Raw genomic sequence first — 56,129 nt, forward strand, 5'->3', positions numbered from 1 at the left:
GCATCCACCAGGCCCTCCAGGTGTGCGGCGCCCAGCGCATCGGGCACGGCGTGCGGTCCGGCCGGCGCCGGCCGACGCCGCCCGGACCCGCCCGACCCGCCTTCCCCCCGCAGGGCCGGGAGTCCGCGGACGGCGACAGGGCCCCACGCACGCCCCGCCTTCCTCTACCGACAAGGAGCACAAGGAGCACGATGAATCCCCTCAGCACAGTCCCGTCGGCGGTGGGCACATCGCTGCTGGACGACTTCTCCCTGGAGATGACCGGCAAGGACGTGTCCAAGCTGGAGGAGGCCCGGGACTCGATACCGCAGGGCACCCGCATCAACGTCACCTTCCTCGGCAACGAGAACCTGCACATGCGCCTGGAGGCATCCCGGGCCGTGAAGCGCCTCGGCTTCGTGCCCGTGCCGCACCTCTCCGCCCGCCGCCTCGGCTCGCAGGCCGAGTTCGAGGAGTTCCTCGCCGCGCTCCGGGCCGACGACGCCTGCGACAACGTCTTCACCGTGGGCGGCGACCCCGCCCGCCCGCAGGGGCCCTACGAAGACTCCCTCGCCCTGATCGAGTCGGGCCTGCTCCAGGAGTACGGCGTCCGCCAGGTCGGCATCAGCGGCTATCCGGAGGGTCACCCGGCCATCTCCCGGGACGCGCTGTGGACGGCTCTGCGGAACAAGAGCGCGGCCCTCGCCGCTCAGGAGCTGGACGGCTCCGTCATCACCCAGTTCGGTTTCGACGTCGACCCCGTACTCGCCTGGATCGAACAGGTCCGCGACCACGGCATCGCGCTTCCGGTACGCATCGGCGTCCCCGGCCCGGCCGGTGTGCGGCGACTGATGTCGTACGCCGCCCGGTTCGGCGTCGGCACCAGCGCGTCCATCGCCAAGAAGTACGGCCTGTCGATCACCAATCTGATGGGGACTGCCGGCCCCGACAGGTTCCTGCGTGCGCTGGCGGAGGGCTACGACCGGGCTCGTCACGGCGAGATCAAGATCCACTTCTATACCTTCGGCGGTCTGCTGGCCACATCCGAGTGGATCGCCCAGTTCAGGAAGGACAACCTCGTATGACCGTCACGCAGGCCGCCACCGCCGCCACGTCCAAGAACCGTGGGGGAGTGGGGCACCAGGCGTCGCTGATCGTGCAGGGCGCCGACGCCACCGGCATCGTGGCGGCCGTGACGTCCGTCCTCGGCCGGCACGGCGCCAACATCGTCTCCCTCGACCAGTACTCCGACGACCCGCAGGGCGGCGCCTTCTTCCAGCGCACGGTCTTCGGCCTCGACGGGCTGCAGGCCGCAACTCCCACTCTGCGCGCCGACTTCGACAAGGACCTGGTGACGAAGTACGGGCTCACCTACACCCTGCGCGACCTGTCTGTCCCGAAGCGGGTCGCGATCTTCGCCTCGAAGTCCGATCACTGCCTGCTCGACCTGCTCTGGCGACACCGCCAGGGACAGCTCCCGGTCTCCGTCGCCATGGTGATCTCCAACCACCCTGACACCGCGGAGGAGGTGCGCGGTTTCGGCATCCCCTTCTTCCACGTCCCCTCCATGGGCGCGGACAAGTCGGCAGCCGAGGCCGAACACCTGCGCCTGCTCAAGGACAACGTCGACTTCGTCGTCCTCGCCCGTTACATGCAGATCCTGTCCGCCGGGTTCATCGAACAGGTCGGCGTCCCGATCATCAACATCCACCACTCCTTCCTGCCCGCCTTCATCGGCGCCGGCCCCTACGCCAAGGCCAAGGAGCGTGGAGTGAAGCTGGTGGGCGCCACCGCCCACTACGTCACCGAGGACCTCGACGAGGGTCCGATCATCGAGCAGGACGTCGTGCGGGTCAGCCACGCCGACACCGCCGCCGACCTCACCCGCCGGGGCGCGGACGTGGAACGCGCCGTCCTCTCCCGCGCGGTGCTGTGGCACGCCGAGGACCGGGTCATCCGCAACGGCAAGCACACCATCGTCTTCGCCTGAGCCACGTATCACCCCACTCGCCCCGACAGGGGAACCCGCCCGGGACAGGGACCGGGTGAGTCGTTCACCAGCAGAAGGCGGTCCACCACCATGACAACCATGATCGACGGAGCGCAGCTCGCCCGGAGCATCCGGGCCCGGGTCGCCGAACGGGTCGCCGAGGCCGCGGGTGTCGGAGGCGTGCCCGGTCTGGCGACCGTCCTGGTCGGTGACGACCCGGCCGGCGCCGTCTACGTCGCCGCCAAACGGCGTGCCGTCCGCGAAGCCGGCATGCGCGACTTCCACCGCCGCCTCCCACAGCAGGCCACCCAGCAGGAAGTCGCCGCCGTCATCGACGAGTTGGCGGCCGATCCGGACGTCTCCGGCATCCTCCTCCAACTCCCGCTGCCGGCCCAGCTCGACGCCGCATCGCTGATCGACCGGATCCCCGCCGCCAAGGACGTCGACGGGCTGACCACGGCCAGCGCCGGCCGACTCGCCCGCGGCGAGCGCGGATTGCGGCCCTGCACACCGAGCGGCGTCATCGAACTCCTGGACGCCGAAGGCATCGAACTCCGGGGAGCGCGCGTCGCCGTCGTCGGCTGGGGCGAGCTCGTCGGCCGTCCGCTGGCACAACTGCTGCTGCGGCGCGGCGCGACGGTCACGGTCGCCCACGAGTTCACCGCCGACCTCGCCGCCGTCACCCGCCCCGCCGACATCGTCGTGGTCGCCACCGGAGTGCGCGGTCTCATCGGCCCCGAGCACGTCAAGCCCGGCGCCACCGTCATCGACGTCGGCATCCACCGCACCCCCACCGGCCTGACCGGCGACGTCCGCGCCGCCGAACTCGACGGCATCGCCGGCCGCCTCACCCCCGTGCCCGGCGGTGTGGGCCCGATGACCATCGCCATGCTCCTGGTCAACACCCTCCAGGCGGCCGAGTGGAGCGCCACGCCTTACACCGTGCCCGCCTAGAGCGCGTCAGCCGATGGCCTGAACGATCCAGTTCCGTAGACTGGCGCCTGTTACGGCTTAATCGTTCTAGAAGTCGTTGGTCGTTCCAGCAGTGGGACGGCGGTTTAGGCGAGGCCGACGTGTGAGCGGGTGCGCCTGATCCGATGGAGAGGGAGTGGGTCGGCATGAGCCGTTCCGGCCGGGTGACGTTGAGCGATGTGGCCAAGGCGTCCGGGGTGTCGCGGGCGACGGTGAGCTTCGTGCTGAACGACGACCCACGGCAGACGATCTCCGCCGCCACCCGCGAGCGGGTGATGGAGGCCGCCCAGGACCTCGGGTACGTCCCGCACGGCATCGCCCGCGCCCTGCGCGAGGGTTCCTCGCGCATCGTCGTGCTCAACGTCGACCGGGGCATGGAGGGCAACTTCTCCCGGAGCTACGTCCGAGGCCTGGACGAGGAGCTCGCGGAGCACGACCACATCCTTCTCGTCCGGCACGGACATGCGATCCCGGAGGCCACACAGAAGGTCCTGGACACCGTCGTGCCGCGGGCGGTGCTGCGGCTCGGCGAGGTCTATCTGGCGGGACACGTGCCGGACGAGCGGGACTGGGAGAACGGGTTCGCCGCCAACGCCGCACTGCAGATCGGTTATCTCGCGGAGCAGGGGCACGCCCGTATCGCGATGGCCCTGCCCGACCACGAGTTCCCGCTGACCGCCGCCCGCCTAGGCTTCGCCCAGGAGGCCGCCCGGCGGCTCGGAATCCCGCCCCTGGAGCGGTTCGTCGTGCCGGGGCCCAGGGAGGTCGGCGCGGTCGCCGTCGAGACGTTCCTGACAGCGCACCCCGAGGTCACAGCCCTCGCGGCTTTCGACGACGACATCGCGCTGCGCAGCCTCACAGCCCTGCGTGACCTGGGACGACAGGTGCCCGAGGACGTGGCCGTGATCGGCTTCGACGAGATCGAGCACGGCTCGCTGTTCACCCCCGCGCTCACCACCGTCCACATCGACGCCGAGGTCCTCGGACGGATCGCGGCCCGCAATGCCCTCGGCATTGACATCGGGGCTCTCGCGCCGGTGCCCGGGTGGATCGTCGTCCGCGCGTCGGCCTGAACGGCGCGGCCCCGCACGACGGCGCGGCCCCGCACGACGGCGGAGCTCGGGCAAGCCGTGCGTTGCGACGGTGAGGTTCCGCATTGCATGCAGAGTGCGGCGCGAACGGGAGCCGGTGCCCGCTCCGCGGCGTGGGTATCCTCGGCCGCAACCCAGGTAAATCGATCTAGTGATCTCTCATTGGTGAGCGCCGAGGGAACGGGCCGCAGACAGATCGGGAGCGTGGCATGGACGGCAAAGACGGCATGGCGCGGCAGCGCAATACGTATGAAGCGGTACTCAGGCTGAGGGAGGCACGGTTCGTGGCGGAGCGTCCGCCGTTGTTCAGTCCCGCGGCCGCGGCCCAGGACGAGGCCAACGCGCGGGGCGCCTTCGGTCACTTCGCGCAGACGCTGCTGCCGCTGGAGTACTCGGGCTGGGTCGACGAAAGCGCCGCCCATGTCCGGTCCTGCTACATCGGCGACTGGACCGCGCTGCACAAGGTGAGCGTCCGGGGACGCCAGGCCCTGGAATTCCTCGGCAGACTGGGCATGAGGGACCTCGCCCGCTTCGAGACGGGGCAGATCAAACACCATGTGCAGCTCGACGAGAACGGCTGGGTCGCCTCCGAGGGAGTGCTGTGCCGGATCGGCCCCGAGGAGTTCGTCTACACGGCCGGAAGCTGCGACTGGCTCCTGTGGCAGCTCTCGGAGGGCGGTTGGGACGCGGAGGCGATCGACATCAGCCCGGACGTGTTCATCTTCGGCGTCCAGGGACCCTCGTCCCTGGACGTGTTGGCGAAGCTCACCGGAGACGATCTGAGGGACATCGGCTTCAGCCGCAGCAGGATGTCGCAGGTCGGCGGGGTCCCGGTGCGTGTGTTGCGGACCGGCATCTCGGGTGAGCTGGGATACGAACTGCACGGACCGGCCGAGCACGCCGACGAGATCTGGTCCGCCGTCGTGACCGGCGGGCAGGACGTCGGCATTCGTCAACTGGGCCTGCGGTCACAGCCCGTGCAGCACATCGAGGCCGGCATCGCCACCAACGGGCTCGACTATCTCCCCGCTTCGATCCTCACACCGGGCGCGCCCCGGCAGTTCCGCAGGGGCACACCCGGTGGCAGCTTCGTGCCCCGCAACGGCGTGACCGACTACTTCCGCAAGCCTGGCGAACTCGGCTGGGGGTTCCGCAAGGGCGTACCCGAACGCGACTTCCTCGGCCGTGACGCCCTGGCTCGCGATGCCGCGAGCGGAACCCCACAACGCGTGCTGGTCGGCCTGCGGTGGAACGCGCAGGACGTCGGCGGCGTCCTGACCTCGTTGCTCGGCGACGACGAAGCGCCCGACCAGATGGAACTCCCCCGCATCGCCGGTCCCAGCTTCGACCAGGTTCTGGCGTCCGGCGATGCGGTGGGAGTGTCCACCGGCCGGACGCTGAGCGTGATCCGGCGAGCGACGATCTCCCTCTGTGTGATCGATCCCGCGTACACGACCCCCGGCACCGAGGTGACCGTCCTGTGGGGGAGGCCCGGAACATCGCAGCGGGAGATCCGGGCCACCGTGTCCACTCTGCCCTTCAGGACGGACAACCGCCGAACCGACGTCGGCAGGCCCTGACGGAAATCCAGCCTCCCTCGGCGGTGTGGACGATCTGCGGAGCTCATGACCGGCGCTGCTGTGCGCTCTGTTCGCCGGCGGCGGCCGCGGTGTCCGGCTGGTCGTCCTGGTCGAGGGTGGCGGCCCAGCTGGCCAGGAGTTGGAGGCTGTCGTGGGCGGGGGTGCCCGGTTCGGCGCTGAGGGCGGTGAGGGTGAGGCCGGGCTCGGTCGGGATGGGCATGGCCTCGAAGGGGAGGGCGAGTTCGCCGACGGCGGGGTGGCGGAAGTACTTGACGCCGGTCTGGTGCAGGCGCACATCGTGGGCGGCCCACAGCGTGCGGAACTTCTCGCTGCGGGTGGAGAGTTCACCGACGAGGTCGGTCAGGTCCCGGTTGTAGGGGTCGCGTCCCGCCTCGGTGCGCAGCAGCGCCACGGCCCCGGCCGCCTGCCGCTCCAGCTGGGGCAGGAAGTCGGCGGCGCCGGGGTTGAGGAACTCGTACCGGGCGAGGTTCACGGGCCGGGCCGGGTCGGCGAACACCGGGTCGTACAGCGCGCGGCCGAGCCGGTTGGTGGCGAGGATGTCGAGGCGGCCGTTGCGGATGAACGCCGGTGCCTCGGTCATCGCGTCGAGCAGGTGCTGGAGGCTGGGCCGGATCGCCTGCGGGGCCCGTCGGCGCGCCGGCCGGCGGGTGGTGTTCGCGGTGCGTGCGAGGTCGTCGAGGTGGGCGCGCTCGGCTTCGTCGAGCTGGAGCGCTCGGGCGAGTGAGTCGATGACGGTCTCGGAGACACCGGAGAGGTTGCCGCGTTCCAGACGGGCGTAGTACTCGGCGCTGACGCCGGCGAGCAGTGCGACCTCTTCCCTGCGCAGCCCCTTGACGCGCCGGTTGCCGGTGTAGGCGGGCAGTCCCGCCTGCTGGGGCGTGATCTTGGCACGGCGGCTGGTCAGGAACTCGCGTACCTCGCTTCGGTTGTCCATGCTTTCGAGGCTACGTCGGCTTCCGTGACGGTGTCTCCGGCGGTGGGGTGTACTGCCAGTACACGTATCAACGAGTCCTTCCGCACCCGTGTGACCTGCGGTTCCATCGTTTGTGGCGCGGCGATGCCGCGCCAGGTGGACAGGACACGAACGAGCTCATCACCGGCTCACCGACTGATGGCCGCCCTGCGACGGCCGACGTAAGGAGCAAGTACCAGCATGGAGATCCTCAAGCAGCCCGCGACCATGAAGCTGCCCCCGCACATGTTCGCCGGCGACGTCTGGGCGGATGTGATCCACCGTGGCGAGGAGCCCTCCCTGGCGCGGGCCAACATGGTCCGCTTCGCCCCCGGTGCCCGCACCGCCTGGCACAGCCACGGCCTGGGCCAGACCCTCCACATCGTGTCCGGAGTGGCCCTGATCGGCACCCGGGACGGCGTGATCATCGAGGCCCACCCGGGCGACACCATCGGCTGCCCGCCCGGCGAGGAGCACTGGCACGGCGCGACCCCGGACCAGTTCATGGAGCACATCGCCCTGTGGGAGGGCGACGAGGTCGATTGGCTGGAGCACGTCACCGACGCCGAGTACGGCGGCCCGCGCACCAGCACCCGTACCTCGCACTGACCGTCGTCCCACACACACAGACACACACAGACACACACAGACACAGACAGAGACACAGACAGAGACACAGACAGAGACACAGACACAGGAATCACCCATGCGCGCAACCGTGATCCACGCCCCCGGTGACATCCGGGTGGAGAACCTGCCCGAACCGAAGCTCCTCGCCCCCACCGACGCGGTGATCCGGACGGTCGCCGCCTGTGTGTGCGGCTCCGACCTGTGGGACTACCGCGGCATCAACGAGGTCGCCCAGCCCACGCCGATCGGCCACGAGTACGTCGGCGTGGTCGAGGAGACCGGTGCCGAGGTACGGGACATCAAGCCGGGGCAGTTCGTCATCGGCTCCTTCTTCGCCTCCGACAACACCTGCCCCGTCTGCCGCGCCGGATATCAGACCTCCTGCCCGCACAAGGAGTTCGTGGGCGGCTGCCAGGCCGAGTACATCCGCATCCCGCTCGCCGACGGCACCCTGGTCGCCCTCGACGGGCAGCCCGACGAGAAGTTCGTCCCGAGCCCGCTGGACGAGGCCGCCGAGGGTTACCGCGCCATGGACGATCGCCGCGCCATCAAGACGCTGCTACGGCCCTGACCCGCCGGCCGGCCACCGTCCGCATCACCCCTGCCGCGCAGGCGTAAAGGAGCGTCACCATGGAGTACACCCGTCTCGGCACCACCGGTCTGAAGGTGAGCCGACTCGCTCTCGGCTGCATGAGCTACGGCGACCCGACCGTCCCCCGTGCCCACCCCTGGGCGCTGACCGAGGACAAGGCCGCGCCGTTCTTCCAGCAGGCCGTCGAGCTGGGCATCACCTTCTGGGACACCGCCAACGTCTACCAGGCCGGCACCTCCGAGGAGATCGTCGGCCGGGCCGTCACGAAGTACTCCCGGCGCGAGGACATCGTCCTGGCCACCAAGGTGCGCGGCGCCATGCACGACGGTCCCGGCGGCGAGGCCGTGGACGCGCTCGCGCTTCAGCTCTCGGACGAGGAAGCGGCAGTGCTCCAGGCGCCGTACACCAACGCCGGCCCTTCCTGGTTCTGACCACGGGACCACCGGGACGGACCGAAGGCCAACTCCGTGGCAACAGAAGGGCGTTCAGAACGTCATGCAGTACCGCACCCTCGGCACCTCCGGCCTCGCCGTCTCCAAGCTGGCGTTCGGCACGATGAACTTCGGCACCGAGAACACCGAGGAAGAGTCGCTCGCGCTGCTCGACGCCTTCATCGAGGCCGGCGGCAACATGATCGACACCTCGGACGTCTACGGCGGTGGCCTCTCCGAGCAGATCATCGGCCGCTGGCTCGCCGCCCGCCCGCGCGAGATCACCGACCGCGTCGTGCTCACCACCAAGGGCCGTTTCACCACCGGCCCCGACGTCAACACACGCGGCCTGTCCCGCCGCCACCTCACCCGCGCGCTGGACGCCTCACTGCGCCGCATCGCCGAGGAGACCGGCGCCACCCCCGCCCAGGTCGCCCTGAGCTGGATCGCCGACCGCCCTGGTGTGGTCGCCCCGATCTTCGGCGCCCGCACCCTGAAGCAGCTCCACGACGGCTTCGGCGCAGTCGCCCTCACCCTGGACGCCGAGGCCACCGCCGCCCTCGACAAGGTCAGCGCCCCCACGCCGGGCGGCTACCCCTACGGCGCGTTCGGCACCAGCCAGCGCGACCGCCGGCTCCAGGGCGGCGCCCAGGCCCTCGGCGACCTGATCGGCAACGGCTCCGACCACCCCACCGGACGCCTGTAGATCAAGGGTCCGCACGTCAGCAAGCCCGGCCAGCCGGCCGGTTTCGAGGGAGCAGGGCGGCCGGTTCGCCCTCGCCACCGCGCGTGCCACTCCGCGACACGCGCGGTGGCGTCGCTCGCGCGGGAGCACCACCGTGTGCCGAACCACTCGACCCGACCCGAAGGCAACCTCTCATGGCCATCAGATACGACATCGCCGCGAGGCTCGTCCAGACGCTGCTGAGCAGTCGCATGGTCAGAGTGCCGGACGAACTCCGCTTCGCGGGCCAGGACCTGCCCGCGCCCGTGACCGTGCAGATCCCGACCTCCGCGGGATCCATGCGGTGCGACGTCTACCGCCCCGCAGCCGCCACCCTCGCCGTCCCCGGACAGGCGCCGCCGGTCTTCGTCAACTTCCACGGCAGCGGATACGTGGTCCGGCATCCGGAGCAGGACGACCACATCTGCCGCCATCTCGCGGCCGAGGCGGGCTGCGTCGTCCTCAACATCGACTACTGGACCGCGCCGCAGCACCGTTTCCCGACCGCGCCCGTCCAGGCGTACGAGGCCTGCGAGTGGGCGGTGAAACACGGGGCCGAGCACGGCTGGGACGGTGGGCGGCTCGCCGTCGGCGGTCACAGCGCGGGCGGCGCACTGGCGACGGGAGTGTGCCGTACGGCCCGTGAGCGCGGCACCTTCACCCCGCTGCTCCAGATCATTGACTACGCACCGCTCGACCTGGCCGCGGACCCCGCCACCAAGCGCGCCCGCACCCGACGGCCGTTGATCTCGCCGACGCTGTCCCGCATCTTCACCGGCACATACCTGCCGGACGCGAGCCGCCGCCGCGACCCGCTCGCCTCCCCCGGGCTCGCCACCGACCTGGCCGGCCTGCCGCCCGCCCTGGTCATCACCGCCGAGTACGACTCGCTCCGGGACGAGGGGGACGCGTACGCCGAGGCGCTGGCTTCGGCCGGGGTCCCTGTGGTGCATCGCATGGTGGAGGGCGTCGACCACTTCTTCACCCACAACGGACCGCCCGAGACGGTCCGCGCCACCCTCGACCTGATGGCCGAGCGACTCAGGGAGGCCTTCTCCGTCCCGGCATAGCGGTGCCGGGGCGGCGGCGGGCTCAGCGGCCGACCATGCCCAGGTGCGTCTCGTTGTAGCGGTCGCCGTGCACGCCGAGGCGGGCCGCCGTCGCGTCGAGGTCGGCGACCTCGTCGGCGGACAGGGCGACCTGGGTGGCGCCGGCGTTCTCCTCCAGGCGCTCCACGCGGCGGGTGCCGGGGATCGGGGCGATCCACGGCTGCTGGGCGAGCAGCCAGGCCAGGGCGACCTGCCCGGGACTGGCGCTCTTGGCCTTGGCCAGCGCGGCGACATGATCGACCAGGGCCTGGTTGGCGGCCCGGTTCTCCTCGCTGAACCGGGGGATCGTGGCGCGGACGTCGCCCTCGGCGAACGAGGTCGTGGTGTCGACGGTGCCGGTGAGGAAGCCCTTGCCGAGCGGGCTGAACGGCACGAACCCGATGCCGAGTTCGGCGAGGGTGGGCAGGACCTCGGGCTCGGGATCGCGGGTCCACAGGGAGTACTCGCTCTGCACCGCCGTGACGGGGTGGACCGTGTGGGCCCTGCGGATCGTGGTCGCCGCGGCCTCGGACAGGCCGAAGTGGCGTACCTTGCCCGCCTGCACGAGCTCGCCGACCGCGCCGGCGACCTCCTCGATGGGCACGTCGGGATCGACGCGGTGCTGGTAGAAGAGGTCGATCGTCTCGCTGCGCAGCCGACGCAGGGAGGCCTCGGCGACACGCTTGATCTGCTCCGGCCGGCTGTCGAGCCCGGTCGCCTTCCCGCCCTCGATGCGCCAGCCGAACTTCGTAGCCAGGACGACCTGGTCCCGTACGGGGGCCAGGGCTTCGCCCACGAGCTCCTCGTTGACGTACGGGCCGTAGACCTCGGCGGTGTCGAAGAACGTGATGCCGCGGTCGACGGCGGCGCGGAGCACGCCGATCATGTCCTGCCGGTCGCCGGGGTTCGGGCCGTAGCTCTGGGACATGCCCATGCATCCCAGGCCGATGGCGGAGACCTGCAGACCCTGGCCGAGTGTGCGCGTATGCATCGTGTGTCCTCCTGGAAGCGATGGTGTGGCAACCGGCGCCGTCGCGCATTCCGTGCGGGGGTCCCTGGTGCCACGGCCGATGAAATCGTGGCTCACCGGCGTGTGGAAGAACCGCCCGTTACGTGTACTGGCAGTACACCCCTCGTTGGCTGCCTCGGCCCCCGGGCCGCCGTAGCCTCGTGCGCGTGGACCAGCGCAGCGAGATCCGTGAGTTCCTCAGCAGCCGACGGGCGAAGATCACCCCCGAGCAGGCAGGACTGCCGACGTTCGGCGGGCACCGGCGGGTGCCGGGCCTGCGTCGCGAGGAGGTCGCCCTGCTCGCCGGGATCAGCGCCGAGTACTACGCCCGTCTGGAACGCGGCAACCTCCGGGGCGTCTCCGAGTCGGTCCTGGACGCCGTCGCCCGCGCCCTCCGGCTCGACGAGGCCGAGCACGCCCACCTGCGGGACCTGGCCCGCACCGTGCACCCGGGCGCCGCCCGCCGCGCACCGCGCCCGAGTCGGCCCCAGCCCCTGCGCCCCGCCCTTCAGCGCCTGCTCGACGCGATGACCGAGGCCCCCGCCTGCATCTTCAACGGCAACCTGGACATCGTCGCCACCAACCGCCTCGGCCGCGCCCTGTACGACCCGGTCCTCACCGGCGGCGCCCGCCCGGCCAACTTCGCCCGGTTCCGTTTCCTCGATCCGCGCGCCGCCGACTTCTACGCCGACCTGGACGCCAGTGCCCGCACCTCCGTCGCCCTCCTGCGCACCGAGGCCGGACGTAACCCGTACAACGCTGAACTGACCGACCTGATCGGTGAGTTGTCCGCCCACAGTGCGGAATTCCGCACCCGGTGGGCCGACCACGACGTACGCCTGCACCACATGGGCGGCAAGACCTTCCACCACCCGGCCGTGGGCACCCTCAGCCTCACCTACGAGGCCCTCCCGCTGCCCGCCGACCCCGGCCTGACGCTGACCGCCTACACCGCCGAACCCGGCACCGCCTCCCACGACGGCCTGAAACTCCTCGCCGGCTGGGCCGCCACCCTCGACCACGGCGACCTCCCTCGGTCCGGACAGGGACCCGCGATGCAGCCGCGCCCCGCGTAGCGGCTCCGATGGTGACGCCGGCGCCGACCGCTTCCACGACACCAGCGCCCTCGTGACCGGGTACGGCGGGCTGCGGCAGAATCGGGCCCCGTGACCCCTGCCCGGTGATCGTCAGGGCGACGGCCACATAGAGTGGTGGCGTGTCCTCAGGAAACGCCGTGGTGGCGCGCAACGTGCGCCTTCTCAGAGAGCAGCGGGGGCTGTCCCTGGCCGAGTTGGCCCGCCAGGCACGGCTGGCCAAGCAGACGCTGTCGAAACTGGAGCAGGGGACGGGCAATCCCACTGTCGACACCCTGTTCTCCATCGCGACCGCCCTCGGCGTGCCCGTCACACGGCTGGTGGCCGAGCGGGAACAGGTGATGGCCGTGCAGCGGGCCGAGGAGGTGGTCTGGCAGCAGCACGAAGGGTACGAGTCCCGGTCGCTGGACCACGTGTACGGCTCCGGTGTCATCGAGAACTACCTGGTGCGCGTCGCGCGTGATCCGCAGGGGACGAGCAAGCCTTCGGAGCCGCACCCGGTGGGCACCCTGGAGCATCTGTACGTCATCAGCGGCCGGGTGCGGGTGGGGCCCGTCGACAGTCCGGTGGAGCTGTCGTCCGGCGACTTCGTGCGGTACCCGGGCGACCGGCCGCACCTCTACGAGTCGCTCGACGGCGAGGAGAGCCTGATCCACATCGTGGTGAGCGTGCCGCGCGTGCAGCCCGGCACCGGTGGCGTCAACCTCGCGCGCACCCACGGCGGCGACTCGGACTGAGTCTCGCGGTCGCCGCGGTCGCCGCGGTTGTTTGTGCCGCCCGCGAGCTGTCCGTCATGGGCGACGACGTACGCCGTCGAGGACCGTCTGGAACGCGTCGGTGATCGGACGGAGCGCCTCGTCGAGCTCGTCGATGTCGACAGCCTCGGCCGTCCGGTCCGCTGCGGTCCACTGCCGGAGCACGGCGACGTAGGCGGCCTGCACAGCACCGCCGACCGCGGCCGGAACCGGAGCGCTCGCATCGAGCCCCGTGCGCTCGCCCACGTACCCGCTCACCGTCTCGGCCCATACCCGCCAGTGCGCGGCGGTCTCCGCGACGAGCGCGGCGTCCTGGTCGAGCACCCGGAAACGGTCCAGCCAGGAGTGCGGTGCCGCCTGTTCCGACAGGCGTGTCGACCGGACGACCGCGGATCGCACGGCGGTCATGACGGGTGCGTCGTCGGCGTCGAGGAGCGCTGACCGCAGTCGTTCGACGGCGCGGTCGAACTCGCGCCAGACGATGCCCGCCTTCGAGCCGAAGTAGCGGAACAGCGTCGAGCGCCCGACGCCGCCCGCGGCCATGATGGCCTGCACCGTCGTCGCCTCGTAGCCGTCGCGGAGGAGGAGTTCGAAGGCGACCTCTTCGAGTGCCTCACGGGACGAGGCGGGCGGTCGTCCTCGGCGGGAGGGGGAGGCGGTCATCGTCCGATCCTAGGTCAGCGTATTTTTGGGACCAGGTACCATTATTTCGGGAGCGGCTGATCACACGCTCCTCCCACCCCACCGGCCACCCGCCGGGAGTACAGACGCTCGAGGAGCCAACGATGCGCGCATGGCAGTTCACCGAAGTCGGAGCACCCCTCACCCTCAACGAGGTGCCGACACCGACGCCGGCCGCGGACGAGCTCGTCGTGCACATCCGCGCCGCCGGGCTCTGCCACAGTGACGTCGGGTTCCTCGACGGCACCCTGACGTCGCTGCTGCCGTTCCGTCCGATCACCCTCGGCCATGAGATCGCGGGTGTCGTCGCCGCTGTGGGGTCGGACGTCACGGAGTTCACCGTCGGTCAGAAGGTCGTCATCCCCGCGGCCATCGAAGGGCCGGGTACCTCGAAGAACGGCGGCTTCGCGGACGAGGTCGTGGTACTCGAACGCCTCGTCGTACCGCTGCCGGAGGGGGTGCCGTTCGACCAGGCGGCAGCCGCCACGGACGCGGGTCTCACCTCGTACCACGCGGTCTCGGTGCAGGGGAGGGTCACCGCCGGCACCCGGGTCGGGATCATCGGCCTCGGCGGGCTCGGTTCGCTCGGCGCCCAGGTCGCGCTGGCGCTCGGGGCGACCGTGTTCGTCGCCGAGAAGAACGAGCGCGTGCACGACTTCGCACGGTCGCTCGGCGCCGCGAAGGTCGCGAGCGACATCACAGACTTCGCCGGCGAGGACCTCGACGTGGTCATCGACTTCGCCGGCTTCGGCACGACCACCGACGGCGCGATCCACTCCGTCCGCCGGGGCGGCCGGATCGTCCAGGTCGGCCTCGGCCGCGCCCGGGCCGAGATCGACCTGCAGGCGCTCACCCTCAACGAGGTCGAACTCGTCGGCTCGCAGGCCGGAACGAAGGAGGACTGCGCGGCGGTACTGGACCTCGTCGCCGAGGGCAGGCTCACCTCGCGCATCACCGAGATCGCGTTCGAGGAGATCGGCGACGGGATCGGCCGGCTCGAGCGCGGCGAGGTCATCGGGCGCCTGGTCGCCGTGTTCGGCTGACCTCGACTCGGACCCGGGCGGTCCTCAGTTCGCCGGCAGAGCGCTCAGCCCGGATGACGTGGTCTGCCGGGCCGTCGCCGCGGTGATCGCGCGGCCTGCCTCATAGGCCACCCGGCGCAGCGCCGGGGCCACCCGCGCCGGATCGAAGCGCTGGTCCGCACCCGCGACCGAGAGGGCGGCGACGGGACGCCCGCCGGGCCCCATGACGGGGACGGCGACGCAGGTCAGGCCCATGGCCGCCTCCTGGCGGTCGTGGGCGATGCCGTCCTGTCGGATGCGACGCAGTTCGGCCCGGAAGCGGTCGGCGTCCGTGAGCGTGTAGGCCGTCCGCGCTGTGAGTCCGGCCTCGATCGCGGCCTCGGCCGCGTCGTGGTCGAAGGCGAGCAGGGCCTTGCCGACTCCCGTGCAGTACGCCGGAATACGAGCCCCGATCCGCGAAGGGGAGCGGGCCGCACGGTGCCCGTGGATCTTGTTGACGTACACGACGTCGGTGTCGCGCAGGACGGCGAGATGCACGGTCTCGTGGGTCAGCTCGTACAGGTCCGTGAGGTACGGCAGCAGCCGGTCCTGCAGCAGCAGAGGGGTCGGGCCGTAGACACGGGTGCCGATGTCGAAGAGCTGGGAGCCCAGCCGGTAGTCGCTGCCGACCCGCTCGACGAGGTCGTTGCGCTGAAGGATGCCCAGCAGCCGGAAGGCGGTCGACTTGGTGAGCCGCGCATGCCGGGCCAGCTCGCTCACGCCGATCTCCCGGTCGTGCTCGGCGAGCGACTTGAGCAGGATCAGCGCCTTGTCCACCGCCGTCTGCCGCTCTGGCGCGGTGTCCGCCTCCCGGTCGGCCGAGGGCTCGGTGTGGATGGAGAGGGGTGGGCGAACTGGCATGGCGGGCTCCGGGGTGCATCGCGAGCGGCCATTTAAATGGACGCACGTCCACCATAGGTGACCGTTTCGACGTTGTAAACGACGCGTGGCTGTGCCAGGTGTCACCGACGCGGTCCTGCTCCGGGGCAGGACCCGGCCGCGTGCCACATCACGGCACGCGGCCTGGGCCGATCGTCCGGCGGCCACGTCTCCTAGGGGCATGCAGCGACACGACGTCCCGGCCCCGACCGCCGCCCTCGCGGCCCCGGCACCCACACCCGTCCGTCCGGCGGACCGCCTGGCCCGCGTCGGTGAGCCCTCCGTCGACGTCGGCGCGCACTTCGATCTCGACCACGGACTGATCGACCGGACCATCTTCAGCGACTCCGCCCTCTACCGGCAGGAGCTGCGCCGCGTCTTCGCGCCGAGCTGGCTGTTCCTCGCCCACGAGAGCCAGTTCACCAAGCCCGGCGACTTCTTCACCACGTACATGGGCGAGGACCCGGTCATCGTCGCCCTCGGCCGCGACCGCAAGCTGCGCGCGTTCCTGAACGCCTGCCGCCACCGGGGCATGCGGGTCTGCCGGGCCGACGCGGGCGCGACGAAGGCGTTCACGTGCAGCTACCACGGCTGGTCGTACGACATGTCCGGCAAGCTGGTCAACGTACCCAACGGCGAGGACTACCCGGACCACTTCGAGAGGGACCAATGGGGCCTGATCGAGGTCGCCCAGCTCGACACGTACAAGGGGCTCGTCTTCGCGACCTGGAACCCCGAAGCCCCGCCGCTCACCGAGGCGTTGGGCGGTCTGACCTGGTACCTGGACGCCATGCTCGACCGCGACCCGGAGGGGACCGAGGTCGTCGGCGGAGTCCACAAGTGGGTCCTTGAGGGCAACTGGAAGCTCGCCGCCGAGCAGTTCGCCTCCGACTGGTACCACGTCAACATCTCGCACGCCTCCGCGCTGATGGTGATGTCACCGACCGGCAAGGGACCGAAGGCCGACGTCGTTCAGACCCCCGGCCGCCAGTACACCGACCCGCTCGGTCACGGACACGGATTCCCGACCCACCCCAAGAGCCGCTTCGACGACCGCGTCGTGCACGACTGGTACGACTACGACGCCCTGCGCGAACGCCTCGGCGACACCCGGGTCGAAGGGCCGATGACCACCGGCCACGGCACCGCTTTCCCCAACTTCTCCTACCTCCCGGTCAACGGCAGCATCCGCGTCTGGCACCCCAAGGGCCCCGACAGGATGGAGGTCTGGGCCTGGACCATCGTCGACAAGTCCATGCCCGACGAGGTCAAGAACGCCCAACGCCTGTACAACCTGCGCACGTTCGGACCGACCGGCATCTTCGAGCAGGACGACGGCGAGAACTGGAGCGAGTGCCAGGCCACCGCCCACGGCTTCGTGGCCGGCTCCATGACCCTCAACTACCAGATGGGCCTTGGCATTCAGGCCGAGGACGGCATCCATCCCGGCACCACCGGCCGCCTCTACAGCGACGGCGCCGCCCGCGGCTTCTACAGCCGCTGGCGCGACCTGATGAACACGCCCGCCTGGCACGAGAAGGACTCGCGATGAGCACGACAAGTACCGGTATCCGAGTGGCGGACCTCGGCGACATCGAAGACGGCGAAGCGCTCCAGGTTCCCGCCGAGACCACCGGCCACGGCGACACCATCGCCGTCTTCCACGACGGCGGCACCTACTACGCCCTCGACGACACCTGCTCCCACGGCCAGGCCTCCCTCGCCGAGGGCTGGATCGAGAACGGCGAGGTCGAGTGCCCGCTGCACAGCGCCCGCTTCTGCCTGAAGTCCGGCCGGCCGCAGTGCATGCCCGCCACGGTCGCGATCCGCACCCACCGCGTCGAGGTCCGGGACGGCGGCCTGTGGCTGCACCCGGGTCAGGAGGCCGGCGCATGACCGTCCCCCGGCGCATCGCAGTCGTCGGCGCGGGCCTGGCCGCCGTCTCCACCTGCGACGCCCTGCGCGCCCAGGGATACGACGGCGAACTCGTCCTCTGCTCCGCCGAACACGGACTGCCGTACGACAGGCCGCCGCTCAGTAAGGACGTGCTGCTGGGTAAGTCCCGGCGTCCCGACATCCTGCTGCGGCCCGAGAGTTGGTACGAGGAGACACGCGTCGACCTGCGCGAGGGCGCGGCCGTACAGGCGATCCGCCCGCACGAGGGCGCGCTCGAGCTGGCGGACGGCCGGACGGTCGCCGCCGACCGGATCGTCCTGGCGACCGGCGGCACACCCCGCGCGCTGCCGGTGCCCGGCGGCGACGACCCGGCCGTGCATCTGCTGCGCACCTGGGAGGACGCCGAACGCCTGCGGGAACGGCTGCTGCCCGGTGCCCGGGTGACCGTGGTCGGCGCCGGACTGATCGGCGCCGAGACCGCGGCCGTGGCCCATGCCCTGGGCTGCCGGGTCACCCTGATCGACCCGGTTCCGGTACCGCTGGCCGCCGTGGTCGGCGCCGATATCGCGGGAGCGCTGCACCACCGGCACTCCGCCGAGGGCATCGAGGTGATCACGGCCGGCGTCGAACGTGTGGAACGTCGTCCCGGCAGCCTGGGCGTCCTCGTGCACCTGGACGGTTACTGCAGCGGCCCGGTGGCCGCGGACACGGTGGTCGCCGGCATCGGAATCCGCCCGGCCACCGAACTCGCCGAAGCCGCAGGCCTGCACGTGGACAACGGCGTCGTCGTCCAGCCCGGTCAGCGCACCTCGCACCCGAACGTCCTCGCCGTCGGTGACGTGGCCCGTCTGGACGGTCACCGCGTCCGGCACGAGCACTGGGAGGCCGCCCAGCACGACGGCGAGGCCGCCGCCCACGGCATCCTCGGCCGCCCGGTCCCGGAGCCGGGAGCCACCTGGTTCTGGTCCGACCGGCACGGCTCGCGCCTCGAAGCGGTCGGCACCATGGCCGACGCCGAGCACACCGTCCTGCGGGGCGCTCCGGACGACGGTTCCTTCACCGCCTTCGGTCTGCGCGGCGGGAAGCTGGTCGCTGCGGCCGCTGTCGACCGCGCCCGCGACATCATGGCCGCCCGACGGCTCATCGACCGCGACGTCACGGTCGACCCCGCCCAACTCGCCGACGAGAGCGCCGACTTGCGCACGCTCCTCAAGCGTTGACCGGCGACCGACTGTGCAGCCCGTCGGCACACGCGTTCCCCCGAACCACCCTCACCGCGCTGGAATGACAGCACCGGGCGCGGCCCGCAGGAGGACCCACCGATGAGCATCCATCCCCCGGAACCGGCCGTCGCCGCGACACCGCCCCGCACGTCCGACGGCACCCACGGCACGCTCGACGACGACATCCGGCTCCACTTCGAGGTGCAGCGCCTGTACACGGTCGAGGCGCAACTGCTCGACCAGCACCGCTACGCCGACTGGCTGGAGCTGTTCGCCGAGGACCTGCACTACTGGGCGCCGGTGCGGACCAACCGGCTGCGCCGGCAGCAGGCCCTGGCGGACGGCTCACCGGGCGAAGTGGCGATCTTCGACGAGAACAAGGCCAGCCTCGCGTGGCGCATCCGCCGTTTCGACTCCGGCATGGCGTGGGCCGAGGACCCGCCCTCCCGCACCCGGCACCTGATCACCAACGTCATGGTCCGGGCGGGGGAGGAGCCGGGGGAGTACGTCGCCGAGTCGGCCTTCCTCTGTTACCGCAACCGCCTGGAGCGCGAGGTCGACCTCTACGCCGGCGGGCGCACCGACGTACTGCGCCGCACCGAGGACGGCGGTCTGCTGATCGCCCGCCGCACGATCCTGCTGGACCAGAACGTCCTGCTCGCCAAGAACATCAGCACCTTCCTGTGAACCGGAGTCCGCTCGTGACGACCAAAGAGACCGAAGAGCCGAAACTCGTCGAGCACACCGTGCAGACGTCGTCGGGCCCCATCGCGGTCAGCGAGGCCGGCGAGGGCCCGGTGCTGGTGATGCTGCACGGCGGCGGCCCCGGCGCGAGCGCGGTGGCCAACTACCGCCAGAACCTGGCCGCCCTCACCCCGTACTTCCGCGTCCTCCTGCCCGACCAGCCCGGCTTCGGCGGCAGCTACCGCCCCACCGAGGCGGACCTGGACGAGCGCAGCATCACGCAGATCACCGTCGACACGCTGCTCCAGACCCTGGACGCCCTCGGCGTCGACCGTTTCCACCTGCTCGGCAACAGCCTCGGCGGCGCCGCCGCGATCGCCACCGCGCTCGAAGTGCCCGAGCGGGTCGAGAAGTTGGTGCTGATGGCGCCCGGCGGCGGCTGGCTGCCCTTCGGCCCCACCCCGACCGAGGGCCAGAAGGCGATGTTCCGCTACTACGGCGGCGAAGGCCCGACGGTGAAGAAGATGCGGGACTTCATCCGCGTCATGACCGCCGAGCCGAAGCGCTGGGAGGACACCGTCCAGACCCGCTACGAGGCCTCCCTCGACGAGTCCCACATCGCCTTCTACCACGCCTACAACGCCGCCTTCGCCAAGCGGCACGGCATGGACCCGCTGTGGCAGCGCGTCCACAGGATCAAGGCACCCACACTCCTGCTGTGGGGCCGTGACGACCGCACCATCACCCTCGACGGAGCCCAGCTCATGCTCAAGCAGATCCGCGACGTCCAACTGCACGTCTTCGGCGGCTGCGGCCACTGGGTGCAACTGGAGCGGCAGGCCGAGTTCGAGCGCCTGGTCACCGACTTCCTCGGGGCCCGGTGATGGGCGGCTGGCTGGAGGGCGACGTCGCCCTGATCACCGGCGGCGGCTCCGGCATCGGCCGCGCGGTCGCCCTGCGCTACCTCGCCGAGGGCGCGTACGTCGCCGTCCTCGGCCGTACCCCCGAGCAGCTGGCGGAGGTGGTCAGCGCCGCCGGCGAGCTGGGCGACCGCGTGCTGCCCCTCACGGGCGACGTACGCAGCCCCGACGACCTGCACAGGGCCGTCGACGCGACCGTCGCCGAATTTGGCAAACTGGACATCCTGGTCCCGAACGCCGGCATCTGGGACTATCACCGCAGCGTCACCCGGCTCAGCGGCAAGGAGCTGTCGGAGACCTTCGACGAGATCTTCGGCATCAACGTCAAGGGTTACGTCCTGGCCGTGGAGGCCGCCTGGCAGGAGCTGGTCGCCACCCGCGGGAGCATCGTGATGACCCTGTCCAACGCCTCCTTCCACACCGACGGCGGCGGCTCCCTCTACACCGCCAGCAAGCACGCGTGCCTCGGCCTGCTCCGCCAGTTCGCCTACGAGCTGGCGCCCAAGGTCCGCGTCAACGGCGTCGCCGTCGGCGGCATGCGCACCCAGCTGCGCGGCCCCGAGAGCCTGGGCTTGCAGAACCGCACCCTGGCCGCCTCCTTCGCCAGGAACGAGGCGTCCGGCACTGAGCAGCCGCCGCTCATCCCGCTCTACGACTCCAGCGTCGAGCCGGAGGACTTCACCGGCCCGTACGTGCTGCTCGCCTCCCGCGCCAACAGCGGAACCGTCACCGGCGCGGTGATCCCCGCGGACGGCGGCATCGCCGTCCGAGGATTCCGTAACCCCGCGGGCGGCACCGCCCTCTGACTCTCGCCCCTGTTCACCCGCCTCGTCCGACAGCCATCGAAGGAGCCGACGCCATGGCCGCCGTCGACATCAGCCCCGCAGCCGCGGTGTACCGCAGAGCCCAGTACGCCCCGACCACCACGGCCGTGATCTACGAGGGCCGCGAGATCTCCTCCGCGCGGCTCGGCCGTACGGTGGCCGCGCTCGCCGCCGGGCTGGCCGAGCACGGTCTGCGTCGCGGTGACCGCATCGCCTACCTGGGCTTCAACAGCCTGGCCTTCTTCGAGACCCTGCTCGCGGCGACCCACCTGGGCGCGGTGTTCGTCCCGGTCAACTTCCGCCTCGCCGCCGACGAGGTGCGGCACATCCTGACCGATTGCGGCGCGCACACCCTGGTCGTCGAGGAAGGCCATCGTGAGCCGGCCGAGTCGATCCTGGCCGAGCTGCCCACCCGCCGTCACGTGCTGGTCGACACCGACCCGGCGTGCCCCGCCACGACCGAGCCCGCCGCCGTATGGACCCCCCTGTCCGAACTGCTCGTGCGCGGCGGGACGCCACGGGAGCCCGTCACCGTCCACGACGACGACCTCGCGGTGCTGATGTACACCTCCGGCACCACCGGGCGGCCCAAGGGCGTCACCCTCACCCATGGCAACCTCTGGTGGAACGCCACCAACGTGGACAGCGTCGTGGACACCCGGCCCCACGACGTGAACCTCGCCGTCGCCCCGCTCTTCCACATCGGCGGTCTGAACGCCCTCACCCTGCGGACCCTGCTGCGCGGCGGCACCGTGGTCCTGCGCCGCGGGTTCGACCCGGCGCAGTGTCTGGCGGACCTGGTCCATCACCGCGTGAACTCGCTGTTCGCCGTCCCCGCCATGTTCTCCGCCCTCGCCCGGGTGCCCGGCTTCGCCGCCGCCGACCTGAGCGAACTCCGCGCCCCCATCGTCGCGGGCGCACCCGTACCACCCCAGCTGATCAGGGACTACGCCGAACAGGGCGTCCTGCTCCAGCAGGCCTGGGGGCTGACCGAGACCTCGCCCTTCGCCACCTACCTCCCGGCCGCGCTGACCCAGGAGAAGACCGGATCGGCCGGGGCGCCCATGCCGTACACCGAGATCTGTCTGACCCATCCCGGTACCGGGGTGAAGATCCACGACGCCGAGACCCGCGGCGAGATCTGCGTCCGGGGTCCCAACGTCACCCCCGGCTACTGGAACAACCCCGAGGCGACCCGCGCCGCGTTCGACGACGCCGGCTGGTTCCACACGGGCGACATCGCGCACCGGGACAAGGACGGCTTCTACTACATCGTCGACCGCCTCAAGGACATGATCATCAGCGGCGGTGAGAACGTCTACCCGGCCGAGGTGGAACGCGTCCTCATCGAACACCCGGATGTAGTGGAGGCCGCGGTCATCGGCGTCCCCGACCCCAAGTGGGGCGAGACCGTACTCGCCGTGCTCACCTGCGAGCCCGGCACCGCGCTCACCGTGGAGGAGGTCCGCGACTTCACCGGCCGCCACCTCGCCCGCTACAAGCTCCCCACCCGGGTCGTGCTCGTCGAGCAACTGCCGCGCAACGCCAGCGGCAAGCTCGCCAAGGTCGAACTGCGCCGCTTGGTCGAGACCGAGGCCGGGGTCGAGCAGAACACCGGGACGGCGTGAGCGCCGCCATGACCGTCCCGGAGTTGGGGGACGGCTGGGTCCTGCGTCCGTTCACCGACGGTCCTGCCGTCGCCTACGCCGTCACCGGCGCCGACGGCGGGCCGCCGATCCTCCTGCGTCTTCGCCGGGTCCTGCGCGATCCGGTGCGGGCCTGCTATCCCTTCGGCGCCCACGACCTCGTCGTGAGCGCCGTCCCGCCGGAAGGCGACCCGGCCGCCGGGCGGACCATGACCGCCCGGCTGCTGCGCGTCCTCGTCCCGGCACTCTTCGCCGCCGATCCGCGCTGCCGCCGTCTCGTCGCGGCCCCGGACGAGGACGACACGGTCACGCGGACGGTCCTTGAGGCGGGCGGCTTCCGGCAGGTCGCCGAGGCGGATCTGCCCGGTGGCAGCGTGGTGCTGTGCGCCGTCGAGCGACCCGAGGTCGCCGGCCTCTCGACCGCGCTGGACGACATGCCCCACTGACCCTGTTCTGCGGTCACGCGGTGAGCAGTTGTGTCAGAACTCGTGAACTGTGACGTTCCGTGACTGGTGGACCGGCGGGTGGAGCCTGGCGCCACGGGGCGCGTTCAGAAGGGCAGGCCCCGCAGGTCCACACTGACGGTGGGATGAGGCAGGCTCGCCAGGTCGTAGATCATGGTGCTCAGTGGCAAGGTCCTTTCGCCGCCGGGCTGTTGGACGGTGACGGGCACGGTGAGCCGGCTCCATCCCAGCTGCGTGTAGAACGGGACCAGGTCCGGCCGGCAGAGCAGAACCATCGTCTCGGCGCCGGCTGCTCGTGCGTGTTCGACCGCAACGCTCATCACCGTCCGGGCGATGCCCTGGTGTCGACAGGCGGGGTGCACCAGCACACCGCCCAGCCCCGCGATGCGACGCGGCGATCCGTCGAAGGCCATGTCCCGCAGCAGCCATCCCGCGGAAGCAACCGGCCGGCCTTCGGAGACAGCCGTGAGGGTGTGCTGTCTGTCGGCCCACACCAGGCCGAGCCCGTTCACCCCGAAGGGGTCGGGCAGGCCATCGCGGAGTGCGGCTTCGTCTTCCGGGGAACCCGGGCCCGGCGCATGGATCAGCTGGAGGTGCGTACAACCGTCGTCGACCACATCCTCCGCAGCGGCCGTGGCGGCGGGGTCGAACCGGTAGCGCAGGCAATGCAGGCCACTGGACTGGACAGTCCCGTCCGCTTGAGCGCCCAGGCGGCGCAGTACCCCGATCGAGGCCGCATTGTCGGGCAGGACGAACGCGAAAACGGCAGGGAGCGAGAGACGGCGAAACAGGCCAGGACCCGCCGCTCGGCAACAGGCATCATCAGCTACAGCCCTCTGTTACAGAACGTCACGGATCACCGGTTGTCGTGCTCCGCCCGCTCCAGCGGTGTCATGACCCGCGGGCGGGGACTGGTCCAGCAGTCCGCGGGCAGGTCGATCGCGGAACGCCGCCAGGACAGCGCGATCTCCGGCCGCGTCATCGACTGCCTCGCTCTCCTGCCGGCTGTTCCCGGGCGGGATCCCCGGTGCCGCCGCGTGCGGCATGTTCCTCCCGCCGGTACCCCGTCCATCAGGCACGTGTGCTGCTCCGTGGCACACGGGCTGGGGCGCGACGCCGCTGCCGGGCGAAGGTGGCTCCATGCTTGCTGCAATCGCCGAATTCCAGAGCGCCGCGGACCCGCTGTCGGGTCTGGTGCTCCGCGACGTCCCGGAGCCGCGGCCGCGGCCGGGCTGGTCGCGGGTCCGGGTCGTGGCCTCCTCGCTGAACATGCACGACCTGTGGACCCTGCGGGGCGTCGGGCACCCGCCGGAGCGCTTGCCGATCATCCTCGGCTGCGACGCGGCCGGGTACGACGAGGACGGCAACGAGGTCATCGTCCACCCGGTCATCGGGGACCCGGACGCGGGCCGGGGCGACGAGACCCTCGACCCGAACCGCGCGCTGCTGTCCGAGCAGCACGACGGAGCCTTCGCGGAGTACCTGACGGTTCCGACCCGCAACCTGGTCCCCAAGCCCGCGTGGCTGTCGTTCGACGAGGCCGCCTGTCTGCCCGTCGCCTGGACCACCGCGTACCGGATGCTGTTCACCCAGGCCGGGATCACCGCCGGCGACCGGGTGCTGGTGCAGGGCGCGGGCGGCGGGGTCGCCTCCGCCGCGATCCGCCTCGCGGTGGCCGCAGGCGCCGTCGTGTACGCCACCAGCCGCAGCGAGTCCAAGCGCGCCGAGGCTCTGGCCTGGGGCGCCCGTGCCGCGGTGCCCAGCGGTGAGCGACTGCCCGAGCGGGTCGACGTCGTCATCGAGACGGTCGGCGAGGCGACCTGGGCGCACTCGCTGAAGTCGCTGCGTCCTGGCGGCACCGTCGTGATCGCCGGCGCCACGAGCGGCACCAACCCGCCCGCCGACCTGGGCCGGGTCTTCTACCTCCAGCAGCGCATCCTCGGCTCCACCGGCTGCACCCGCGCCGAACTGGTCGCGATGCTCCGGATGATGGAAGCGACCGGTGTCCGTCCGGTGATCGACCGGACCCTGCCGCTCGCGGACATCCACAAGGGCTTCCAGCTCATGATCGACGGCGGACTGACCGGAAAGCTCGTCGTCCACCCGCCGGCCCCTCAGCAGCAGAAGGACTAAGGAATGCCCATGACCGCAGCAGCCGTCGGGCTGTCCCACTCGCCCCTCATCGGCAGGAACGACCCCGAGCCCGAGGTCCTCGCCCGTGTCGACGAGGCGACAGAGACCGCCAAGGCATTCATCCGCGACTTCGACCCCGAACTGGTGGTGCTGTACGCACCCGACCACTACAACGGGTTCTTCTACAAGGAGATGCCGCCGTTCTGCCTGGCCACCGAGGCGCACGCGGTGGGCGACTTCGGCTCGCGGGCCGGACCGCTCTGGGTCGACACCGCCGCCGCGAAGTCGTTGGCCCAGGGTGTGCTCGACCGTGGCGTCGACCTCACCATCTCGGCCCGGATGACCGTCGACCACGGCTTCGCGCAGCCGCTGGAGGTGCTCTTCGGCGGCATCGACCGGGTGCCGGTCGTCCCCGTCTTCGTCAACGGCGTGGCCACACCGCTCGGCCCGGTCGCCCGGATCAGGGCCCTGGGCACGGCGCTGGGCGAGGCGGCCGCGGAACTGGACAAGCGGGTCCTCTTCCTCGCCTCCGGAGGCCTCTCCCACGACCCGCCCGTCCCGGTGCTCGACGGCGCACCGCCCCGCGTGGCCGACGCGCTCATCGAGGGCCTGCCCCCGACCCCCGAGCAGCGCGCCAAGGGCGAGCGGCGCGTGGTCCAGGCCGGCCGTGACTACGTCGCCGGGTCGACCGCGATGGTTCCGATCAACCCCACCTGGGACAACCGCCTCCTCGACCACCTCGCACACGGTGAGCTGACGGCGTTCGACTCCTGGACCGTCGAGGGCATGGCGAAGGAGGGCGGCGGCTCCGCCCACGAGGTCCGCACCTGGATCGCCGCGTACGCCTCCCTGGCGGCCACCGGCCCGTACGAGATGACGTCCCGCTTCTACGAGGCGATCCCCGCGTGGATCGCCGGGTTCGCGGTGACCACGGCGACCGGTCTCCCGGATGCGGAGGCGGCGGGGAGTCGAGGACGACCAACAGGCCGATGAATCAACGGGACTTGTGCGGGAGCAGTGCGTACGAGAACGTAACCGCACAGCAATTTTGTTAGCAATCTGCGTGACAAAAACCCTACCCAGGACCCAGGACCCAGGACCCAGGACCCAGGACCCAGGACCCAGGACGCAGGACGCATGACGAAGAAGGAAGGAAAGGTCCGCTCGATGAGCAATGACCCGCACGTTCCGCCCACCGTTCCACCCCGCTCGACGGCCAGGCCGCCGTCCCGCAGAACGCTGCTCGGGGCCATGACGGTGTCGGCCGTGGCGGGGGTGCCGCTGTTAGCCGCCGCGCCGGCCGAGGCCACGTCGAGCGGGGCCGGCGACCTTCTGTACATCGGTACCTGGGGCGTCGGCCAGGTGCACGCGCTCCGCTTCGACCCCGTCCACGGGACCATGACGCAGCTCGGGCCCGTGGGACAGGCCAGCTCGCACTGGGTGGTCGCACACCCGACGAAGGCGGTCCTGTACGTCGCAGGCAGTGAACCGGGCGGGATCATCCGCGTCTTCCGCATCGACGAGGCCTCCGGCGCGATTCAGCAGTTCGGCGAGATCGAGACGCAGGACCCGCCGACGGGCGGCGGCCTGGCGTACATGGGAGTCGACGTTCGCTCGCAAACGCTCCTGGCCGCGGACTTCGCCGCCGGCACCGCCGTGTCCGTCCCGATCGGCGCGGACGGCGGACTCGGGGCTGTGGCGTCCCGGGTGCAGGACACCGGTTCCGGTCCCCATCCACGGCAGCAGGGTCCGCACGCCCACCACGTGGTCACCGACCCGACCGGCAGGTTCGCGCTGGTCCCGGACTTCGGCGCCGACCGGGTCTTCGTCCACCGCTTCGACCGGGCCACCCGCACGCTGTCCCCGGGCACGCCCGACGGCCCGCGCACCTACGCGACCGCGCCGGGGTCGGGCCCACGGCGCGTGGCCTTCCACCCGAGCGGCAGAACCCTCTACCTGCTGAACGAGCTGACCGCAGACATCCAGACCCTGCACTGGAACCCCGAAGACGGCGTGCTGGCCCACCGGCAGAGCCTGTCGACCGACGCCCCCGGACACAGCGGCACCACAAGCGCCGCCGAACTGGGCATCAGCCGCGACGGCCGCTTCGTCTACACCTCCAACCGCGGCGAGAACACCCTGCTCGTCCTCTCGACGGACCGAAGGACCGGCCTGCTCACCCTGGTGCAGCGCATCCCCTGTGCGGGACTCACGCCGTGGAGCTTCTCCCTTCATCCCGGCGGGAGATGGCTGTTCGTCGCCAACCAGGCGAGCAACACGGTGAACGTCTTCAGCGTCGAACCACGGTCGGGCCGACTCACGGACACCGGCGCGTCCGTACCCGTGCCGAAACCCGACTGCATCGCCTTCAGCCGCCGCCGCGGCGATCTGCCGTCGACCTCTAGGGCAGCCTGATCGGCCGGAGTTCCTCGAAGCGGTCGCCCGGTCCGGGATTGTCGGCCGTGGTCTTCCCGCCGAGTTGGGTCAGCACGCCCCACACCGCGTTCAGGCCCGTCGTGACGGCGCCCTCGGCCCAGCCCCCCGTCCACGACACGTCGTCCCCGGCGAGGTAGATGCCGCGGTGGGCCGGGTCGAAGCCGTCCTGCATGAAGTGGGTGTAGAGGCGCTCCTGGTAGCGGTAGTGGCCGGGCAGGTTGTCGCTGAAGGCGCCCATGAAGTTCGGGTCGTCCTCCCAGGAGATCGTGACGGGATCGCCGATGATGTGCGAGGCGATGTCGACGTTCGGGTAGATCTGCTTGAGGGAGTGCAGCATCAGCCGTACGCGTTCCTCGACGTCCAGCGGCAGCCACTTCAGCGCGTCGTCGTTCCAGGTGTACGACAGACAGATCAGCGCGGGCTCGTCCGGGCCGTTGTCCAGCAGGTACGTGCCGCGGGTCAGCCGGTCCGTCAGCGTCGTGCTCAGCACGTGCCGGCCGGTCCCGGGGTCGACGTCCTTCCAGAAGGGGCGGTCGACCACCACGAACGTCTTCGAGGACTGCATGTAGTGGGTGCGCTCGATCGCCGTCCACAACCGGTGGCTGAACAGCGATTCGTCGGTGTCGATACGGGCCGACAGCAGCCAGGACTGGCAGGTGGCGATGACCGCCGGGTAGGCCGACGTCCGGCCCCACCGGTCGGTGACCTCGATGCTGTCGCCGGGCCCGTCGGCGCGCCGGATCCGCTTGACCGCGCCGCGGGGCGCGCCCCCGTGCAGCGAGGCCAGGCTGGTGCCGGCCGGCCAGTGCGCGAGCCCCTCGGGGGCGTGTTGCCACAGGCGTTGGGGCAGGAGCTGCGCGCCGCCGAGGATGCGCTGCTGGTCGTCCTCGGCGTTGACGTACACCACCCGCAGGATCTCGAGCATCGAGTCGGGGAAGTTGGTGTCCCAGCCGCCCGTGCCGAACCCGACGAGTCCGAAGGCCTCGCGGTACTCGAACGGCAACGACGAGAACGCCTTCGACGTGGCCAGGTAGTGGGAGAAGGACACGTCGTCGAAGAGCGGGACCAGTTCGTTCCAGAGCTTCTTGACCGTGGCGTGGTCGCGGTCCGCGATGGCCCGCTGCATCGCGCCGAAGTGGGCCCGCTCCTCCAGACAGTCCCGCCACGCGGCGCCCACGTCGTGGAACATCTGCGGCAGGTCGGCGGTCGACTCCGCGTAGTGCCTGCGGCCCGCTATCTCGATCACCGTGCTGTCGGAGGCCGCGGTGAGTGGGTTGGGGAACGGCTTGGTGTCGAGGCCGAGCAGGTCGACGTAGTGGAAGAACGCCCGTGCCGAGCGGGGGAACCGCATCCCGCCGAGGTCGGCGACGGGGTGGTCGGTGCCCGGCTGACGGGCGCCGCGCAGTCTGCCGCCGAGCTGGGCGGACTCGTACACGACCGGCTTCAGGCCCAGCTTCATCAGCTCGTACGCGGCGACGAGTCCGGACATGCCGGCGCCGATGACGGCGACTTCCTTGCCGTGCTGCTCGGCCGGGAGCGAGCCCAGGCCGTCGGGGTGGGCCAGGTACTCGTCGTAGGGGAAGGGGAAGTCGGGGATCAGCATGCTGACCCCGCGCGAAGGCGTGTTCACGTGATGTCCTGAAGGGCTCGTGCCGGGGTGTGTTCCGGCGCGGGTCAGATGAGCGAGGAGAGGGAGGAGGAGAGGTAGTCGGTGTCGCGGCGGGCGTCGAGCAGGGTGCGGCGGTCCAGGTCGGCCACCACCAGCTCCTCGTCGCTCTCGCCGGCGGCGACGCGCCGCCCGTAGGGGTCGCTGAGGCAGCTCAGCCCCGCGAAGCCGGGTCCGGCGTGGTTGGCGTAGGCGATGAAGAGCTGGCTCTCCAACGCCCGGGTGGGGACCACCATGGCGGGCACGAGACGCGTGTCGAACGGCGCCGGCCGCCCGTCCGCGGACGGGCGCAGCGGCACGGCCGTGGGCACGCACAGCAGCTCGGCGCCGGATCGCGCCACCGCGCGGGTGAACTCAGGGAACTCCACGTCGAAGCAGAGGCCGAGCGCGACGCGCACGCCGTGCAGGGGGACGACCCGGGGTTGTTCCCCGCCGGGCGTGAACACCGCGTGCTCCGCCGGGCCGAACAGGTGCGCCTTGCGATACCTGGTCAGTTCCGATCCGTCGCCGTCGAAGAGCGACGCGCTGACGAATCGTTCGCCGTGCCGGCGGTCGACGGTCGAGGCGACCAGCGCCAGCCCGGCCGCCCGCGCGATGCCCGCGAGCGACCGCCGCTGCTCGTGGCCGTCGTCGTCGGCGACGGCCACGGGGTCGTAGCCGCTGACGAACAGCTCCGGTGTCACCAGGAGTTGCGCACCACGTGACCGGGCGGTGTGCGCCGCCTTCTCCAGGGCCGCGAGGTTGTGGTGCGGGTCTCCGACGACCCCGGTGGCCTGCAGGATTCCCACCCGCAGACGGGCAGGCTCAGCGGGTGTCATCGAGAGCGCCTTCGCACAGCCGTCGTACGACCTCGGTGAGCACGTCGACTCCGGCGCACAGGTCGGCGTCGCCGGTGTACTCGCCCTCGTTGTGGCTGACGCCCTCGACGCTCGGGACGAACAGCATCACGGTCGGGACGACGTCGTTCATGTTGATGGAGTCGTGTCCGGCCAGTGTGTGGACGGGCCTGCTGGTGAGTCCGAGGGAGTCGGCGCACTCGCGGGCCAGGTCGACACCGGCGGGCGGGTACGGCCGGACGCCCCAGGCGTGCGCACCGCGCACCTCGATACGGACGTCGACCTCGTCCTCGATCAGCTTGATGCCGTTCTCCAGGAGCTGCTTGGCCTCCGCGAGGACCTCCTCGTCCGCCGAACGCAGGTCCATGGTCAGGTCGACCCTGCGGGCGACGACGACAGGGGAGTTGGGCAGGACCGTGAACTGGCCCACCGAGGTGTGCAGGACGCCGGCGGGGTAACGGTCGGCCAGCTCGCGCAGCAGCACCACCAGCCGGGAGGCCCCGAGCACTGCGTCCCGGCGGTCGGCGATGACGGTGGACCCGGTGTGCGCCTGCTCGCCGTGCACGGTGACGGTGAACTTCTCCGCCGCCCAGCAGGAGTGGACGAGCCCGATCGTGGTGCCGGAGTCCTCCAGGGAACGGCCCTGCTCGATGTGGATCTCTGCGCAAGCGGCGGGCACCGGGCCGCTTCCGGTACCGGTGTGCCCGATGGCGGTGAGCGCCTGCGCGACCGTCACGCCGTCCACATCTCGGGTGGCCAGGGCCTCCGAGGCCGTCATCTTCCCGGTGTAGACGGAGCTGCCCATCATGGACGGGGCGAACCGCGACCCCTCCTCGTTGAACCAGTCCACGACGGCCAGGTTGTACTTCGGCGGGTGCCCGGGAGCGTGGTCCGAGGCGAGCCTCCGACCCGCATGCAGCGCCGCCGCGACGCCGTAGGCTCCGTCGAACCTGCCGGCCAGGGGCTGGCTGTCCAGGTGGGAGCCGACCAGGACGTACGGCGCTCCCGGGTTCCACTCCAGCAGCCCGAAGACGTTGCCGATCGCGTCGACCTCCACCGCGAACCCGTACTGGCTCAGCAGGGCGGTGAACCACGCCCGCGACTGGGCGTCGGCGGTGGTGGCGGCCTGGCGGTCGACACCGCCGCCGGGCGTCTCGCCGATCCGGCTCAGCGAGCGGAAGTCCCGCAGGAACAGTTCGGAGTCGGTGGCGCCGCCCACCGTGGTGCGGGCGTCGGTTCGCTCAGTGGTCATGGGGGAGTTCTCCTCGGGACGGGACGGTGGGGGAAACAGCGGGTCTCACTGGGGAGCCGGGCCGGTCTCGGACCCGGCGGGGCGGCGGTCGGCCGCGAGGGCGAGGACCCGGCCGCGCACCCCGAACCAGCCGACGACGAGCATGGGGACGATGACGAGCAGTGTCCCGACGGTGAACGTCCCCACGGGGTAGTCGAACAGCATCAGGACGAGGACCCCGCACAGGAACAGCAGGGTCAGGTACGAGGTCCAGGGGGCGCCGAAGAGGCGGAACGCGGGGCGGCTCACCCTGCCCTGCTGTGACCAGCGGTACAGCCGCAGCTGACACAGCACGATGGTCGCCCAGGTGCAGAGGATCGCCAGGGCGGTCGCGTTGATGGCGATCTCGAAAGCCCGCTCCGGGACGAGGGCGTTGAGGCCGACGCCGAGCAGTGCCAGGACGGAGGTGAACAGGACGCCCCCGTAGGGCACCCCCTGACGGCTGAGGCTGCCCATGAACCGGGGAGCGGTCCCGGAGCGGGACATCGAGCGGTAGATGCGGCCGGTCGAGTACAGGCCGGCGTTGAGGCTGGACAGCGCCGCCGTGAGCACCACCAGGTTCATCGCACCGCCCGCGCCGGGCACGCCGATGCTGTTGAAGAACGTCACGAAGGGCGATTCCCCGGCCCGGTAGGAGTCGTACGGCAGCAGCAGGGCGAGCAGGGTCGTGGAGCCGACGTAGAACACTGCGATGCGCCAGATGACGGCGTTGACCGCGCGCGGCATCACCTTGGCGGGGTTCTCGGCCTCCCCGGCCGCGACGCCGATCAGATCGATGCCGGCATAGGCGAACACGACGCCCTGCACGATGATCACCGCGGGCAGGAGCCCGTTCGGCAGGATGCCTCCGTGGTCGGCCACCGTGGAGAGTCCGGCGTCGTGCCCGTCGACCGGGAACCCGGCGGCGAGGATCACGGCTCCGGTCACGAGGAAGACGACGATCGCGGCGACCTTGACGAGGGCGAACCAGAACTCCAGTTCGCCGAAGAAGCGGACGGACACAAGGTTCGCGCCGGTCACGACGAGCAGTGCGGTGAGCGCCAGCAGCCATTGGGGGACGCTGCGCAGCGCCGACCAGTAATGGAAGTACGTGGCGACCGCGGTGATGTCGACGATCGCGGTGAGAGCCCAGGAAATCGAATACACCCACCCGGACACGAAGGCGGCCTTTTCCCCGAAGAACTCACGAGCGTACGAGACGAAAGACCCCGAGTTCGGGCGGTGCAGCACCAGTTCGCCGAGCGCACGGAGAATGAAGAAGGCGAAGATTCCGCAGAAAGCATAGACGATCGCCAGCGCCGGACCGGCCGACGCCAGTCGACCGCCGGCACCCAGAAAGAGGCCGGTGCCAATGGCGCCTCCGATGCCGATCATCTGGATCTGCCGGTTGGAAAGCCGCTGCTGGTAGCCCGACGGGTCGCCGCTGGAGCCGGCGGGATGCGTGGACCGCGTGTCCGTTTCGACAGCCACGAGCTCCTCCTTTTCTCGGCACCTGGCGGTGCGCATCGGAAGAGTGTCAGCGGTCGTTGGCATGGACAATGAAAAATTGCACCGTACGCGGCACCAAAAATTTGGCCTCTGCACAAGGGAGGCCCGACGATTTCCGCCGAGGGCCACCGCTACGTAACATCACGGGGCCGAGTGGCAAGTCGCACCGGCGGAAAGGAGACGCGCGTGTTCGACCACGACACGGAGCAATGGGACGACGTCGTCGAGCGGACGCGCGGTCGACTGGACGCGATGGTCGAGCAGTTCCTGGCCCGGACCATGGCGGACCCCGCGTACGCCGACTCCGCACTGACGGCGGAGGATCTGCGCCGGGCCAGTGTCCAGTCCTTCACGGCCATCCTCGACAGCCTGCGCTCGGACGGCACCGCGGACGTGCTGATCTCCATCGCCGAGTCGATCGGCACCCGGCGCGCCCGCCAGGCCGTGCCACTGGACAGCCTGCTGCGTGCCGTCAGGCTGGACTTCACCGTGCTGTGGGACAACCTGGCGGACCCTGCCTGCGGTGCCGATCCGGCCCTTCTGGTGCGCAACGCCGGACGGGTGTGGGCCACGGTGGACGCCTTCGCGGCCCATGTGCAGGAGCACTACCTGGCGGAACAGGTGGCGATCGAACAGGCCGACGCCGACCTCCGACGACAGTATCTGTCCCAGCTGTTCGGACCGACCCGGCCGACCGGGGCCGCGCTGGACCGCATCGCCGGAGCTCTCCGCATGCCCAAGACGGGACATTTCTGTGTGGCGGCCACGTCCAGGGACGACGGAGTCACCGTCCGCAGAAGACTGCGGGCCCTCACCCGCCGGGACGACAGCTTCCTCACCTACGACATGGGACACCACACCCTCTTCATCTGGCCGACCGCGCAGACCGCCCTGGCCGGGCTCCCGCCCACGGCGAAGGAATTGTTCACCGACATGGCGGTCGCCGTCGCGCCGGTGGCGCGAGGACTCGTCCGGGTCCGGGAAGCAGCCGCGGCGGCCCGGGAGATCATGACCGACCTGCCGATGGACAGCACGGGTGTCGCGACGCTGGCCGACCGCTGGATATCCGTCACGCGACATCTGCTGGCCGACGTCGGCTGTGAACTCGGGCAGATCGTCTTCCCGTACCTGGAGAAATGCACGGAACTGGAAAGGACGAAGATCCTCGAAACGGTCCGAAAGTATCTCGAAACAGGCAGCCTCGGGGACACCGGCCGCGCTCTGAACTGCCACCGCAACACCGTGCTGAACCGGCTCAATGCCTTCGAGAAATACACGGGGCTCGATGTGCAGCGGCCCTACGACGCGGCCGCCGTGATCATTTCCCTGGAATAGACTCCGTCAAGTGGTAACGGCGGTGGAAGGGTACGCGTTCGGGCTGCTGGGGCCACTGAGCGTCCGTCATGACGGACGCGAGCTGGAGCCGGGCAGCCCGCTGCAGCGTGCGGTCCTGGTCCGGCTCCTGCTCGGAGAAGGACGCCAGTGCGGCCTCGACCACCTCATCGACGCACTGTGGGAAGAGCCGCCCGGCAACGCGGTGCGCTCGGTGCAGACGTACGTCTACCGCATCCGCCTCTCGTTGGGCGAGGATCGTTCCCGACTGGAAACCACACAGGGCGGATACCAGCTCGACATCCCGGAGCAGGCGGTCGACGCCCTGCGTTTCGAGCGACTCGTCCGTGAGGGCGAAGAACTGCGGGCCGCACGGCAGACCGGCCCCGCGCTGCGCGCGTTCGACGCCGCGCTGGCGCTGTGGTCGGGGGAGCCGCTGTCCGGCATACCCGGCCCCTACGCCCAGCGGCACCGCCGACGGTTCGTCGAGCTGCGGCTGAACGCCCAGGTGGCGCGGTTGGAGTGCGCCGACGAACTGGGTGAGCACGCCCGCGTGGCCATGGAACTGATCTCGCTGATCGCCGACCATCCACTGCGGGAGGACCTGTACGCGCTGCGCATGCGTGCGCTGTACCACGCCGGGCGGGCGGCGGAGGCCCTCGCGGTCTACGCCGCGGCCCGCGAGACCATGGTCGCCGAGCTGGGCATGGATCCGGGGCCGGAGCTGCGTGAGTTGCAGGCGCGCATCCTCAGCGGCGCCGAGCCCGAGCCCGACCCCGTCGAGCCCGAGCCTGTCGAGTCGCGTCCCGGGGGACATCGCGCCGACGCCACGACGGCCGCCGGTGCTTCCGGCGACGCCCCGACGCCGTCGGGCAGCCAAGGGCAGGGCCTCGCATCGGATGCCGCCCACGGAATCGACCGGTCTGCGACGACGACGCGGGTCGAGGAGGTCCCGGCCGGCGTCCGCCCGCAGCAACTCCCTCCGGCGCCGGGCGACTTCGTCGGGCGGGAGCGGCTGCGGGAGCGGCTCCGGCTCGCGCTGCGGCCCAGCGGGGAGGCGGTCGCGCTCGCCGTGCTCAGCGGTATCGGCGGCGTGGGGAAGACCGCGCTCGCGTTGCGCGTCGCCCACGGCATCCGTGGCGACTACCCGGACGGCCAGCTCTATGTGGACCTGCGGGGCGACGGCGGCCGACCCGCCGATCCCGCGGACGTACTGGTCGACTTCCTCCTCGCGCTCGGCATGCCCGCCGCCGAGATCCCCGCGACGCCCACCGCCCGCGCCGGGGCCTATCGCAGCCTGACCGCCGATCGCCGGACCCTGGTGCTCCTGGACAACGCGTCCGACACCGCCCAGGTGACACCGCTGCTCCCCGGCACCCCCGGCAATGCCGCGCTGATCACGACCCGGCACCGGTCGCTCGTACCGCCGGGTGCGACGCGTTTCGAGGTACCGGTGCCCGATCAGCAGGAGGCGGTGGACATGCTGGGCCGGTTCACCGGCGACGCCGAGATCGTCGCCGCACCGGAACTCGCGCTGGAACTGGTGCACGCGTGCGGGCAGCTGCCGTTGGCGCTGCGCATCATCGGCGCGCGGGCGGCGGCCCGTCCCGGCCGCGGGCTCGGTGCGCAGTTGCTGCGCCTGCGCGCCGAGGAGCACCAGCTCGACGAGTTGCGGGCCGGAGGCATGTCGGTGGAGGCCACCTTCCAGGTCGGATACCGGGCCCTCGCCCCCGCCCAGGCCCGGGCGATGCGCCTGTGCGCGCTGCTCGACGCCGCCGACTTCCCGGTCGCCGTCGCGGCGGTGCTGCTCGACCGGCCCGAGCAGGAGACCGAGGAGCACCTCGAACATCTGGTGGAGGCCGGTCTGCTCGAACCGCACTCGGCCGACCGCTACCGCTTCCACGATCTGGTACGGGCCTTCGCCGCCCGGCGTGCCGATCGCGAGGATCCCGTCGCGGACCGCGAGGCCGCGTTGGTGCGGCTGACGATGTTCCTCCACGCCACCCTGCTCCAGGCCATGAGCGCGACCGAGCGGGCCGGCTCGCTCAGCACCCATCTCTTCCCCGTGCCACTGACCGGACTGCGGTTCGCCGACGCCGAGGAGGCGCGTACCTGGCTGCTGGCCGAGCACACACTGCTGGTCTCGGTGTTCTCCCGGGTGCTGCGCGACATCCCGGACGCTTCGCCGATCGTCGTCGCCGCGCTGTCGGTGATCGCGTCGAGCGGGCTCTTCGCCGGGCCCGCGCATCAGCGGGAACTGGAACGCATCACGGACCAGGCGGTCACGGCGGCCGAACTGGGCGACGACCCGGCGTTGCAGGCGCAGCCCCGGCACATACGGGCCTGGCTCGCCTTCATCCGCGGTGATCTGACAGCGGCGGAAACCGATCTGCGCGAGTCGATCCGGCGTGCGCGCGCCGGTGACGACCCCGTGACGTCCTTCATGTCCGCCCGGCTGCTGTCGGTCGTACTGGCGGACCAGGGGCGGACCCCGGAGGCCGTGGAGTTCTTCGCCGAGTCGGAGGCCGTCGCCGGCGCTGAGGACGATCCGAACAGCCCGGCCTACTTCAGCCGGGAAGTGGCCCGCTTGTTCACCGCCCTCAGCTCGGACCGGGCCGAGGTGAACATCTCCGCGGCCCAGCATGTGTACGAGGTGAGCGATCGACTGCGGAAGGCAGCGGCGGCGAAGCGCTGAGCAGCGCTTTCACCCGCCGTCGACCGGACGTCGATCCGTGTTCGGCACGGTGGTCCGAGAACGGACCGCAACACCTCCTCGAACAGATGACCAACAGGTGACAGACATGCTCAAGATCGGTCTGGGATCTCCCCAGTACGGATTGTTCACCGACCCCTCCACGATCAGCGGGTTCGCCGCCGACGTCGAAGCCATCGGCTTCGACAGCCTGTGGGTGGGCGACCGGGCGTTGGTACCGACGCAACCCCGTGACCCCTATCCCGGCGGCGGCCCCGTACCGGAGGAGTACCGCAACTTCCTGGACCCCATCGTCACCCTGTCCTTCCTGGCTCACGCCACCCGACGGTTGCGCCTCGGGACCAGCACGCTGAACGCGCCCTTCTACTCCCCGCTCCTGCTGGCCCGTTCACTGACGTCCGTCGACATCCTCAGCGAGGGGCGGCTCGACATCGGGTTCGGGCTCGGCTGGTCGTCCGACGAGTACGAGGCCATCGGTGTGCCATGGCGGGGGCGCGGGGCACGGCTGGAAGAGATCCTGGACGTCCTGGATCACGTCTGGTCCGGTTCGTCGGCCGCGCACAAGGGGGCCCGGTGGGCGATCCCGAGCGCGCACCTCGAGACGCTCCCCGTACAGCGTCCCCGCCCGCCGGTGCTCCTGGGCGGCTTCACCCCGGCCACGCTGGAACGCATCGGCCGTCGCGCGGACGGCTGGGCGGGGGTCGCGCTGCCGGTGCCCCAACTGGCGTACGTCATCAGCCAGATACGGCAGATCGCGGAGGCCGCCGGACGTGACCCCGACGCCCTGCGCACGGTCGTCCGGGTGAACCCCGTGGTGACGGCCGAGGCCGCACCGAGCGACGCCGTTCCGCACCGGGGCACGGTCCTGCAGGTCTCGGACTACCTGCTCGCCGCCCACGCGGCCGGGGCCGACGAGGTCCTCATCGACCTGCAGCAGACCGCGCGGAGCGCGGAAGAGCTGACGGACCTGGCACACCGCTTTCACGCACAGCTGAGCAAGGGCTAGGGAGCACCATGTCTGATGCAGTCATCTCGAAGCCGGACGTCCACGACATGGTGGTGGTGCATCGCACGTTCCGTCGATCGTGCGCGGAACTGCCGGATCTGGTGCGCGGCCTGCGGCCCGGCGACATCGCCCGGGCCGCGCTGGTCGTCGACGCGGTGCGGTTCATGCTCATGGGTCTGGAAGCCCACCATGTCAGCGAGGACGAATTCCTCTGGCCCCGGCTCGCGGCACGGACGGCGGGGCAGGCCGAGGCGATCGCGCGCATGGAGGAACAGCACCACCGGCTCGAAGAGCTTCTCGCGCAGGTGACGGGCGCGCTGGACGGGCTGGCCGCCGATCCCCGGCCGCCCCTCTGTGCGCAGGTGGCGGCGCAACTCGCCGAACTGGGCTCGGTGTTGAACGCGCACATGGACGAGGAGGAGAACACCATCCTGCCCTTGGCCGCCGAACATCTGAGCGTCGCCGAATGGGAGGAACTCGGCGAGATCAGCCTGGCGAAGCTGGACAAGAAGCATCTGCTGCGCGCCTTCAGCGCGTTGATGGCAGTAGCGACTCCCGAAGAGCAGCGAACGCTCCTCACCAAGGCGCCACTGCCCGCCCGTGTCCTGTGGCGGCTGTCCGGCCGCCGTTCGTACGCCCGTCGGGAGGCCCGCCTGTACGGGGTGTGAGCCGGGCGCCCCGCCGCAGGCGGTTGCGGCAGCGTGCATGCGGCCCGTACCGGAGTGTGCCGGACACGGCTCACCAGCACGGGCCGCAGTGGACGTGAAGTACAGCGGGTGGGGAAACCCGAACCCGGCCGCCTGGGTCAGGGCGCTATGACGATCTTCCGGCCCTGGCCCGCCGCGAACTGGGCGAGTGCCTGCGGGTAGTCGTCCAGCGGCAGACGGTGGCTGATGAACACCTGGGGGTCGAGCACTCCGGCGGCGAAGAGGTCCGCCGCGCGTTCGAAACTGTGCAGGACGGCCATGGATCCGGTGATGGTGATCTCCTGGTTGTAGATGCGGTAGGGCGAGATGGTCGCCGTCGTCGCGTAGTCGGAGACGCCGAACTGCAGGAACGTGCCCGCCTTCGCGACGCGGTCCAGGCCGTCCTGGATGGCGGCCGCGTTGCCGGTTGCGTCGATCACCACCTCCCAGCCGCCGGGCTGCTGGAACTCCTCCGCCGAGGCAGCCGCCCTCGAACAGCCCAGCTTCTCGGCCGTGGCGAGGCGCTCGGGATTGAGATCGAGGACGTCCACCGAAGCGGCGCCGGTGCGCTTGGCCAGCTCCAGCATCATCAGGCCCATCGTGCCGCTGCCGTAGATGAGTACCTTCGCTCCCACCTTGGCATGGAGGACGTCGTATCCGCGGACCGCGCAGGACAGCGGCTCGATGAGGGCGGCGTCCGCCACGTCGACATGCTCGGGCAGCCGGACACAGTTGGCGACAGGGGCCACGGCGTACTCCGCGGCGCCGCCGGCGACGGTGACGCCGATCGCCGCCCACCGGTCGCAGAGGTTGTTGCGGCCGTTACGGCAGTAGCGGCACTCGTTGCAGTACAGCGAAGGGTCGACGGCGACCCGGTCGCCGACGGCGAGCTCGGTGACCTCGGCGCCGATGCCGACGACCTCTCCGGCGAACTCATGGCCGGGGACGATGGGCAGCCTGGGGGCGAACTCGCCCTGGAGGATGTGCAGGTCCGTGCCGCACAGCCCGCAGACGGCCACGTCCACGACGACCTCTCGCGGCCCGGGGGTGGGATCGGGGACCGTGGTGACGGTGACCTTGCCGGGGGCTTCGATGACGGCGGCTTTCACTTGACTGCTCCTAGGGACAGGCCGCGGACCAGCTTGTCCTGGGCGGCCCAGCCTGCGATGAGGACGGGCAGGGACACCAGGGTGGCGGCGGCGCACAGACGGGCGAGGAAGAGGCCTTCGTTGGTGATGAACCCGACGAGGAACACCGGGGCGGTGGAGGCGTTGGTCGCGGTGAGGTTCACGGCGAAGAGGAACTCGTTCCAGCTGAAGATGAAGCAGATCAGCGCGGTGGCGGCGAGCCCCGGCATGGCGACCGGGCCGACGATCCGCAGCAGCACGGTGGGCAGGCCGGCGCCGTCGACCTCGGCGGCCTCCAGGATCTCCTTGGGGACCTCGGCGAGGAAGGAGCGCATCATCCACACCGCGATCGGCAGGTTCATGGCGGTGTAGAGGACGATCAGCGTCCAGACGTTGTCCAGCATCCCGGCGTCCTTGACGATCAGATACACCGGCAGCAGCGCCGCGATGGCGGGGAGGAACTTCGTCGACAGGAAGAAGAACATCACGTCGGTCCACTTCTCGACCGGCTTGATGGACAGCGCGTAGGCCGCCGGCACCGCGAGGGCGAGGACGAGCAGCGTCGAAATCACGCTCGCCATGGCCGAGTTGAGGAGGTACGGGGTGATGTCCCGGCCCAGCAGCAGCTCGTACTGGTCCAGGGTGATCGGCGCGAACAGGCTGGGCGGGTTGGTGGCGGCGTCGGCCTCCTGGTGGAAGCTGGTCAGCACCATCCACGCCACCGGGGCGAAGAAGGCCAGAGTGGCGAGCCAGGCGACGAAGGTCCACCCCGGTGTCAGCCGCGGCGGGCCGCCGTGGTCGTCCTTGCGGCGGAGGAACTTCTTGAGCCCGGTCCTGGGGGCGGCGACTGCCGCGTGCGCGGTCATCGGGAGACCTCCTCGCGGAACAGGGACGCGATGGTGCGCAGGGCGAACGTGGCGACGACGATGGAACCGAGCACCACGACCACGCCCGCGGCGGCCGCCTCGCCGTACTCGTACTTGCGGAACATGGTCAGATAGATCTCGTAGGGCAGGTTGGTGGTCTGCGAGCCGGGGCCGCCCTGGGTGATGGTGAAGACCGCGTCGAAGGTCTGCACGACGTAGATCGTGCCGAGCAGGACACCCAGCTCGATGTACTGGCGCAGATGCGGCAGCGTGATGTGGCGGAAGGTCTGCAGCGCCGAGGCGCCGTCGACCCGGGCGGCCTCCAGCACGTCACCGGGCTGGGCCTGGAGCCCGGCCAGCAGGATGAGCATCATGAACGGAGTCCACTGCCACACCAGCGCGACGACGACGGCGGGCATCGCCGAGTTCGACACCCAGTCGACGGTGGGGCCGTTCTCGGCTCCGAAGAGGCGGTACACGGCGTTCAGGGTGCCGTTGAGGAGGCCGTAGTCGGGGTTGTAGATGGCGTGCTTCCACAGCAGCGCGGCCGCGACGGGCATCACCAGGAACGGAGCGATGAGCAGCGTGCGGGCCAGGCCCCGGCCGGGGAAGCGGCGGTCGAGGAGGAGCGCGAGACCCAGCCCCAGCGCCACGCTGACGACGACCACCGAGGCGGTGAGCACGATGGTGTTGAGCACCGCCGTGCGCAGCCTCTCGTCGGTGAAGACGAAGGTGTAGTTGGACAGGCCGGTGAAGTGTCTCTCGCCCGGCTTGAGGATGTTCCACCGGAGGGTGGAGATGACCAGTGTGGCCACGAAGGGCAGCTGCGTCACGATGACCGTGAAGACCAACGCGGGCAGCAGCGGCAGGCGCCGCCGCCACTTCTGCGCCGTTTCACGCTTGCCGGACTGACGTGGAGGGGGTGTGCGCACCGCTGCGGGCGCGGGAGTGAGCGTGGTCATGAGGGGGTCCTTGAACCGGCCGGCGACGGCCGAGGGATGGGGAAGCGGTGCCCGGCCGGCGTCGGCGGCCGACCGGGCGGCGAGGGTCACTTCTGGTAGGTCTTGGCGACTTCCTCCGCGAGCTCCTGGCCCTTGTCCAGAGCCTTGTCCACGCTGGTCTTGCCGGCGATGGCCGCGGAGATCTCCTGGGTCACCTTGGTGCCGAGGTCCTGGAACTCGGGGACGGCCACGAACTGGACGCCCACCGTGGGCCGCGGCTGTACACCCGGGTCGGTCGGGTTCGCCTGCTCGATGGACTTCAGGGTGATGTCACCGAAGGCCGCGGCGGCCTTCTTGTACTCGGGGATCTCATAGGTGCTGGCTCGCTTCCCGGCGGGAACACGCGACCAGCCGAGCTTCTCGCCGACGAGGCTCTCGTACTTCTTGCCGGACGCCCACAGCATGAACTGGGAGGCGGCATCGGCCTTCTTGGTGGTCTTCGGCATCGCCCACGCCCAGGTCCACAGCCAGCCGGAGCTCTCCGTCCTGTCCACCGGCGCGTACGCGTAGCCGACCTTGCCCGCGATCTTGCTGGACTTGGGGTCCTCCAGCGATCCGGCCGCGCTGGTCGCGTCGTACCACATCGCGACCTTGCCCTGGCTCAGCGCGTTCAGGCACTCGGTGAACCCGGCCTGCGGGGCGCCCACCTCACCGTGCTTCCTGACCAGGTCGACGTAGAAGTTCGTCGCCTTCTTGAACTCCGCGCTGTTGACCTGGGCCTGCCAGTCCTTGGTGAACCAGGTGCCGCCGAAGGTGTTGACCACGGTCGTCAGCGGCGCGCCGAGCTCGCCCCAGCCTGCCAGACCGCGCAGACAGATGCCCTTCATCCCCGCACGGGCGCCGTCGACCTTGGCGGCGATGTCGGCGACCTCCTGCCAGGTCGGCTTCTCGGGCACCGTGATGCCCTTCTCCGCCATGACCTCCTTGTTGTACATGAGCATCGAGGACTCGCCGTAGAACGGAAGCGCGTACAGCTTCCCGTCGTCGCCGGACAGCGACTGGACCATCGGCTTGAGCAGGTCGGCCGTTTCGAAGGACGTGTCCTTCTCGGCGTAGGAGCTCAGTTCGTGCAGCCAGCCGTTCTTGTGCCAGATGGGCACCTCGTACGCGCCGATCGTGGCGACGTCGTACTGGCCGGCCTGGGTGGCGATGTCCTGGGTGACTTTGTCGCGCAGCTCGTTCTCGGGAAGGATCGTGAAGTTCACGTCGATGCCCGTGTCCTTGGTGAAGGTGTCCTTCGTCAGCTTCGCGATGTCCTCCATCTGCGGATTGCCGACCATCAGCACATTGATGCTCTCGCCCCCGCCTCCGGAGCTCGACCCGCCGGCCCCGCTGCACGCGGCCAGCATCGTGCCTGCGGCCATGGCGGCGAGCACAGCGCGGGTGCTTCTCCGGACACGGGTGATTTTTCGGATGGGCATGGCTGACTCCAGAGGTGTTCGAGGGCATGGGAGGCCCAGGCCCGCGGTCGTGCGGGTGCGTGGTGGGTCGGGGAAGGACGTGGGGGAGAAGGATGCTGGGGAGACGGACGCGGGGGAGAGGGGCGCGGGGAGAGGGGTGCGGGTCAGACCCGGATGACCTGCGGCCCCAGGAGGAAGTAGCGATGGGCTTCGGATGCGGGAAGCCCGGTGTCGGTGACGATCGCCTCGAAGTCGGCGATCTCGGCGAAACGACAGAAGCTGGTCGCTCCGAACTTGCTGTGGACGCCCGAGAACACCCGGCGTCGGGAAACAGCCATGACCTGTGCCTTCACATCGCTCACCGCGGGGTCCGGAGTGGTGAGCCCCCATTGGCGGGAGATGCCGTTCGCGCCGACGTACGCCAGGTCGATGACGAGGCCGGACAGCATGTCGGTCGCCCAGTGATCGACTGTCGCCAGCGTGGCGCCTCGCACACGACCACCCAGCAGCAGCACGGTGACGCTCTCGACGGCGGCCAGGGTGCCGGCCGCGGCGAGGGAGGAGGTGACGACGGTCAGCGGCCGGTCGCGAGGCAGAGCGGCGGCGATGAGCTGTGGGGTGTAGCCCTCGTCGATGTACACCGTCTCCGCGTCACCGAGCAGTTCCACGGCGGCGGCGGCGATCCGCGACTTCTCCCCGACCTGACTGGTGGTGCGGTAGGAGAGTGTCGTCTCGAAGCCGGCGCTCTCGACGGGGTAGGCGCCGCCGTGGGTTCGCCGCACCAGCCCGTGAGCGTCCAGCAGGTTCAGGTCGCGCCGCACGGTTTCCCTGGAGATGCCCAGGTCGGCGGCGATCTTGGCCACGTCCACAGAGCCGGCGTGGCGCGCCGCCTCCAGGATGGCCCGTCGGCGTTCCTCGGCGTCCACGGTGACACCTCCCCTCCGCGACTGCGGCCCGACACTCGGTCCGGCCGTTTGCGGTCCGGCGCGGATGCGCCTCCGCATGAGCCCGGCCCGTTCGGGCTCATGCGGACTATTTAGAAGCACGCCCCGCCTCATGAACAGGCTGGACGTCATGAATTCCATGACCGTATGTGCCCGTTTCGCATGCGGTATTTCCGCAGGCAGGAGCCTTGTCCGGCCAACAGCGGAGCAAGATCCCCACCCGGGTCCGCTCCGAACGTGCCCGTTTGCTGCCTGAGCACTCGGCTGTAGCTTCGAGCGGGGCCGTCCGAAGGCGCAATTGTCGCTGCCGCCGCGCGCGGGCGTCGGGTGAGGGACCCGGCGTCATACCCAGGTCGTACGCGCCGCTCGTCCTCAAGGACGGCGGCGGCGCGGCGGCTCGTGCGACGGCACCAAGCCGGAGTGCCAGCACAGGCACGATGCCTCGACGCACCCTCTCCGCCAGGCTGGTGATCTACCCCACCCCAGACCTGGAGATCCGTTTCTCGTGGCTACCTTCCTCTACCGGATGGGCCGGACCGCCTTCCAACGGCGCTGGCTCGTCACGCTGTTGTGGGTCCTGGTTCTCGGCGCCGTCGGCCTCGGCGCCGCCAAGGCGCCCGCTTCCTCCGACGACGGCACGTCCTTCATGCCCGGCATCGAGGCCCAGAAGGCCTTCGACCTGATCGGAGAGCGCTTCCCCGGTACGGACGCCAACGGCGCCAGTGCACGCATCGTGTTCGTCGCCCCCGACGGCCGGCAGGTGACCGGGGCCGGCAACCGCGCCGCCATCGACGCGCTCGTGGCGAAGGCCGCCGACGAGCCGGAGGTCGCCGGCGCGGTGAGTCCGTTCACCGCGGGCGCGGTGAGCAAGGACGGCTCCACCGCCTACGCCACGGTGAACTTCAAGGTGCAGGCCGCCGATCTCACCGACGCGGACAAGGCCGCACTGGAACAGGCCATCGACGACGCCCGCGACTCCGGTCTCACCGTCGAGGTCGGCGGCGACGCGCTCGCCGAGCAGCCCGAGGCGGGCGGCTCCGCCGAGGCCGTCGGCATCGCCCTCGCCGCCGTCGTCCTGCTGATCACCTTCGGATCCCTCGCGGCGGCCGGGCTTCCCCTGCTCACCGCCGTCGTCGGCGTCGGCGTCAGCATGGCCTCGATCCTGGCTCTGGGCAGCGTCTTCGGTCTCTCCCTGACCACCGGGACCCTGGCCACGATGCTCGGACTGGCGGTCGGCATCGACTACGCCCTCTTCGTGGTCTCCCGCTACCGGGAGGAACGCGCAGGCGGCCATGCTCCTCGCGACGCGGCCGGACTCGCCACCGGCACGGCCGGCTCGGCCGTGGTGTTCGCCGGCCTCACGGTCGTCATCGCGCTGGCGGGCCTGTCGGTGGTCGGTGTGCCGATGCTGACCAAGATGGGTCTGTGCGCCGCGGGCGCCGTGGTCGTCGCCGTGCTGGTCGCTCTCACCCTGGTCCCCGCCCTGCTCGGGATGTGGCCGAACGCCGTGCTCTCCCGCGCCACCCGCAAGCGCGGCCGCGCAGTCGGCCGGCCGACCGAAGGCACGGGCAACGGCGGTGCGGACCACCGCGCCAGGGACAATGGCGGTGCGGACAACGGCGGTGCGGACAACGGCGGTTCCCGATGGGCTCGGTTCGTGCTGCGCCGCCCTGTCGCCGTGCTGGTGGCGTGTGTCGCGGGCCTGGGCGTGCTGGCCCTGCCCGCCGCGAGCCTGGAGATGGGCATGCCGGGCGCCGAGTCCAAGCCCGTCTCCTCCACCGAGCGGCGCGCCTACGACGCGCTGGCGGACGGCTTCGGAGCGGGCTTCAACGGGCCGCTGACGATCGTGGTGGACGCCAAGGGGGCGGCGGACGCCAAGGCGGCCGTGAACGAGATCGCCGAGAAGATCGGCGCGACCCGTGGCGTCGTGTCCGTCTCTCCCGCACAGTTCAACCCGGCCGGTGACACCGCGCTGTTCTCGGCGGTCCCGACCGCCGGCCCGAACACCGAGGACACCAAGAACCTCGTCAGGACCATCCGCTCGGAACGAGCCGACCTTGAAGGGGCGACCGGGGCGACGGGGGCGACGGGGGCGACGTTCGAGGTCACCGGCTCCACCGCGATGAACATCGACATCGCGGCGGCCCTGCAGGACGCCCTCGTGCCCTACCTGGCCGTCATCGTCGTGCTGGCCCTGATCCTGCTGCTGGTGGTCTTCCGTTCCGTACTCGTGCCGGTCAAGGCCGCCTTCGGGTTCCTGCTGTCGGTACTGGCCGCCCTCGGCGCGGTCGTCGCGGTCTTCCAGTGGGGCTGGGGCGCGGAACTGCTGGGCGTGGAGCAGGCCGGTCCGATCATGAGCCTGATGCCGATCTTCCTGGTGGGCATAGTGTTCGGCCTGGCCATGGACTACGAGGTGTTCCTGGTCGCCCGGATGCGGGAGGCGTACGTCCACGGCGACCGGGCTCCCCAGGCGATCGTCACCGGATTCCGGCACAGCGCCCGCGTGGTCGTCGCCGCAGCGGTGATCATGATCGCGGTGTTCTCCGGGTTCATCGCCTCCGGCGAGTCGATGATCAAGACCATCGGCTTCGGTCTGGCCGTCGCGGTGCTGTTCGACGCCTTCGTCGTACGGATGGCGCTGGTGCCCGCGGTGCTGGCCCTGCTCGGTGACAAGGCGTGGTGGCTGCCCGGGTGGCTCGACCGGCTGCTGCCCCGTGTCGACGTCGAGGGCTCCGGTCTCGCCGCGTCGCCGACGGGCCCCAGCAGGCCGGAGGGCAGCGAGCCCACGCACCAGGAACCGGCCCGCGTCTGATGCGATCCGCATGTGTGGGCCGCGGCGCCGGACACAGTGGCGCCGTGGCCCACGCATGTCCAAGTACTCTGCCGGGGGAACCGTATCGAGGCGTGATGAGCACATACTGGCAGCGCAGGGCAGCGACCCGTCCGAGGGCCGTCGAAGCCGCGACACTGGTCTTGCTGTTCGCCCTCACTGTCGGTGGCCTCGCCTTCACCCGCACGGTCATGCCCGTGACACCGGCCCTGTGGCCCGGTGTGGCCCTGTCCGCCGTCTCCTGCGCGGCTCTGGTCCGGCGCCGCGACCGACCGCTTCCGGTTGTCGCCGTCACCCTGCTGTGCACCATGGGCCTGGGCGCTCTGGGCTACCTTCTGACCCCCGGGCTGATGGGCGCGCTCCTGGTCGCGCAGTACTCCGTCAGTGTGCGCACCTCGCGCCGGACCACGTGGAACAGCGCGCTGGCGGCCGCGGCCGGCATGATCGTCGCCGGTCTGTTCCTGCCCTCCTTCTACAACTCCCTGATACTCGCCATCGTCAACCCGGCGGCATGGGTGCTGCTCTCGGCGGTCTTCGGCAGCTACGTCCGGGTGCGCCGTGAATTCGCCGTGGCCCGCGCCGAGCACGCGGCGCGCGAACGGGAAGAGGAGGCACGGCATCGGGTGATCCAGGAGCGCATGCGCATCGCACGGGAACTGCACGACGTGGTCGCCCACCACCTCACCCTGGCCGACGCCCAGGCCGGCACCGCCGCCCACCTCGCAAGGACCGACCCCGACAAGGCTTTTGAGATCGTCGGGAGACTGCCGGAGTCCACCGCGGCGGCGCTGCGCGAACTCAAGGCCACCGTAGGGCTCCTGCGTCAGGACACCGACCCCACGGACGAGCTGGCCCCGGCACCCGGTCTGGAGCAGGTGCCCGACCTGGTCGACGCCTGCTCGGCGGCCGGGCTGCAGGTGACCGTCACCACCGGAGGACAGCCGCACCCGCTCACCTCCGTGATCGACCTGACCGCCTACCGGATCCTCCAGGAAGCACTCACCAACGTCACCAAGCACGCCGCTACCCGCACGGCACAGGTCCGGCTCGCCTACACACGCCGCCACCTGACCCTGACCGTCACCAACGACACCCTGCCCGACCGTCCTACGGCCGCACACCGCTCCGGTGGCGGCTTCGGCCTGCGCAACATGCGCGAGCGCGCGACTGCGGTCGGCGGCACCTTCCACGCCAGCCACCACCCGCACGGCGGCTTCGAGGTCGCCTGCACCCTTCCCCTCCACGGCAACGACGAGAGCCCCGCCCCATGACCATCCGCGTCCTGCTCGCCGACGACCAGGCCCTGCTCCGGGCCACCTTCCGTATCCTCATCGACTCGGTCGCGGACCTGACCGTCGTCGCCGAGGCAGCCGACGGCCAGGAAGCCGTCGACCTCACCGCCACCCACAGGCCCGACGTCGTCATCATGGACATCCGCATGCCGAACGTCGACGGCGTGGCGGCCACCGCAGCCATCTGCTCCCGACCGGAACTGTCGGGCACCCACATCCTGATCCTCACCACCTTCGAGAACGACCAGAACGTGGCCAAGGCCCTGCGCGCCGGCGCGAGCGGCTTCCTCGGCAAGGGCGTCCGTCCGGAGGACCTGCTGTCGAGCATCCGCACCGTGGCGACCGGCGACTCGCTCCTGTCACCCACCGCCACGCGAGCTCTCATCACCCGCTTTCTGGCCACCCCGGACACCGACGGTTTCCGCACGCTCCCCGACGCGGTCAAAGCCCTGACCGACCGCGAACGCGAGGTCATGGCCCTGGCCGCGCACGGCAAGTCCAACGCCGAGATCGCCGCCGAGATGGTGCTGAGCCCGCTGACCGTACGCAGCCACATCCAGCGCGCCATGACCAAACTCCACGCCCGCGACCGCGCCCAACTCGTCGTCATCGCCTACCAGAGCGGCCTGGTGAAACCGCATCCACACCCCAACAGCTGACCGACCGGAATCCGTCGGCCCACAGAACCCTCCGACGAGCGCCGTTCGTCACCTCCACCGGCGCGAAGAACTCGCCGCTGCCTGGGACCGGATGCCATCGGCGGAAGCCCACTGGCAGCCCCCGTGGTGGCGACGCAGACGCGTTGCCGCAGCGCCTGGTGTTGGTCATGGCGCCGTGTTGGAGGAGGGCGGCGACCGGGATGACACTGGCCTGGAGGCGGGAGACCTTGCGTCCGACAGTTCACCGCTTTGGTCACCGCCCTCGGAATTGAAGGTTTTCACTTGAAAGCAACGCGCATCCCGCGCTCGGCCAGGACTTCGAGCACCGTTGCCACCAGGTCATACGACTCGCCTTCCGGGGTCAGCATGCGGGACAGGTGCTCGCGCGCGGTGGCAACGTCTCGCCAGAGCAGGGTTGCGGGGGTGGTGTAGCCGAAGTTGCCGCGCAGGCAGTCCACGAGGGCGTTCAGGCAGCCGCCGAAGTAGCCGCCTGGCCCGTTGACGGCCTCGCCGAGTGCCAGATAGAGGCCCGGTTCGTCGGTGATGTGTCGGCCGTCCAGCTCGTACACGTGTCCGGCGGGTCTGGCTTGGTGCTCAAGCCGACAGCCTCGCTCGCGGACGAGATCGAGCCAGGCGCCGCGCTGCCGAGTGTCGAGGCCGACCCAGGCGTCAGGGGCGTCAGGCGGGCCTGCGAGCCAGCACTCCCAGACGGGCAGGGCGTGTCCCGGTACGGTTGCGAGCTCGCCGTCGAGGTCCAGATCGATGAGATCCGTCCCGCGGGAGGCTGGGCGCCACGCGCGGACTTTGGGCCGCAGTAGCCGGTCGGTGAGCGGCTCGCCCCGATCGTCCCGTATCTCCAGCCATGCCTCGTCCAGGTCGAGCGCGCGCCGGGTGCCCGTCGTCAGTGCCCGCCGTAGCCGATCACTCGGGGCGAGCCCTCGCAGGACGAGCGGGGGCGAGTGGTGCTCAGAGGGCAGGATGCGGGCGAACTCCTGGCAGGAGCCCAGCCACCGGTACCCATCGTGGAGTCGAACAGGAGCCCTGTGCCCATCGGGCGGGCCCTCGTATTCGTCCAGACCGGCGAGGACGAGACCGACCATTCCCCCGTACTGTCCGAGGCTCTCCGCGTCCTCCAGCAGCCAGGGATCGAGAGTCCTGTCGTCCGGCACCAGCCAGACCCTACTGCCGACCCAGCCGCGCACCTCGGGCCCGTCCGGAGTCCAGCCAAGCAGTTCGTACGTCCCCCGCCGGGGTTCCCTGAACAGTCCCTCTGCTTCGGCGCAGACGCCCCAGACATGGCCGCTTCCCGAGTCTGTCAGCCTGTACCGCCCCTGGCCGCGATGGTCCCCGTCCTCATGCACGGTAGGCATCATGCCCAGACCGTGAGTCGACCGTGAAGTTCTTTTCGTGGTTGGTCGAAGTGACTTGAGGTTGAGCAATTCACCGATGAGCTGTGGGTCCGGGCTGATGGCACGGTGCTGCTCTCGCCGGTCACTTCCGCTCCAGCGCGGCCAGGCGCAGTTCGAGTTGGTCAACCCGGTGCCGGAGCAGGGTGACCTGGGCTTCCAGGCTGACTTCTCGTTCCGCCCTGCGTTGAATGCGCGGTGACGCGGCGGCGCGCTCGATCACCGCGTCCAGCCGGACCAGGCGCTGCGGCCCGTTCGGGCCGTCCACCAACCGGGACTGGATCTCGCCGTTGCGGTACCAGGACCGCAGGGCCGAGCGGGAAACGCCGGTCTCGGCTTCCGCCTTGGCCAGTGTGACCCAGGGTGTCTCATCCAGCTGCTCGAACAGCTCCAGTTCGTTCTGCCAGCGCGCGAGCCGGTCCTCCCAGTCCGACGGTGTCTCCATCGGACCCTCCCTTCAGCATGGTGACCCTGTCAATAACAGTGTATTGACATGGTTGAGACCATGGAGCCATGTCATTCGAGAAGTTCACCGTGGAAGCCCGCAAGGCAGTCGTCGCAGCTCAGGAGGAGGCGAGGCTGCTCAAGCACGACCACATCGGCACGGAGCACATCCTGTTGGGGCTGTTCGACGCGCCGGACAGCGTGGCGGCGAAAGTCCTGCACCAGCTCGGGTACGACAAGGCGGCGGCGCGGATCGACATCGCCGCGGTGGTCAAGCCCGGCACGCAGGAGCTGACCGGTCATATCCCGTTCGCGCCGCGCGCGAAGAAGACGCTGGAACTCGCCCTGCGCGAGGCGCAGCAGCTGCACCACACCTCCATCGATACGGAACACATCCTGCTCGCCCTGGTCAGCGAAGGTGAGGGCGTCGGCCCGAAGGTGCTTGCCGAGCGGTTCAAGCCGGTCGGCAAGATCCGTGCCGCGGTACTGGCCGCACTGGAGGGATCGCAGGACGTCCCGGCCGGTCCATGGCCGGCCGGCACACCTGCCGCCGAGGACACCGTGTCCGCCGCCAGCGCGCTGGCCGGTGGCGCACCGGTCGGCAGCCATCACCTGCTTGAGGCGATGCTGCGGGCGGAGAACAGCATGGCGGCCAGGGTGCTGCGCGAACTCGGGGTCGACCCGGCCGCGGTCGCCGCCAAGATCGACGAACTGGACCCGGAGACGACCACGGACGCGAACCCGGAGGAAGCCGCCGCCCGCACGATGGAAATCCGGCTGGTCGACGATGAGGTGCACCTGATCCTGCGGGACCCGACAACGGTCACGGCCGCCAAGAAGGTCACCGAGCTGTCCGGTGGCCCGATCCAGGGCGTCGGGCCGGTCGCCGGCATGTTCGTCCCGCTCTGGCGGTCGACCAACCAACTGCTGCTGCAGATCCAGCGCGTACTGGAACCGGAACCCGAGGAAGAGGACGGATCCGCCGCGAGCAACGTGGCCAAGGTCGTGCGCACGGTCCTCGCCCCCCGGCTCCGCCGGTGAGCACATCCGTCAGGCCGCCATCCGGCCCGGCCGGCCGGAGCCGGCGATCACGCTCGGCATGCGCACCGCCCGTGGTGGCTCGCGCACACCCCGGGCGGACCTCCCGCGAGCAGGCAATACGGTGAATCGCAGGCAGCCATGACCATCACCGTCACCATCGTCGGAGCCGGACACGGTTCCTTCCGCCTGCGCCGGGCCGTAGTGTCCGAAACGTGCACTACCTACACGTAGACGTCTTCAGTCCCCAGCCCTACAGCGGCAACAGCCTGGCCGTGTTTCCCGACTCCGGGGAGCTCAGCGCGGAACAGATGACCCGCATCACCCAGGAGATGCGCCACTTCGAGTCGGTCTTCCTGGCACCCGACCGCACCGGCGGTCAGTCCTGGCATGCGCGCGTCTTCGACCTCACCGGAGAGCTCGACTTCGCAGGTCACCCCCTCGTTGGGGCGGCCTGCGTCCTGCACGCTCTGCACGGCAGCGACGACACCGGGACCTGGCGCCTCGAACTGAAGGCCCGCACGGTCGACGTCACCACCCGGCGCCTCGCGGCCGGCCGGTACACCAGCGTCCTCGACCAGGGCCCCGCCTCGTTCCTCGGCCGCCCCCACATCCCCGAACTGGCCTCCTGGTTCTCCCTGGACGCCGACGACCTCGACCCCGACCTGCCGCCCGAGGTGGTCTCCACCGGGCTGCCCTACCTGATGGTCCCCGTACGCGGCGACGCACTCGAGCGCGCCCGGATCGCCCAGGACCTCGAAGCCCCGCTGGCCGCCGTCGGCGCCCAGTTCGCCTACCTGCTCGACGCCGCCGCGCTGGAAGGACGTCACTGGAACAACGACGGCCTCCTGGAAGACGTCGCCACCGGCTCCGGCGCGGGCTGCGCCGCCGCCTACCTGCGCCGCCACGGCCGTATCGAGGACGGCCAGGCCGCCGTCCTGCACCAGGGACGTTTCACCGGCCGCCCCAGCCGGATGACCATCGGCGCACACGGCCAGGGACAGGACGTCCACCGTGTCACCGTGGGCGGCGAGGTGGCCTTCGTCGCCGAAGGACACCTCTCGAAGCTGCCCGCATGACCGCGTCCGCACTGACCGTGACGACAATTGACGCGGTTGGTGTGTTTGCCGTCGGCCGTCTCTAGGGGCGGATGGTTGCCCCCGGCGGTGCCGGGTCGGGGCTGATGATGAAGTCCTCCGGCCAGACCGTGAGTTGGATGTCCTGGCCCGCGGCCTCGATCACGTCGTGCAGGTTGCCGTGCTCGCCCCGGTCGAGGAGGAAGAGGGGATCGTCGCGGTGCACCGGGTCGCTCCGCAGCCAGGCGTCGAAGCCGTTGAAGTCGGTGGCTCCCGACGCGAGGTAGGGGAGGATCCGCCGGAACAGCTTGGGCCAGATCACCAGCTGCTGCAGCGCGTCGAGGTCCGGGACGCTGGCCTTGCCGTTCGGGTCGGCCTTGGAGCGGGGCCACACCCCCGCCGCCGCTGTCCGCGCCGCGCGGGACGTCGTCGCCAGGTGGGTGCGGAGCGTGGCGGGCAGGGTCGCGTAGAACGCCGGGTAGGCGTGTCCCTCCGTGAGCAGTGTCGCGTTGGCGGACTGGTCGACCCTGGCTTCGTCCAGGAACACGTCCGCCCCGTCCGGCTCGGTCGGGTCGTCCGGGTAGACGAACCCGATCATGCGGCCGTTGGCGTCGATCCCGTTGGAGAGCACATATCCGCGGATGCTGTCCTGGTCGGCCGACTCGACCTTGTTCGGATGGTCTTCGAAGAAGGTGACGTTGGTGAATCCGAGGAGCTGCAGCAGCCTTTCACGGGCCGCGTTGGCGCCCACCAGTTCCTGGTGGGTCCCGCCGAAGTGCGTCTCCAGCGCGTCGATCGCCTCCAGGCGCACCGAGATGCCCCGGGCGTTGATGTCCGGCGGCATCCCCGACGGCCGGGGCAGGCCCTCGACGAGGGCGGGTGTGTCCGGCTTGAACTTCACCGTGTCGCCGTCAGGCTCCGGCCCCTGCCGCGGCAGGTCGGGATATCGGATGACGAACAGGCCGCGCAACAGCGTGTAGCTCATGGCATTCCTCTCGTCGATGACTAAGCAGATAATAACCCAAAGGGAGTGAATGTGTACTCTCTGTGACAAGAGTCCAGGGGTGCAAGGGCTCGGTCAAGGCTCGTTCAGCAGACGGACGGCCTGTACGCGGTGCAGGTGGATGAGGATGTCGTAGGAGCGGGCCAAAGCGATGTCGTACTCCGGCTCCGGGTACGCCGTACCGATGCTGCGGGTGGGGCGGGCCGTCGTCAGCCAGTCGCGGACGACGGCGGGAGCGGTGCGCAGGTCCAGGACATAGCGGAGGTGGCGTACCCGGTCCAGGACGTACTCGTTGCCTCCCGGCATCGGGGGGCCGACCGTCTGGGTGAGCATCATGGTCTCGGCGGGGTCGGTGGCCTTGAACGAACCCTGGCCGAAGGTGAACCCGACGGCCGCGTACCCTGTGCCGAGCCGGTCGCGGAGGAAGGCTCCCTGGGTCTTGGGTTGATTCGGCGGGTCCTCGGACTCATAGGCGACGTGTCCGTTGTGGGCCGACAGCAGGACCCGGGTCCCGGTCCGCTCCTGCCACCACACGACGTTGTCCGCCATGGCCGAGTCGCGCCAGCGCATGATGGCGGCCACCTGCTCCGGATCGGCGGGGTCGAACGCGTACTGGCGGGCGGTCTGGTCGATCGCCGTCGCATCCCGCAGCGCCCACGCATGCTCCTCGCGTGCCTGTGGGCCGGCCGCAGCGGGCGGCGCGAGACCCGCGAGCAGCGCCACGGCCTGCCCGGTCCGGTCGGCCATCTCCTGGCGCTCGGCCGGCGGCCGGGTGAAGTACGCCTTCTGGTAGGCGCCGGAAGGCAGGGTGGGCGGCAGGCCGCGGTACAGCTCGGCGATGCGTTCCCGAAGCTCGGGGTGTGTTGCGGCGACGTACCCGATCACCCGCTCGTAGAGCTCCGGACCGGTGTAGCCGAAGTCGTCGCCCATGATCCGTACCGGATCGCCGGGGTGGCGGAGGTTGTAGCCCCGCATCCATGCCACCAGGTCCAGGTACTCGGCGCTGTTCCAGAGTGCGTACGCGTACTGGAGGTCCTCGCTCATGATGCGGCGCGGATCCCCCTGCCCGTGCACGATGTAGGCGTCGAGGCGCCGCCCGGTGCTCCAGGGCGCCTCCAGGGCGACCGTCCGAAAGCCCTTCTGCTCCACGAGGTACCGGAAGACGCGGTGCTTCATGGTGACGAACTCGTGGGATCCGTGGGTCGCCTCGCCGACACCGACGACCCGCGCCCGGCCCACCATGGCCCCCATCGGACCGAGGTCTTCCAGACTGCCCCTCGGCTCGGTGGAGTGCAGCGGCCGGGCCGCGCGCTGGACGGCGGCCACGATCCGCTCGTCCCCGTCGTGAGGTGCGGCGGCGGCCGGACCTCCGACCGTCATCGCCGCAATCAGAACCAAAATACGAGGAAACATTCGCACGTGAACGTGTTGCCCGAGGCGCGGCGGGAGAAATCTGCGGCCCCGGGCAATCCGCTCGCATGGACCACGGCAGCCGCCCGGGTACGCGGTGCTCGTCCGCCTACGCGGTGCTCGTCCGCTTACGCGGTGCTCGTCCGACGTGCGTGGCCGCCCGGCCCATGAAGCACTGCGGGGCCGCCCGGCCCATGGAAGGGCCGGGCGGAGTCGACGGCCGACGCAGCTTTCCGCCAGGGTTGTGCGCGGGGGCGGGTCCGGCCGAGGCCGCCCGGAGGGCAGCGTGGGAGGTCTCCTGACCCGCTCCCCGGTCCCCGGTCCCCGGACCCCGGACCCCGTCCCCGTCCCTGTCGCGAAGTGCCTCTACGGCCGGCGCAGGGCGGCGATCAGTACTGCTCGGTCTCCACGAAACCCGCGTCCGCGTCGTTGTCCACACCGATGGCGGCGGCGGTCGGGTCGAATCCGGCCGGGCTGTCCTTGAGGCCCAGGCCCATGCCGGCGAGCTTCTCCTTGACCTCGTCGATGGACTTCGCGCCGAAGTTGCGGATGTCGAGGAGGTCGGCCTCCGAGCGGGCGACGAGCTCACCCACGGAGTGCACGCCCTCGCGCTTCAGGCAGTTGTACGAACGGACGGTGAGGTCGAGCTCCTCGATCGGCATCACCAGATCGGCGGCAAGAGCGGCGTCCACCGGGGACGGGCCCATGTCGATGCCCTCGGCGTCGATGTTGAGCTCACGCGCCAGACCGAACAGCTCGACCAGCGTCTTACCGGCCGACGCCATGGCGTCACGCGGACGCATGGCCTGCTTGGTCTCGACGTCGACGATCAGCTTGTCGAAGTCGGTGCGCTGCTCGAC

At 70.5% G+C, this 56,129-nt stretch carries 52 protein-coding genes and 1 pseudogene; 33 read left to right on the forward strand and 20 right to left on the reverse strand.

Features of this window, described 5'->3' with window-relative positions; all coding sequences use genetic code 11:
* The first annotated feature begins 191 nt into the window (after positions 1-191).
* The 5 genes from ACWD4O_RS44370 to ACWD4O_RS44390 all read left to right on the forward strand — a co-directional run bounded on the left by ACWD4O_RS44370 (position 192) and on the right by ACWD4O_RS44390 (position 5,612).
* Positions 192-1,064: a methylenetetrahydrofolate reductase gene (locus ACWD4O_RS44370; RefSeq protein WP_451288734.1), complete on the forward strand. Its 873-nt coding sequence runs from the start codon at positions 192-194 to the stop codon at positions 1,062-1,064.
* The gene (gene purU, locus ACWD4O_RS44375; protein ID WP_451288735.1) at positions 1,061-1,969 is read left to right on the forward strand and encodes a formyltetrahydrofolate deformylase; all 909 of its coding nucleotides are present in this window, start codon (positions 1,061-1,063) and stop codon (positions 1,967-1,969) included. The genes ACWD4O_RS44370 and purU overlap by 4 nt, the downstream gene beginning before the upstream one ends.
* A 99-nt stretch (positions 1,970-2,068) precedes the next feature.
* On the forward strand, positions 2,069-2,923 hold the full coding sequence (locus ACWD4O_RS44380) for a bifunctional 5,10-methylenetetrahydrofolate dehydrogenase/5,10-methenyltetrahydrofolate cyclohydrolase (protein ID WP_451288736.1): 855 nt from the start codon (positions 2,069-2,071) through the stop codon (positions 2,921-2,923).
* Between the two features lie 164 nt (positions 2,924-3,087).
* Positions 3,088-4,014, forward strand: coding sequence for a LacI family DNA-binding transcriptional regulator (locus ACWD4O_RS44385; RefSeq protein WP_451288737.1), 927 nt, complete (start codon positions 3,088-3,090; stop codon positions 4,012-4,014).
* A 227-nt stretch (positions 4,015-4,241) separates the two neighbouring features.
* Positions 4,242-5,612 (forward strand): aminomethyl transferase family protein, encoded by a 1,371-nt coding sequence (locus ACWD4O_RS44390; RefSeq protein WP_451288738.1) that lies wholly within the window; start codon positions 4,242-4,244, stop codon positions 5,610-5,612.
* Positions 5,613-5,655: 43 nt separating this feature from the next.
* Here ACWD4O_RS44390 and ACWD4O_RS44395 read toward each other — a convergent pair whose 3' ends face one another.
* Positions 5,656-6,567: a helix-turn-helix transcriptional regulator gene (locus ACWD4O_RS44395; protein WP_451288739.1), complete on the reverse strand. Its 912-nt coding sequence runs from the start codon at positions 6,565-6,567 to the stop codon at positions 5,656-5,658.
* Between the two features lie 219 nt (positions 6,568-6,786).
* Here ACWD4O_RS44395 and ACWD4O_RS44400 point away from each other — a divergent pair, with 219 nt between their 5' ends.
* From ACWD4O_RS44400 to ACWD4O_RS44420, 5 genes and pseudogenes are all read left to right on the forward strand, one after another.
* Complete coding sequence (locus ACWD4O_RS44400; RefSeq protein ID WP_451288740.1) at positions 6,787-7,194, forward strand: (R)-mandelonitrile lyase; 408 nt, start codon at positions 6,787-6,789, stop codon at positions 7,192-7,194.
* A 97-nt stretch (positions 7,195-7,291) separates the two neighbouring features.
* Positions 7,292-7,717, forward strand: a pseudogene (locus ACWD4O_RS44405) (alcohol dehydrogenase catalytic domain-containing protein); the annotation flags it as partial.
* A gap of 128 nt (positions 7,718-7,845) precedes the next feature.
* Positions 7,846-8,238, forward strand: a complete 393-nt coding sequence (locus ACWD4O_RS44410) for an aldo/keto reductase (protein ID WP_451288741.1) — start codon at positions 7,846-7,848, stop codon at positions 8,236-8,238.
* A gap of 64 nt (positions 8,239-8,302) precedes the next feature.
* Positions 8,303-8,944 (forward strand): aldo/keto reductase, encoded by a 642-nt coding sequence (locus tag ACWD4O_RS44415; RefSeq protein ID WP_451288742.1) that lies wholly within the window; start codon positions 8,303-8,305, stop codon positions 8,942-8,944.
* 173 nt (positions 8,945-9,117) lie between these two features.
* The gene (locus ACWD4O_RS44420) at positions 9,118-10,032 is read left to right on the forward strand and encodes an alpha/beta hydrolase (protein WP_451288743.1); all 915 of its coding nucleotides are present in this window, start codon (positions 9,118-9,120) and stop codon (positions 10,030-10,032) included.
* 22 nt (positions 10,033-10,054) lie between these two features.
* Here the strand turns inward: ACWD4O_RS44420 and ACWD4O_RS44425 are convergent, their stop codons facing one another.
* A complete protein-coding gene (locus ACWD4O_RS44425; RefSeq protein WP_451288745.1) occupies positions 10,055-11,041 on the reverse strand; it encodes an aldo/keto reductase in 987 nt (328 codons plus the stop codon).
* A 185-nt stretch (positions 11,042-11,226) separates the two neighbouring features.
* On the opposite strand from ACWD4O_RS44425, the gene ACWD4O_RS44430 reads away from it, so the two are divergent.
* Both ACWD4O_RS44430 and ACWD4O_RS44435 read left to right on the forward strand, forming a co-directional pair.
* On the forward strand, positions 11,227-12,135 hold the full coding sequence (locus tag ACWD4O_RS44430) for a helix-turn-helix domain-containing protein (RefSeq protein ID WP_451288746.1): 909 nt from the start codon (positions 11,227-11,229) through the stop codon (positions 12,133-12,135).
* A gap of 140 nt (positions 12,136-12,275) precedes the next feature.
* Positions 12,276-12,890, forward strand: a complete 615-nt coding sequence (locus ACWD4O_RS44435; protein ID WP_451288747.1) for a helix-turn-helix domain-containing protein — start codon at positions 12,276-12,278, stop codon at positions 12,888-12,890.
* Positions 12,891-12,944: 54 nt separating this feature from the next.
* Here ACWD4O_RS44435 and ACWD4O_RS44440 read toward each other — a convergent pair whose 3' ends face one another.
* The gene (locus ACWD4O_RS44440) at positions 12,945-13,571 is read right to left on the reverse strand and encodes a TetR/AcrR family transcriptional regulator (protein ID WP_451288748.1); all 627 of its coding nucleotides are present in this window, start codon (positions 13,569-13,571) and stop codon (positions 12,945-12,947) included.
* Positions 13,572-13,693: 122 nt separating this feature from the next.
* Between ACWD4O_RS44440 and ACWD4O_RS44445 the strand changes: the two genes are divergently transcribed.
* A complete protein-coding gene (locus ACWD4O_RS44445) occupies positions 13,694-14,632 on the forward strand; it encodes a zinc-binding dehydrogenase (RefSeq protein WP_451288750.1) in 939 nt (312 codons plus the stop codon).
* A gap of 24 nt (positions 14,633-14,656) precedes the next feature.
* On the opposite strand, the gene ACWD4O_RS44450 is transcribed toward ACWD4O_RS44445, so the two are convergent.
* Entirely contained in the window at positions 14,657-15,511 is an 855-nt protein-coding gene (locus ACWD4O_RS44450) for an IclR family transcriptional regulator (protein ID WP_451288752.1), read from the reverse strand.
* Positions 15,512-15,710: 199 nt separating this feature from the next.
* On the opposite strand from ACWD4O_RS44450, the gene ACWD4O_RS44455 reads away from it, so the two are divergent.
* The 8 genes from ACWD4O_RS44455 (at position 15,711) to ACWD4O_RS44490 (ending at position 23,168) form a co-directional block, all read left to right on the forward strand.
* Positions 15,711-17,081 carry an aromatic ring-hydroxylating dioxygenase subunit alpha gene (locus tag ACWD4O_RS44455; RefSeq protein WP_451288753.1) on the forward strand — a complete coding sequence of 457 codons (1,371 nt, stop codon included), beginning with the start codon at positions 15,711-15,713 and terminating at the stop codon, positions 17,079-17,081.
* Complete coding sequence (locus tag ACWD4O_RS44460) at positions 17,078-17,425, forward strand: bifunctional 3-phenylpropionate/cinnamic acid dioxygenase ferredoxin subunit (RefSeq protein ID WP_451288754.1); 348 nt, start codon at positions 17,078-17,080, stop codon at positions 17,423-17,425. The genes ACWD4O_RS44455 and ACWD4O_RS44460 overlap by 4 nt, the downstream gene beginning before the upstream one ends.
* Positions 17,422-18,645 (forward strand): NAD(P)/FAD-dependent oxidoreductase, encoded by a 1,224-nt coding sequence (locus tag ACWD4O_RS44465; protein ID WP_451288755.1) that lies wholly within the window; start codon positions 17,422-17,424, stop codon positions 18,643-18,645. Before ACWD4O_RS44460 ends, ACWD4O_RS44465 begins: the two co-directional genes overlap by 4 nt.
* A 102-nt stretch (positions 18,646-18,747) precedes the next feature.
* On the forward strand, positions 18,748-19,335 hold the full coding sequence (locus ACWD4O_RS44470; RefSeq protein WP_451288756.1) for a 3-phenylpropionate/cinnamic acid dioxygenase subunit beta: 588 nt from the start codon (positions 18,748-18,750) through the stop codon (positions 19,333-19,335).
* A 14-nt stretch (positions 19,336-19,349) separates the two neighbouring features.
* A complete protein-coding gene (locus ACWD4O_RS44475; RefSeq protein ID WP_451288757.1) occupies positions 19,350-20,216 on the forward strand; it encodes an alpha/beta fold hydrolase in 867 nt (288 codons plus the stop codon).
* Positions 20,216-21,058 carry an SDR family NAD(P)-dependent oxidoreductase gene (locus tag ACWD4O_RS44480; RefSeq protein ID WP_451288758.1) on the forward strand — a complete coding sequence of 281 codons (843 nt, stop codon included), beginning with the start codon at positions 20,216-20,218 and terminating at the stop codon, positions 21,056-21,058. Before ACWD4O_RS44475 ends, ACWD4O_RS44480 begins: the two co-directional genes overlap by 1 nt.
* Positions 21,059-21,111: 53 nt before the next feature.
* Positions 21,112-22,704 carry an acyl-CoA synthetase gene (locus ACWD4O_RS44485; protein ID WP_451288759.1) on the forward strand — a complete coding sequence of 531 codons (1,593 nt, stop codon included), beginning with the start codon at positions 21,112-21,114 and terminating at the stop codon, positions 22,702-22,704.
* Entirely contained in the window at positions 22,701-23,168 is a 468-nt protein-coding gene (locus ACWD4O_RS44490; RefSeq protein ID WP_451288761.1) for a GNAT family N-acetyltransferase, read from the forward strand. Before ACWD4O_RS44485 ends, ACWD4O_RS44490 begins: the two co-directional genes overlap by 4 nt.
* Before the next feature lie 104 nt (positions 23,169-23,272).
* Here ACWD4O_RS44490 and ACWD4O_RS44495 read toward each other — a convergent pair whose 3' ends face one another.
* Together ACWD4O_RS44495 and ACWD4O_RS44500 are read right to left on the reverse strand one after the other, a co-directional pair.
* On the reverse strand, positions 23,273-23,803 hold the full coding sequence (locus ACWD4O_RS44495) for a GNAT family N-acetyltransferase (RefSeq protein ID WP_451288762.1): 531 nt from the start codon (positions 23,801-23,803) through the stop codon (positions 23,273-23,275).
* A gap of 239 nt (positions 23,804-24,042) precedes the next feature.
* Positions 24,043-24,168 carry a hypothetical protein gene (locus ACWD4O_RS44500; protein WP_451288763.1) on the reverse strand — a complete coding sequence of 42 codons (126 nt, stop codon included), beginning with the start codon at positions 24,166-24,168 and terminating at the stop codon, positions 24,043-24,045.
* A 158-nt stretch (positions 24,169-24,326) separates the two neighbouring features.
* Between ACWD4O_RS44500 and ACWD4O_RS44505 the strand changes: the two genes are divergently transcribed.
* From ACWD4O_RS44505 to ACWD4O_RS44515, 3 genes are all read left to right on the forward strand, one after another.
* Positions 24,327-25,319 carry a zinc-binding dehydrogenase gene (locus ACWD4O_RS44505; RefSeq protein WP_451288764.1) on the forward strand — a complete coding sequence of 331 codons (993 nt, stop codon included), beginning with the start codon at positions 24,327-24,329 and terminating at the stop codon, positions 25,317-25,319.
* A gap of 9 nt (positions 25,320-25,328) precedes the next feature.
* Positions 25,329-26,312, forward strand: a complete 984-nt coding sequence (locus tag ACWD4O_RS44510; protein WP_451288765.1) for a 3-carboxyethylcatechol 2,3-dioxygenase — start codon at positions 25,329-25,331, stop codon at positions 26,310-26,312.
* A 144-nt stretch (positions 26,313-26,456) separates the two neighbouring features.
* Positions 26,457-27,734, forward strand: a complete 1,278-nt coding sequence (locus tag ACWD4O_RS44515; protein WP_451288766.1) for a lactonase family protein — start codon at positions 26,457-26,459, stop codon at positions 27,732-27,734.
* On the opposite strand, the gene ACWD4O_RS44520 is transcribed toward ACWD4O_RS44515, so the two are convergent.
* From ACWD4O_RS44520 to ACWD4O_RS44535, 4 genes are all read right to left on the reverse strand, one after another.
* The gene (locus ACWD4O_RS44520; RefSeq protein WP_451288787.1) at positions 27,721-29,358 is read right to left on the reverse strand and encodes a flavin monoamine oxidase family protein; all 1,638 of its coding nucleotides are present in this window, start codon (positions 29,356-29,358) and stop codon (positions 27,721-27,723) included. The genes ACWD4O_RS44515 and ACWD4O_RS44520 overlap by 14 nt on opposite strands.
* Positions 29,359-29,429: 71 nt before the next feature.
* Positions 29,430-30,239, reverse strand: a complete 810-nt coding sequence (locus tag ACWD4O_RS44525) for a nitrilase-related carbon-nitrogen hydrolase (protein WP_451288767.1) — start codon at positions 30,237-30,239, stop codon at positions 29,430-29,432.
* A complete protein-coding gene (locus tag ACWD4O_RS44530) occupies positions 30,226-31,509 on the reverse strand; it encodes a M20 family metallo-hydrolase (RefSeq protein WP_451288768.1) in 1,284 nt (427 codons plus the stop codon). Before ACWD4O_RS44530 ends, ACWD4O_RS44525 begins: the two co-directional genes overlap by 14 nt.
* Before the next feature lie 45 nt (positions 31,510-31,554).
* On the reverse strand, positions 31,555-33,018 hold the full coding sequence (locus tag ACWD4O_RS44535) for an amino acid permease (protein ID WP_451288769.1): 1,464 nt from the start codon (positions 33,016-33,018) through the stop codon (positions 31,555-31,557).
* A 204-nt stretch (positions 33,019-33,222) separates the two neighbouring features.
* Between ACWD4O_RS44535 and ACWD4O_RS44540 the strand changes: the two genes are divergently transcribed.
* The 4 genes from ACWD4O_RS44540 (at position 33,223) to ACWD4O_RS44555 (ending at position 38,755) form a co-directional block, all read left to right on the forward strand.
* Positions 33,223-34,371: a helix-turn-helix domain-containing protein gene (locus ACWD4O_RS44540; RefSeq protein ID WP_451288770.1), complete on the forward strand. Its 1,149-nt coding sequence runs from the start codon at positions 33,223-33,225 to the stop codon at positions 34,369-34,371.
* Between the two features lie 10 nt (positions 34,372-34,381).
* Positions 34,382-37,063 carry a BTAD domain-containing putative transcriptional regulator gene (locus ACWD4O_RS44545; protein WP_451288771.1) on the forward strand — a complete coding sequence of 894 codons (2,682 nt, stop codon included), beginning with the start codon at positions 34,382-34,384 and terminating at the stop codon, positions 37,061-37,063.
* A gap of 106 nt (positions 37,064-37,169) precedes the next feature.
* Positions 37,170-38,087 (forward strand): TIGR03619 family F420-dependent LLM class oxidoreductase, encoded by a 918-nt coding sequence (locus ACWD4O_RS44550; protein WP_451288772.1) that lies wholly within the window; start codon positions 37,170-37,172, stop codon positions 38,085-38,087.
* Positions 38,088-38,095: 8 nt separating this feature from the next.
* The gene (locus ACWD4O_RS44555; protein ID WP_451288773.1) at positions 38,096-38,755 is read left to right on the forward strand and encodes a hemerythrin domain-containing protein; all 660 of its coding nucleotides are present in this window, start codon (positions 38,096-38,098) and stop codon (positions 38,753-38,755) included.
* Between the two features lie 137 nt (positions 38,756-38,892).
* Here ACWD4O_RS44555 and ACWD4O_RS44560 read toward each other — a convergent pair whose 3' ends face one another.
* The 5 genes from ACWD4O_RS44560 to ACWD4O_RS44580 form a co-directional block, all read right to left on the reverse strand.
* A complete protein-coding gene (locus tag ACWD4O_RS44560) occupies positions 38,893-39,882 on the reverse strand; it encodes a zinc-dependent alcohol dehydrogenase family protein (protein WP_451288774.1) in 990 nt (329 codons plus the stop codon).
* A complete protein-coding gene (locus tag ACWD4O_RS44565; RefSeq protein ID WP_451288775.1) occupies positions 39,879-40,766 on the reverse strand; it encodes a carbohydrate ABC transporter permease in 888 nt (295 codons plus the stop codon). The genes ACWD4O_RS44560 and ACWD4O_RS44565 overlap by 4 nt, the downstream gene beginning before the upstream one ends.
* Positions 40,763-41,728, reverse strand: a complete 966-nt coding sequence (locus ACWD4O_RS44570) for a carbohydrate ABC transporter permease (RefSeq protein WP_451288776.1) — start codon at positions 41,726-41,728, stop codon at positions 40,763-40,765. The genes ACWD4O_RS44565 and ACWD4O_RS44570 overlap by 4 nt, the downstream gene beginning before the upstream one ends.
* Positions 41,729-41,814: 86 nt before the next feature.
* On the reverse strand, positions 41,815-43,182 hold the full coding sequence (locus ACWD4O_RS44575; RefSeq protein WP_451288788.1) for an ABC transporter substrate-binding protein: 1,368 nt from the start codon (positions 43,180-43,182) through the stop codon (positions 41,815-41,817).
* A gap of 149 nt (positions 43,183-43,331) precedes the next feature.
* Positions 43,332-44,093: a DeoR/GlpR family DNA-binding transcription regulator gene (locus ACWD4O_RS44580; protein ID WP_450951133.1), complete on the reverse strand. Its 762-nt coding sequence runs from the start codon at positions 44,091-44,093 to the stop codon at positions 43,332-43,334.
* 523 nt (positions 44,094-44,616) lie between these two features.
* Here ACWD4O_RS44580 and ACWD4O_RS44585 point away from each other — a divergent pair.
* From ACWD4O_RS44585 to ACWD4O_RS44595, 3 genes are all read left to right on the forward strand, one after another.
* Complete coding sequence (locus ACWD4O_RS44585; RefSeq protein WP_451288777.1) at positions 44,617-46,923, forward strand: MMPL family transporter; 2,307 nt, start codon at positions 44,617-44,619, stop codon at positions 46,921-46,923.
* Positions 46,924-47,018: 95 nt separating this feature from the next.
* Complete coding sequence (locus ACWD4O_RS44590; protein ID WP_451288778.1) at positions 47,019-48,212, forward strand: sensor histidine kinase; 1,194 nt, start codon at positions 47,019-47,021, stop codon at positions 48,210-48,212.
* Positions 48,209-48,892, forward strand: a complete 684-nt coding sequence (locus ACWD4O_RS44595) for a response regulator transcription factor (protein WP_451288779.1) — start codon at positions 48,209-48,211, stop codon at positions 48,890-48,892. Before ACWD4O_RS44590 ends, ACWD4O_RS44595 begins: the two co-directional genes overlap by 4 nt.
* Before the next feature lie 278 nt (positions 48,893-49,170).
* Here the strand turns inward: ACWD4O_RS44595 and ACWD4O_RS44600 are convergent, their stop codons facing one another.
* Both ACWD4O_RS44600 and ACWD4O_RS44605 read right to left on the reverse strand, forming a co-directional pair.
* A complete protein-coding gene (locus tag ACWD4O_RS44600; protein WP_451288780.1) occupies positions 49,171-50,265 on the reverse strand; it encodes a barstar family protein in 1,095 nt (364 codons plus the stop codon).
* A gap of 118 nt (positions 50,266-50,383) precedes the next feature.
* Positions 50,384-50,743, reverse strand: a complete 360-nt coding sequence (locus ACWD4O_RS44605) for an excisionase (RefSeq protein WP_336114730.1) — start codon at positions 50,741-50,743, stop codon at positions 50,384-50,386.
* Between the two features lie 68 nt (positions 50,744-50,811).
* On the opposite strand from ACWD4O_RS44605, the gene ACWD4O_RS44610 reads away from it, so the two are divergent.
* On the forward strand, positions 50,812-51,783 hold the full coding sequence (locus tag ACWD4O_RS44610; protein ID WP_451288781.1) for a Clp protease N-terminal domain-containing protein: 972 nt from the start codon (positions 50,812-50,814) through the stop codon (positions 51,781-51,783).
* A gap of 212 nt (positions 51,784-51,995) precedes the next feature.
* A complete protein-coding gene (locus tag ACWD4O_RS44615) occupies positions 51,996-52,859 on the forward strand; it encodes a PhzF family phenazine biosynthesis protein (protein WP_451288782.1) in 864 nt (287 codons plus the stop codon).
* Positions 52,860-52,920: 61 nt separating this feature from the next.
* Here ACWD4O_RS44615 and ACWD4O_RS44620 read toward each other — a convergent pair whose 3' ends face one another.
* The 3 genes from ACWD4O_RS44620 to ACWD4O_RS44630 all read right to left on the reverse strand — a co-directional run.
* Positions 52,921-53,841, reverse strand: coding sequence for a hypothetical protein (locus ACWD4O_RS44620; RefSeq protein ID WP_451288783.1), 921 nt, complete (start codon positions 53,839-53,841; stop codon positions 52,921-52,923).
* Positions 53,842-53,934: 93 nt separating this feature from the next.
* Positions 53,935-55,239: an erythromycin esterase family protein gene (locus ACWD4O_RS44625; protein WP_451288785.1), complete on the reverse strand. Its 1,305-nt coding sequence runs from the start codon at positions 55,237-55,239 to the stop codon at positions 53,935-53,937.
* A 419-nt stretch (positions 55,240-55,658) separates the two neighbouring features.
* Positions 55,659-56,129 (reverse strand): DNA-directed RNA polymerase subunit alpha C-terminal domain-containing protein (locus ACWD4O_RS44630; RefSeq protein WP_451288786.1); only part of this gene is annotated, 471 nt, incomplete at its 5' end.

Source organism: Streptomyces sp. NPDC002623 (assembly GCF_053592635.1).

Excerpts from the sequence above, each read along its gene's own strand:
- ACWD4O_RS44605 (WP_336114730.1), bottom strand. The coding sequence starts at position 50,743 with ATGGAGACACCGTCGGACTGGGAGGACCGGCTCGCGCGCTGGCAGAAC.
- purU (WP_451288735.1), top strand. The coding sequence starts at position 1,061 with ATGACCGTCACGCAGGCCGCCACCGCCGCCACGTCCAAGAACCGTGGG.
- ACWD4O_RS44555 (WP_451288773.1), top strand. The coding sequence starts at position 38,096 with ATGTCTGATGCAGTCATCTCGAAGCCGGACGTCCACGACATGGTGGTG.
- ACWD4O_RS44505 (WP_451288764.1), top strand. The coding sequence starts at position 24,327 with ATGCTTGCTGCAATCGCCGAATTCCAGAGCGCCGCGGACCCGCTGTCG.
- ACWD4O_RS44440 (WP_451288748.1), bottom strand. The coding sequence starts at position 13,571 with ATGACCGCCTCCCCCTCCCGCCGAGGACGACCGCCCGCCTCGTCCCGT.
- ACWD4O_RS44465 (WP_451288755.1), top strand. The coding sequence starts at position 17,422 with ATGACCGTCCCCCGGCGCATCGCAGTCGTCGGCGCGGGCCTGGCCGCC.
- ACWD4O_RS44515 (WP_451288766.1), top strand. The coding sequence starts at position 26,457 with ATGACGAAGAAGGAAGGAAAGGTCCGCTCGATGAGCAATGACCCGCAC.
- ACWD4O_RS44565 (WP_451288775.1), bottom strand. The coding sequence starts at position 40,766 with ATGACCGCGCACGCGGCAGTCGCCGCCCCCAGGACCGGGCTCAAGAAG.
- ACWD4O_RS44390 (WP_451288738.1), top strand. The coding sequence starts at position 4,242 with ATGGACGGCAAAGACGGCATGGCGCGGCAGCGCAATACGTATGAAGCG.
- ACWD4O_RS44425 (WP_451288745.1), bottom strand. The coding sequence starts at position 11,041 with ATGCATACGCGCACACTCGGCCAGGGTCTGCAGGTCTCCGCCATCGGC.
- ACWD4O_RS44400 (WP_451288740.1), top strand. The coding sequence starts at position 6,787 with ATGGAGATCCTCAAGCAGCCCGCGACCATGAAGCTGCCCCCGCACATG.
- ACWD4O_RS44420 (WP_451288743.1), top strand. The coding sequence starts at position 9,118 with ATGGCCATCAGATACGACATCGCCGCGAGGCTCGTCCAGACGCTGCTG.
- ACWD4O_RS44530 (WP_451288768.1), bottom strand. The coding sequence starts at position 31,509 with ATGACCACTGAGCGAACCGACGCCCGCACCACGGTGGGCGGCGCCACC.
- ACWD4O_RS44500 (WP_451288763.1), bottom strand. The coding sequence starts at position 24,168 with ATGACGCGGCCGGAGATCGCGCTGTCCTGGCGGCGTTCCGCGATCGAC.
- ACWD4O_RS44590 (WP_451288778.1), top strand. The coding sequence starts at position 47,019 with ATGAGCACATACTGGCAGCGCAGGGCAGCGACCCGTCCGAGGGCCGTC.
- ACWD4O_RS44385 (WP_451288737.1), top strand. The coding sequence starts at position 3,088 with ATGAGCCGTTCCGGCCGGGTGACGTTGAGCGATGTGGCCAAGGCGTCC.
- ACWD4O_RS44570 (WP_451288776.1), bottom strand. The coding sequence starts at position 41,728 with ATGACCACGCTCACTCCCGCGCCCGCAGCGGTGCGCACACCCCCTCCA.
- ACWD4O_RS44595 (WP_451288779.1), top strand. The coding sequence starts at position 48,209 with ATGACCATCCGCGTCCTGCTCGCCGACGACCAGGCCCTGCTCCGGGCC.
- ACWD4O_RS44525 (WP_451288767.1), bottom strand. The coding sequence starts at position 30,239 with ATGACACCCGCTGAGCCTGCCCGTCTGCGGGTGGGAATCCTGCAGGCC.
- ACWD4O_RS44455 (WP_451288753.1), top strand. The coding sequence starts at position 15,711 with ATGCAGCGACACGACGTCCCGGCCCCGACCGCCGCCCTCGCGGCCCCG.
- ACWD4O_RS44450 (WP_451288752.1), bottom strand. The coding sequence starts at position 15,511 with ATGCCAGTTCGCCCACCCCTCTCCATCCACACCGAGCCCTCGGCCGAC.
- ACWD4O_RS44510 (WP_451288765.1), top strand. The coding sequence starts at position 25,329 with ATGACCGCAGCAGCCGTCGGGCTGTCCCACTCGCCCCTCATCGGCAGG.
- ACWD4O_RS44370 (WP_451288734.1), top strand. The coding sequence starts at position 192 with ATGAATCCCCTCAGCACAGTCCCGTCGGCGGTGGGCACATCGCTGCTG.
- ACWD4O_RS44380 (WP_451288736.1), top strand. The coding sequence starts at position 2,069 with ATGATCGACGGAGCGCAGCTCGCCCGGAGCATCCGGGCCCGGGTCGCC.
- ACWD4O_RS44620 (WP_451288783.1), bottom strand. The coding sequence starts at position 53,841 with ATGAGCTACACGCTGTTGCGCGGCCTGTTCGTCATCCGATATCCCGAC.
- ACWD4O_RS44485 (WP_451288759.1), top strand. The coding sequence starts at position 21,112 with ATGGCCGCCGTCGACATCAGCCCCGCAGCCGCGGTGTACCGCAGAGCC.
- ACWD4O_RS44395 (WP_451288739.1), bottom strand. The coding sequence starts at position 6,567 with ATGGACAACCGAAGCGAGGTACGCGAGTTCCTGACCAGCCGCCGTGCC.
- ACWD4O_RS44625 (WP_451288785.1), bottom strand. The coding sequence starts at position 55,239 with ATGACGGTCGGAGGTCCGGCCGCCGCCGCACCTCACGACGGGGACGAG.
- ACWD4O_RS44470 (WP_451288756.1), top strand. The coding sequence starts at position 18,748 with ATGAGCATCCATCCCCCGGAACCGGCCGTCGCCGCGACACCGCCCCGC.
- ACWD4O_RS44415 (WP_451288742.1), top strand. The coding sequence starts at position 8,303 with ATGCAGTACCGCACCCTCGGCACCTCCGGCCTCGCCGTCTCCAAGCTG.
- ACWD4O_RS44520 (WP_451288787.1), bottom strand. The coding sequence starts at position 29,358 with ATGCTGATCCCCGACTTCCCCTTCCCCTACGACGAGTACCTGGCCCAC.
- ACWD4O_RS44480 (WP_451288758.1), top strand. The coding sequence starts at position 20,216 with ATGGGCGGCTGGCTGGAGGGCGACGTCGCCCTGATCACCGGCGGCGGC.
- ACWD4O_RS44550 (WP_451288772.1), top strand. The coding sequence starts at position 37,170 with ATGCTCAAGATCGGTCTGGGATCTCCCCAGTACGGATTGTTCACCGAC.
- ACWD4O_RS44410 (WP_451288741.1), top strand. The coding sequence starts at position 7,846 with ATGGAGTACACCCGTCTCGGCACCACCGGTCTGAAGGTGAGCCGACTC.
- ACWD4O_RS44445 (WP_451288750.1), top strand. The coding sequence starts at position 13,694 with ATGCGCGCATGGCAGTTCACCGAAGTCGGAGCACCCCTCACCCTCAAC.
- ACWD4O_RS44600 (WP_451288780.1), bottom strand. The coding sequence starts at position 50,265 with ATGATGCCTACCGTGCATGAGGACGGGGACCATCGCGGCCAGGGGCGG.
- ACWD4O_RS44610 (WP_451288781.1), top strand. The coding sequence starts at position 50,812 with ATGTCATTCGAGAAGTTCACCGTGGAAGCCCGCAAGGCAGTCGTCGCA.
- ACWD4O_RS44460 (WP_451288754.1), top strand. The coding sequence starts at position 17,078 with ATGAGCACGACAAGTACCGGTATCCGAGTGGCGGACCTCGGCGACATC.